The organism is Methylobacterium sp. BI1, assembly GCF_056680125.1.
The window spans coordinates 4,929,421-4,983,024 of record NZ_CM155267.1 but is presented as its reverse complement, the minus strand read 5'-3'; the positions used below and the strand labels follow the sequence as shown (position 1 = coordinate 4,983,024).

The window sequence follows — 53,604 nt, the reverse complement described above, 5'->3', positions numbered from 1 at the left end:
GCCTTGCGCTGCGCGTGACCCGGTTGCGCGAGATACAGCCGCTCCGCCGACCCCAGCAGCATATCGGCGTCACGAGCCGGCAGGGCCGCCAGGGTCCGGAGCGCGGGAAGAGCCGACCGGGACATATGCATGCGGATGGAACGCCCGGTCCGGACCTTTCCGACCGTCACGGCTGCGTGAGCGGCCCGACATGGTGAACGGAATCCCCGGCCCGTCGGCGTCCGCGGCGGCCGATGCGGACGCTGACTTAGGCTGGAGGCCGCTCTCGTTCAGGGATCGGTACGCGATCCTGTCTTGCAAGTACCGGAGCGAGGTCGGGTTCGCCGATGCTGAGAAACGACAGGGCATGTGCTGTTTCTCACCTGCAGACATCAAAATACAATTGAGGACAGTAAAAATTAAATTTGGACTCCAAGAACCTCCATTTTAGAGCCATGCGCTGAAAGCATGTCTTGCGCCAGCCAAGCCGTTCGACCCCTCCTCTGGAGCATGCGTTATAGTGGCTGGGATCCGCAGGAACCGCACTATGGTGCGTTGCAAAATCAGCAATCCGCAGCGCACAAAAATGTGGTTCTATCTCCTCAACGGCCGGCCCGTTGCCAGCCAAACCGGAGATTTCCCATGCGCGTCACCCGCCTGTTCGCCCTGACCGTTCTCGCCTCCGCCACCTTCGCCACCGGCGCGGCCATGGCGGGCGAGGCCCTCTACCTGACGCCCCCGCTGTTCCGCGAGCAGGCCCGCGAGACCCAGCAGGCGCGCAGCCTCGGCGACCTGACCACCACCCCGCAGCCCGTCGCTCCGGCGAAGTCCGGCACCGCTTCGCAGAGCGCGCAGGCCGGCAACGAAGTCGAGACCACCGGCTCCTTCTGAGGACGCGACCGACGCCCGGACCCTGCGGTCCGTGCGCTGACCTCGTCGAAACCGGGCCCATCAAGCGATCCCTCAGGGATCCGCCTCGGTGGGCCCGTTTCGTTGGGCTCTCGTGTCTCGTAGGGCTCCTGCGTCTCCTTGGGCCGCTGCGCCGGTCTCAGCCGACGAAGGTGTAGCCCATGAAGCGCTTGGCCTCGATCGGATCGTAGCCGAGGCGCTGGCTGAGCTTCTTGCGCAGCTTGCTGACGTGGCCCTCGATGACGCTCTCCTCGACGCCGTTGCTGTAGACGCCGTAGACGATGTTGTAGATCTGCGACTTGGTCATCCGCCGGCCCCGGTTGCGCACCAGGCATTCGAGGATGTGGCGCTCGCGCCGCGGCAGCGGCAGCACCTCGCCGTCCACCTCGGGGTCGCGGCCGTCGAAATGCACCTTCAGGCGCTCGGGCTCGGGCGCCGTCTCGCGGGCCGGGGCCGCCTGGGCGTTCACCCGCCGCCAGATCGCCTCGGAGCGGGCCAGGATCTCGCGGATATGGACGGGCTTGGGCAGCACGTCGTCGATGCCGGCCTCGAAGAGCTGCAGGGTCTGGTCGAGGGAGCGCACGTCGCTCAGGGCGATGATGGGCGCGCGCGACAGCTTGCGGATCAGCGTGGCGCACTTCGCGCGCCCCTCGAAATCGCCCAGGAGGAAGCCCTGGATCGCCTCGCGGTCGACCCGGGAGGAGGACTGGAACCAGTGGGTGAATTCCTGCGGGTCGAGGCCGAGGGAGGAGATGCCCTCGCGGTCGAAGCTCGCCTTGTAGCCGGAATTCACCGACGGCCGCTCGTCGACCAGGACGTACATCAGCAATCTCCGGATGATCTTGCGACGGTCGGGATGTGTATTGGGTATCGGTGGACGCGCGAAACAATCAGGAGTCGGCGTGGAGCCTGCACTTCACTCCACAAGTCCAACCTGACCGATTGAATCGCCTATCATTCAGCAATGTCGGGCATCGCCGGCGCCGTCAATGACGTTCGGAACACACGCGGATGTGATCGCGCCATCGGCGCGTCGGCAAACTGTCACAGAACGGGCAGGGGGCGGCGGCGAGGCGGCCGGGCCGGGGGGATGCGGGCGCGCGCCCAGCCTCCGCTCAGGCGGCGGCGCGGGTCAGGCGGGCCTCGGCGAGGGCCGTCTCGAAGCCGTCGAGGCAGAAATCCGGGCCCTGGTCGGCCAGGATCCGCTGGATCGCGACGCCCACGTAGACGCCGTCGAGGATGAGCTTGAAGAAGACCGTCACGGGTTCGGTGACGAACTCCATGTCCAGCACCACGGTGAGCGAGCGGCCCCAGTCGAACCGGACGTCGGCCCCGTCCGCGTAGGCGATGGTCGCCTCCTTGAAATAGGGCTCGGCGGAGGAGGCGACGAGGTCGGCGATGTTTCCGTGCCGGGCGGCCTGCACCCAGCCGATCAGGATGCCGCCGTCGAGGAGGCAGAGTTCGGCGATGAAATCCCGGATCGCGTTGGCGAAGACGCGCTCGGCATCGGCGAGCACGTCCGGTACGTCCACGGACAGGGCTCCGGGGGAAGACGCCTCGGTCATCAGCGAGCCTTCGAGAACAGGAAGAACAGGATCTGAGCCACTGCGCTGTAGAACTCCGCGGGAATCATCTGGTCCACCTCGACACTGTCGTACAGGGACCTTGCGAGAGGCTTGTCTTCCACGACCGCAATGCCGTTCGCCTCGGCAATTTCTCGGATGCGCAGCGCCACGAGGTCCTTCCCCTTGGCCAGGACGAGGGGCGCGGGCTGCTCGTCGCGCGCGTAGCGGAGCGCGATCGCGTAGTGAGTCGGGTTTGCGATGACCAAGGTGGCCTGCTTCACGTTCGCGAGCATGCGCTTGCGGGAGCGGTCCTGCGCCAGGGAGCGCAGGCGGCTCTTCACCAGGGGATCGCCTTCGGTCTGCTTGTGCTCGTCCTTGAGGTCCTGCTTCGACATCCGCAGGGAGCGCTGCCAGCGCAGGCGCGACCAGACCAGGTCGGCGGCCACGATGACGATGGTGGCGATGCAGACGACCGAGACGAGCCGGATCGCCACGGTGAGGATGAGGTCCGGGATCTGGCTCGGGTCGGCGAACATGGCACTCACGGCTTTGCTGCCCTCCGAGCGCAGGAGCAGCAGGCAGACGAGACTGATGCTTAAAAATTTAAGGACCGATTTCAGGAACTCGACCTGACCCGCTTTTCCGAAGATTCGTCCCCAGCCCGCCGCCGGCGAGATGCGCGACCATTGCGGGCGGATGCGTTCGCCCACGAGGCTCGGCACGTTCTGGATCAGGGCGGAGACGAGGCCGCAGAGGCCGAGGATCAGCACCACCGGGATCAGAAAGCGCCCGGCCGCCATCGCGGTTCCTTCGAGGATGCGCGCGACATCCTGGTTGTTCTCCAGGGCGAAGTCCCGGGGGTGGTCGAAGAAGGGCGCGAGTGACTGCAGCAGGGGCGTGACCGCGTCGCGCACGACGAAGCTCAAGGCGATGAGCAGGCCGAGGATCGAGGCGAAGATGGGCGCCTCCCGGGAGAACGGGACGTTGCCCTTCTCGACGGCCTCCCGGATCTTCCGCTCGGTGGCGGCTTCGGTCTTGCTCTCCTGATCCTCGTCGGACATCGCAACTCCGGGTCAGGCCATCCGTCCCTAGCGGACGAGGGCTTCGACCTCGCCCCCGGAATTGATCTCCAGCTCGCCGCGCCCGGCCATCTCGAGGGCGAGGTCGGTGATGCTGCGGCGGGCCTCGGTCACGTCCTTCTGCGCGGCCGGCTCGCCGCCGTTCAGCTCGTGCTCGACCATGCGGCGCACGCGGGCGGAGAGGGCGCCGAGGATGACGCCGCGGAACTCGGCGTCGGTGCCCTTGAGGGCCAGGATCAGCCGGTCGTTGGGCACGGCGTCGAACAGCGTGGTCCGGGCCCGGGGCTGGAGCTTGACGATGTCGTCGAAGGTGAAGAGCAGGCCCTTCAGGATCTCCACCGATTTCGGGCGCGACTCGGACAGGCTGGTGAGCACCTCGTCGATCTGGGTGCGCTCCATTTTATTGATGATGTCGGCCATCTTCGCGTGGGTGTCGGCCCCGCCGTTGCGGGCGCCGTTGGCGAGCAGGTCCTCGTGCAGGGCGCGCTCGACGGTGGCGATCACGTCGTCGCAGACCGGCTTGAAGCTCAGCATCCGCCGCATCACCGTGTTGCGGGTGGGCTGGGGCAGGTGCGCCATCACCTTGGCGGCCGCCGCCGGCTTCAGCCGCGACAGCACGAGGGCCGCGGTCTGGGGATGCTCCTTGATGAGGTAGCTCGCGATCACGCCCTCGGAGACGGTGGTCAGGCGCTCCCAGACCGAGCGCGTGGCATCGCCCCGGACGTCGGCCAGGATGTCGGCCACCTGGTCGGCGGGAAGCAGGCCGGTGAGGAGCTTCTCCACTTCCGACGCGGTGCCGACGAGGCGCCCGTCGGCGGCGAATTCGTGCGAGAACATCTCGACGATGTCGTCGAGCTGGTGGGCGCTGACGGTGCCGAGCTGGGTCGCCGAGCGCGTGATGCGCTTGATCTCCTCGGGATCGAAATACTTCAGCAGGCGTCCGGCCGCCGGCTTGCCCATGGCGAGCAGCAGGGCCGCGACCTCGTCCACGGGGTTGAGGTGCCGGTGGACGCCCTGCGTCCGGTGGGGGATCGGCACACTCGCCACGGGTTCGTCCTCAGCCGTTCGGGCCGGCATCGGCCGGGCCGACGATCTCGGTCAGGGAGACCCCGAAGCGCGAATTGTCCTCCTCGACCACGACGATCTCGCCCCGGGCCACGACGCGGCCGTTGACCGTGACGTCCACGGGCTCGCCGACCCGGTGGTCGAGGGGCACGATGGCGCCGCGCCCGAGCTTCATCAGGTTGGCCACCGGCATCGTGGCCGATCCGAGGACCACCTGGATCAGCACCGGGATGCGCAGGATCGAATCGAGGTTGCGGCCATCGCCGATCCGCGCGTCGCCGGCCTCGGACCCCGCGGGGGCGCCGGGCGAGACGGTCGGCGGGACGGTCGGAAAGACCGGGGCGGTGCCGGAGGTGGCGAGGTCCGCATCGTCGAAGGGGCTGTTGGTCATCGTCCGCTCGTCAGGGGCTGCAATCGAACGTCAGGGGAGGAGTCGTCTGGCAGCGGAAGGGAAAGGATCGGGGAAAGTCGGCCGGGGCGCAAGCCGATCGGCCGGCCTCAGCCGAGTTGGGTGGCGCGTGTGGCCGCGAGATCGCGTCGGCTGGCCTCCAGCTCGGCGAGGGTCTGGCGCGCCTCGCCGATGCGCTGGTCGAGGGCTTCCAGGATCTCGCGTCCCTCGGTGCTGAAGTTGCGGACCGCGTCGCCCGCCTGGGCGAGGGCCTGGCCCGACTGGGTCAGGATGCGGCCGTACTCCGCCTGCGTCCGGTCGAGGCGCTTCAGCTTGAGGTACATCGGCACCACGCAGGCACTCGTCGCCACCAGGGCCACGAGGAGAATGGTGTCAGCCCACGGTGTCATCGGGTGTGCCTTCCTTGTCCTGTGCGATGGCCTCGTCGACCCGCAGCACGTAGGAGCCCTGCGCCTGGCCCATGTGGCACCAGAACAGCGGGCGGTCGTTGCCTTCGAGCTTCACCCGCGTCGACGGCGTGGCGTCGAGCCCGATGATCTGGCCGACCTTGAGGTCGGCGATCTCGCCCAGCGTCAGCAGGCGCTCCTCGAGCACCGCCCGCAGGGTGACCTCCGCCTTCTGCACCTCGGCGGCGATCTGCTGCGTCCATTTCGGGTCGCGGGCGGCGGTGTCGCCGGTGAGCACCTTGGACAGGGCCGGCCGCATCGGGTTGATGACCGACTGGGGCAGGATGAGGAACATCTCGCCGCCGCGGTTGAGCGCCTGGATGGTGAACTTGGCCTCCACCGCCTTGTTGTTGCGCCCTCCGATCACGGCGAACTCCATCCGGGTCTCGGTGCGCTCCAGGCGGAACGGCGTCGCGGAGACCAGGGAGAACGAGGATTCGAGGGCGCGGCCGACCTGTTCGAGGATGGTCTGGGCGAGCCGGATCTCCAGGCTGGAGAAGGCGCGCTCGTCCTCCACCGGCGGCTCGGCCCCGTCGCTGCCGAACAGGGCCTCCACCATGGTGAAGAGGAAGTCCCGGTCGAGGCCGACGAGGATGTGGCTGTCCCATTCGGGGGCGTGGAAGATGCCCGCCACCGCGTTGTTCTCGTAGGCGTCGAGCATCTCGCCGAAGCGGCCGCTGCCGAAGCCGTTGAAGGCGAAGTAGACCGGCGAGGCGACCAGGGGCTTCAGGTTGTCCGAGCAGCCCGAGGTGAGCCGGTCGAACACCACGTTCAGCATCGGCATGCGGTCGAGGGACAGGCCCCCGGCCTCGATCAGGCGGGCGCGGATGTCGGCGGCGTTCCCGGCGGGGCCGTCCATGCTCAGGCGGCCTCCCGCTGCGCGCCGCCGGTGACGGTGGCGTTCTCGACCTCGTCGATGGTCGGACGGTCGCCGAGCGAGATGCCCTTGCGTCCGTGCTCCACGGCGATCTGCGGCACCGCTCCGCTCATGTGGGCGATCAGGCTCTGCTTCACGATGATGTAGACGTGGTTCTGCTTCTCGCGGATGGTCTTGATCTTGATCGCGAAGGGCGCCAGCACGCCGTAGGACATGAACACGCCGAAGAATGTCCCCACGAGTGCGGCGCCGATGAGGCCGCCGAGGATCTGCGGCGACTGGTCGAGGGCGCCCATCGCCTTCACGATGCCGAGCACCGCCGCCACGATGCCCAGGGCGGGCATCGCCTCGGCCACCGTGGTCACGGCGCCGTAGGGCTTGAGGCGGTCCTTGCGGTAGCCGCTGATCTCCTCGTCCATCAGCGCCTCGATCTCGTGGGCGCGGGCGTTGCCGATGAGGATCAGGCGGGCATAGTCGCAGATGAACAGCACGAGGTCGGCGTTCTTGGCCACGTCCGGATAGGCCTTGAAGATCTCGGAATTGGCCGGGTCGTCGAGATGCGGCTCGACCTCGTTGCGCGGCTTGGTCTTCAGCTCGCGGATCAGGGCGTGCATCAGGCCGAGCAGGGCGAGGTAGTCCTTGCGCTTGGGCACCTTGCCGGTGAGCGCGTCGAGGCTCGCCTTGCCCGTGTCGACCACCGTCTTCATCGGGTTGGCCATGACGAAGGTGCCGGCGCCCATGCCGCCGATGATGACGAACTCCCAGGGCTGCCAGAGCACGACGAGGTGGCCGCCCATGGCGACGAAGCCGCCGAGCATGCAGCCGATTGCGATGACGAGGCCGATCAGAACGCCCAAGGCTCAACGCCTCCGATGGGGATGTGGAATCCGATGCAGCGGACCTACGCAGGATGGCTTGCGCGGGGCTGGATGGGCGGGGCGTGATCGCGGGGAAGGGCGCGCGCGAAAACGCACCGGCGGCCGTCCCGCGCGTTAGGGAGGGAGCCGACCCCGCAGCGACACCCGCCACGAGACCCGCCATGAACAGCAGCGCCACCCCCGACAACGACCACGAGCCCGCCACCGTCAACGTCTCGGAGCCCTGGACCCTGGCCTACTGGGCCCGCCGCTTCGAGGTGCCGCGCGAGGAGGTCGAGGCCGCCGTCGCCGCGGTCGGCCACGAGCCCGCGCAGGTCGCCGCCCGCCTCGGCCGGCCCTGGCCCTTCGAGGGCAGCGGGATCGTCTGAGGCGCGCGCTTCAGCGTCGCCCGGTGGAGCCGAACCCGCCGGTGCCCCGCGCCCCGGCCGTCCCGGCCGGCTCTGCCGCGTCCGAGGCGGCGCGAATCGTCAGCGTCGGACGGGTCACGCGGGTGAAGACGAGCTGGGCGATGCGGTCGCCCGGCTCGATGCGCAGGCCGGCCCCGCCGGGATTGCGGTTCCAGGCCGAGATCATCAGCGGCCCCTCGTAATCGGCGTCGATCACGCCGGTGCCGTTGCCGAGGACGAGGCCCTCGCGATGGCCGAGCCCGGAGCGCGGGAAGACGAGGCCGCACCAGCCCGGGTCGCGGATGGCCAGGCTGAAGCCCGCCGGGATCAGGGCCGGTGGTCCCTGGGGCGGCAGATCCAGGCCCGCGTCGAGGCAGGCATGCAGGTCGAGGCCCGCGGCAGCGGCCGAGCCCCAGCGCGGGAAGCCCCAGCCGGAGAGGCGGGCGTCGAGGAGGCGGATCTCGACGGCGAGGTCGGGGCTCACGCCGTCCGGGCCGCGATGGCGTCGGCCAGGGCCACGGTCCGGGTCGCCTCGGCGGCGTGCAGGCGCTCCACCATCTTGCCGTCGAGGCCGATGACGCCGCGGTTGCGGTTCTCCGGCTCGGCGAAGGCGGCGAGGATGCGCCGGGCCCAGGCGATCTCGGCCGCGTCGGGCCCGAAGGCGGCGTTGGCCGGGACGATCTGGTCGGGGTGGATCAGCATCTTGCCGTCGAAGCCGCAGTCGCGGCCCTGGGCGCACTCGGCCGCGAAGCCCTCCGCATCGCGGAAATCGTTGTAGATGCCGTCGATCACGTCGATCTCGTAGGCGCGGGCGGCCGCGATCACGCCCATCAGCCAGGGCATCAGGGCGGGCCGGCCCGGCACGCCGAGTCGCAGCCGGCTGGCCTTGGCGAGATCGTTCGGCCCCACCATCAGGCAGGCGAGGCGGGTGTCGACGTCCCGGGCCGAGCTGGCGATCTCGGCGAGGTGCAGGATCGCCATCGGGCTCTCGATCATCGCCCAGGTCCGGGTCCGGTCCGGGGCGCCGAGGCGGCGCAGGCGCGAGCCCACCGCCACCAGGGCATCGGCCCCCGTCACCTTCGGCACCACGATCGCGTCCGGCCCGGCCGGCGCGATGGCGGCGAGGTCGTCCTCGCCGTAGGGCGTGTCGAGGGCGTTGATCCGCACCACCACCTCGCGCGGGCCGAAGCCGCCCTCGGACACGGCGCGGGCCACCGCCGCCCGCGTCTCGGCGCGGGTCTCGGGCGCCACGCCGTCCTCGAGGTCGATCATCACCACGTCGGTGGGGAGGGTGCGGGCCTTCACGAGGAGGCGGGGATTCGAGCCCGGCATGGCCAGGACGCTGCGGCGCGGGCGGATCTCGGTCATGGCGCATCCCTTGAGGCACGGTCGGGGATCGGGCGCCGCACATCCGCACCCGTCGGCGCGCCGTTCCGGTCGAGACCTCGACCGGCAGCGACTCGCCCTCGGACCCGGCGATAGCCCCCCGCGAATCCCGATTCAAGGCGGCGATGCGGGCCGATCGCCGGCCCGTCATCCCCGGAAAAACCGCGTCGGCCGATGCCGGTCCGCCCGCGCGACGGGCGTGTGTCATCGAACTGTCGCGCAATCGTCATACCGCCTTGGTCCAACCGACCGTATGGCGCGGTGCACAACGGCTCACGGGCACCGCACGTAGGCCGATGCGCGCTCCTCAAGGAGACCACAAATGAAATTTACGACCCTCGCCGCCCTCGCGGGCCTCGGCCTCGCCACCCTCGCCCCCACCCAGGCGGCCGAGATCACCGGTGCCGGTGCGACCTTCCCGTTCCCGGTCTACTCGAAGTGGGCCGAAGCCTATCGCAAGGAGAGCGGCCTCGGGCTGAACTACCAGTCCATCGGCTCGGGCGGCGGCATCAAGCAGATCCAGGCCAAGACCGTCGATTTCGGCGCCACCGACGCGCCGCTGAAGGGCCCCGCCCTGGAGAAGGACGGCCTCGTCCAGTTCCCGACCGTCATGGGCGGCGTGGTCACGGTGGTGAACATCCCCGGCATCGAGCCGGGCCAGCTGAAGCTCACCGGCGAGGTCATCGCCGAGATCTACGCCGGCAAGATCGCCAAGTGGTCGGACGCCAAGATCGCCAAGCTGAACGAGGGGCTGAAGCTCCCCGAGGCCAACATCACCCCGGTCTACCGTTCGGATGCCTCGGGCACGACCAACATCTTCACCACCTATCTCTCCCAGGTCTCCGAGCCCTGGAAGAAGGAGTACGGTGCGGCCACCACGATCAGCTGGCCGGTGGGCCAGGGCGGCAAGGGCAACGAGGGCGTCACCGCCACCGTCAAACAGGTCCCGAACGCCATCGGCTACGTCGAGTCGGCCTACGCCAAGCAGAACAAGCTGAGCTACGCCCTGATCCAGAACAAGGCCGGCAAGTTCCCGCAGCCCGACGACAAGGCCTTTCAGGCCGCGGCCGCCAGCGCCGACTGGAAAGCCGCCCCCGGCTTCGGCATCTCGCTGACCAACGAGGCCGGCGAGGGCGCCTGGCCGATCACCGCCGCCACCTTCATCCTGGTCCACAAGGACCCGGCCGACGCGGCCCGCACCGCCGAGGTGCTGAAGTTCTTCGACTGGGCCTACAAGAACGGCGACAAGCTCGCCACCGAGCTCGACTACGTGCCGCTGCCCGACACCGTCGTCAGCCAGATCCACGACGCGTGGAAGGAGATCAAGGGCAAGGACGGCAAGCCCGTCTTCGGCATGTGAGCGGCGGCCGCGCGGGCTCCGGCCCGCGTGCCCTGACCGTGACAGACGGGCCCGGCGTCGCGACGCCGGGCTCCCCCTTCGCCACGCCCTACCGCCACCCCCCTGTCAACGATCCGGTGATCCCCCCTCGCGCCGACGACCGGCGCAGGGTAGGACGCCGCCCGGTGAAGAGAAGACACTCGGATGGCCGCCTTGACTGATCAGATCGCCCTGACGCGGGACCGCGCCTCGGCCCGCAAGACGCCCGGCGGCCTCGGCGACAGCCTGTTCCGCGCGGCCTCCTACGGGGCGGCGTTCCTGGTGCTCCTGGTCCTCGCCGGCATCCTGGCCTCCATCGCGTACGGAGCCTGGCCGGCCTTCCAGGAATTCGGCTTCGGCTTCATCACCTCCAGCGTCTGGAATATCGGGCAGGAGCAGTATGGCGGCCTCGTGGCCATCGTGGGGACCCTGACCTCGGCGGTCCTGGCCCTGCTGATCGGCGTGCCGCTCTCGCTGGGCATCGCCGTCTACCTGACGCAGCTCTGCCCCGGCTGGGCCCGCAAGCCCGTCTCGATGACCATCGAGCTCCTCGCCTCGGTGCCGAGCATCATCTACGGCATGTGGGGCCTGTTCGTGTTCGCCCCGCTCTTCGCCCGCTTCGTGCAGGTGCCGGTGTCGAACCTGGTCGAGGGCATGCCGATCGTCGGCACCCTATTCTACGCCCGCGTCCCCTCGGGCGTCGGCATCCTCACCGCCGGCATCATCCTGGCCATCATGATCGTGCCCTTCGTGGCCTCGATCACCCGCGACATGCTCGATCAGATCCCGACCGTCCTGCGGGAGAGCGCCTACGGCATCGGCTGCACCACCTGGGAGGTGGTGCGCTACGTGCTGGTCCCCCAGGCCTCGGTCTCCATCATCGGCGCCATCATGCTGGGCCTCGGCCGGGCCCTGGGCGAGACCATGGCGGTGACCTTCGTCATCGGCAACGCCAACCGCCTCTCGGGCTCGGTCTTCGACCCGGGCTCCACCATCGCGTCCCGCATCGCCAACGAGTTCAACGAGGCCGACGGCCTGCAGCTGAACTCCCTGATGGCGCTCGGCTGCATCCTCTTCGTCATCACCTTCTTCGTCCTGATCATCGCGCGCATCCTCACCCGCCGCGCGAAGGTCGCCTGAGGCCAGCCTCACCGAGTCGTCAGGAGCCGCATCATGGACGCCGCGAACCCCCTCGCCACCACCGCCGCCCCGGCCCGGGTCAGCCGGGTCCGCCCCGGCCGCCGGATCGCCGACAAGACCCTGATCCTGGCCAGCACGATCGCCACGCTGGTGGGGATCGTCGTGCTCGGCTCGATCCTGTTCATGCTGGTGATCGAGGGCATCAAGGGCTTCTCGCCGACCCTGTTCACCGCCCCGACGCCGGGTCCCGGCTCCGAGGGCGGCGGCATCGCCAACGCGATCCTCGGCAGCCTGGTGATGACCCTCCTGGCCATCCTGGTGGCGACGCCCGTCGGCGTGATGGCGGGGACCTTCCTGGCCGAGTACGGCCGCAACTCGAAGATCGCCGACGTCATCCGCTTCCTCAACGACATCCTGCTCTCGGCGCCCTCGATCCTCATCGGCCTGTTCGTCTACACGCTGATGGTCCGGCCCATGGGCTCCTACTCGGGCTGGGCCGGCGCGGTGGCGCTTGCCATCATCGCGACGCCGGTGATCGTGCGCACCACCGAGGACATGCTGCGCCTCGTGCCCTCGACCCTGCGCGAGGCCGGCGCGGCGCTGGGCGCGCCGCCCTCCATCGTCATCAAGAGCATCACCTGGCGCGGCGCCAGCGCCGGCATCGTCACCGGCATCATCCTGGCGCTGGCCCGCATCGCCGGCGAGACGGCGCCGCTGCTCTTCACCGCGCTCAACAACAACAGCTGGTTCGCGCCCAACCTGATGGGGGGCGTGCCGAACCTGCCGGTGATGATCTACCAGTTCGCCCTCTCGCCCTATCCGAACTGGCAGCAGCTCGCCTGGGCCGGCGCCCTCCTCATCACCGTCACGATCCTCGCCCTCTCGATCGTGGCCCGCTTCGTCATCAAGACCGAGCGGTCGCGCTGACCACCGGCGCGCCGCCTGTCCCCGCTCTTTCGACCGATAGGATCTTGAACCGATGAACGCCGCCCCCGGGATCACGTCCGCGCAGCTCACCGGACGCCACAAGGCTGACGAGTCCTCACCGGTCCGCATCGCCGTCAAGGACCTGAACTTCTACTACGGCAGCTTCCACGGCCTGAAGTCGGTCAACCTCAACTTCCACGACCGCCAGGTCACGGCGCTGATCGGACCGTCGGGCTGCGGGAAGTCCACCCTGCTGCGCACCTTCAACCGGATCTACAGCCTGTATCCGGACCAGCGCGCGGAAGGGGAGATCCTCCTCGACGGCCAGAACGTGCTGGATTCCAAGGTCGACCTCAACGAGCTGCGCTCGCGCATCGGCATGGTGTTCCAGAAGCCGACCCCGTTCCCGATGTCGATCTACGACAACGTCGCCTTCGGCCTGCGCCTCTACGAGAAGCTGCCCAAGGCCGACCTCGACATGCGCGTCGAGGAATCCCTGCGCAAGGCCGCCCTCTGGGACGAGGTGAAGGACAAGCTCAAGCAGTCCGGCATGGGTCTCTCGGGCGGCCAGCAGCAGCGCCTCTGCATCGCCCGCACGGTGGCCCAGCGCCCCGAGGTGATCCTGTTCGACGAGCCGACCTCGGCCCTCGACCCGATCTCCACCGGCCGCATCGAGGAGCTGATCGAGCAGCTGCGTTCAGAATTCACCATCGTCATCGTCACGCACAACATGCAGCAGGCGGCCCGCATCTCGCAGTTCACCGCGTTCATGTATCTCGGCGAGCTGGTGGAATTCGGCCCCACGACGCGCATCTTCATGAATCCGGAGAAGCGCCAGACGCAGGACTACATCACTGGCCGCTTCGGCTGATCCTCCGTCGGCCGATCCCGGCCCGCGCCCCCCATCACCGCCAGGGCGGGCCCCGGACAGTCGGGCCCGATCGAGGAGCGAGACCCATGCCCGACCACATCGTCAAATCCTACGACACGGACCTCGAGGACCTGCGCCGCTCGATCTCCGAGATGGGCGGCATCGCCGAGAAGATGATGACCGAGGCCGGCGAGGCCCTGGTGCGCCGGGACTCGGCCCTGGCCCAGGCCGTGATCGCCGCCGACGCCCGCCTCGACACCCTCCAGCGCGAGATCGAGGAGCGGGCGATCCTGCTCATCGCCCGGCGCCAGCCCCTGGCGATCGACCTGCGCGAGACCGTGACGGCGATCCGCGTCTCGAACGATCTGGAGCGCATCGGCGACCTCGCCAAGAACGTCGCCAAGCGCGTCGTGGCGATCGCCGACCAGATCCAGCCGCAGAAGATCGTCATCGGCGTCCAGCACATGAGCGACCTGGTGCAGGAGCAGCTTAAGGACGTGCTCGACGCCTATGCCAGCCGCGACACCAAGGCGGCCCTCGACGTCTGGGAGCGCGACGACGCCATCGACGCCCTCTACAATTCCCTGTTCCGCGAGCTCCTGACCTACATGATGGAGGATCCGCGCAACATCTCGTTCTGCACGCACCTCCTGTTCGTGGCCAAGAACATCGAGCGCATCGGCGACCACACCACCAACATCGCCGAGACGATCCACTACCTCGTCACCGGCGAGAACCTCCTGGCCGAGCGCGAGCGCCCGAAGAACGACGCCTCCAACTACGCCACCGTGGACATGCCCGGCGCGGCCTGACCCCGTGCCGGACTGATCGAAAGCGCACGATGAGTACGCGTATCCTGATCGTCGAGGACGAGGAGGCCCTGACCCTCCTCCTCCGCTACAACCTCGAGGCCGAGGGGTTCGTCGTCGACTCGGCCGCCCGCGGCGACGAGGCGGACCTGCGCCTGCAGGAACAGGTGCCCGACCTCGTCCTGCTCGACTGGATGCTGCCGGCCCTGTCGGGGATCGAGCTCTGCCGCCGCATCCGCGCCCGGCGCGAGACCGAGCGGCTGCCGGTGATCATGCTCACGGCGCGGGGCGAGGAGGGCGACCGCATCCGCGGCCTCGGCACGGGGGCGGACGACTACATCGTCAAGCCGTTCTCGGTGCCCGAGCTCCTCGCCCGGGTCCGCGCCCTGCTGCGCCGGGCCAAGCCCGCCCACGTCGCCAACCTGCTGGTGGCCGGCGACATCGAGCTCGACCGGGTCAGCCACCGCATCCGCCGGGAGGGCCGCGAGATCCATCTCGGGCCGACCGAGTTCAAGCTCCTCGAGTTCCTGATGCAGAGCCCCGGCCGGGTGTTCTCCCGCGAGCAGCTCCTCGACGGCGTCTGGGGCCACGACGTCTACATCGACGAGCGCACCGTCGACGTCCATGTCGGGCGCCTGCGCAAGGCCCTGAACCGCCCGCGCCAGAGCGACCCGATCCGCACGGTGCGCGGCTCGGGCTACTCCTTCGACGAGATGTTCGAAGCAGAGGCCGAGTAGCCGACCCCGAGGTGGGCCGGCGCGGCGAACCGTCGAGCCCGCCGCCTTACGCGAAGATCATGGTGTCGGTGGGCACGTGGACGGTGAAGGCCTTGCCCTCGTCGACCCAGCCCGGACCGGCGGCGCCGTGGTTGATGCCGTTGGCCTCCTCGGCACTGCCGGCGAAGTGATGCTGGCCGGTCTGGGTGTTGTAGAAGCGCTCCAGGGTCAGGCCGCCGGGGGCGCCCGCATCCGCGTAGGCCTCGAAGGCCACGCCCTCGTACTTGTAGGTCGGCGCGGTCTTCAGGACCTGGTCCCGCTCGGCGACGCTCGTCGTGAAGAAGTGGGCGTTCGAGGCCGTGTCGAAGAACCGGAACACGTCCACGGTGTCGGCGCCCTTGGCCGGGGCCGCCCAGGGGGTGCCCTCGTAGGTGAACCACGGCAGCGTCTTCTCGATCTGCAGCTTCTCGGCCGTGTTCGTGGTGTAGAAGTGATCCCCCGTGTGGGTGTCGTAGAACCGGTAGACCGCCGTGGCGTCGGCCTGCACGACGGGCGCTGCCGGTACGGCCGCCGCGGCGACCACCGGCGCGGACGGGGCGGGGGGCGCGCCGTACAGGGCCTGGATCCCCGCGATGTCGCCGGCCGCGAGGGTCTTGATGCCGGTGTTGAGGATGGCGTTCATCACCTCGGGCTTGGTGTTGTAGTGATCGAGGCCGAGGGCGTGGCCGATCTCGTGCAGCGCCACCAGGGAGAGGTCGACGTTCTGGGTGCTGACCACGCGCCCGCCGGAGACGGCGTGCCAGCCCTCGCCGCTGTCGAAGGTCACCGCCACCGACTGCATGCGCTGGCCGCTATAGGAATAGTTGGCGTAGCCCAGGGTGTTGCCGAGCCCGTCGATCCCCCCGAGGGTGAAGTCGATCTGGGCGCTGGCCGTGGCGGCCACCTGCTGGAACGCGATGTTGGCGGCGGCCGCCCAGGTGGCGAAGGCCGCCTGGATGAGGCTGACGAAGCCCGTGGGAATCGTGCTGTCGACGGCCCAGGTGACGGTACCGCCGCCCGTGCCCGCCGCGCCCGTGCCCCAGCGCGGACCTTCCAGCGCATAATCCCCCATCGACCGCCCTCCCGTCCGTTCGGGCCAGGGTCGGCGGGGGAGGTTACGAAATCCTTACCGCGCCGGCCGTCGCCCGCCCGGACGGCGCGCCCTCAGACGATGCTGCGCACCACGCCGCCATCGACGCGCAGGGCCGCCCCGCTGGTGGCGCTGGCGGCCGGGCTGCAGATGTAGGCGACCATGCTGGCCACCTCCTCGACGGTGGCGAGGCGGCCGATCAGCGAGGTCGGGCGGTGCTCGGCCACGAAGGCCCGGCCGGCGGCGTCGAGGTCGACCGCGCCCCCGGCTCCGCCGTCCTGCCCCTGCGCCATGCTCTTCATGAAGTCGGCGACCCCCTCCGACAGGGTCGGCCCCGGCAGCACGCTGTTCACGGTGACGCCGCTGCCCGACACGGTCTCGGCGAGCCCCCGGGCGACGGCGAGCTGGGCGGTCTTCGTCATCCCGTAATGGACCATTTCCACCGGGATGTTCACGCCGGACTCGCTGGAGATGAAGACCACCCGGCCCCAGCCGCGCTCGACCATGCCGGGGGTGTAGGCCCGCGCCAGGCGCACGCCGCTCATCACGTTGGTGTCGAAGAACCGGTGCCAGTCCTCGTCGGGGATCTCGAAGAACGGCTTCGGCTCGAAGATGCCGGTGTTGTTCACCAGGATGTCGATGTCCGGCAGGCCGGAGACCACGCGGGCCGCCCCGTCCGGGCTGGCGACGTCGCCGGGCGCCCCGATGAAGCCGGCATGGCCGGTCTCGCGCTTCAGGCGCTCGACGGCGTCGCGGACGCGGTCCTGCGTCCGCCCGTTGATCGCCACGTTGGCCCCGAGCTCGCCCAGGGCCTTGGCGATGGCGTAGCCGATGCCGCTGGTGGAGCCGCTGACGAGGGCGCGCTTGCCGGTCAGGTCGAGGTTCATGGGATCGTCCTTCGGTGAGGCGGTGCCCGGGTCAACGCGCAGGTCGGCCGCTGGTGCGATCGCGGGGGATGCGTCAGGCGCGGGGCTGGCGCCGCAGGACGCTGGTCACCGCCCCGAGGCTCGCCAGCCCGACGGCGCACCACAGGGTCGCGGTCACCGGCCCGGACGGCGGGCCGCCCTGGTGCAGGCCGAAGATCACCGCCACCAGGGCCGCGCCGAAGGATTGCCCGGTGAGGCGGGCGGTGGATTGCATCCCGCTCGCCCCGCCGCTGCGGTCCCGCGGGGCGCTGGTGATGATGACCTTGTTGTTGGGCGACTGGAACAACCCGAAGCCGAGGCCGCACAGGGTCAGGCGCCAGGCGATGTCGGGATGCGACGCGCCCGCCGGGAGCAGCGCCGTCGCCGTCAGGCCGGTGGCCATCAGGGCGAGGCCGAGGCCGCCGAGAAGGCCCGGGGCGTAGCGGTCGGCGAGGCGCCCCGAGATCGGGGCCATCAGGGCGATGGCCAGGGGCCAGGGCGTCATCAGGAAGCCGGTCTGGGTCTCGGAGAGATGCAGCACGTCCTGGAAGTAGAAGGGCAGGGCGACGTAGGCCATCATCTGGGCCGCGAAGGAGGCGACGGAGCTCGCCATCGACAGGGCGAAGGCGGGGATCCGCAGGAGATCCACGGGCAGGAGCGGGCGCGCCAGCCGGGTCTGGGTCCAGACGAACACCGCGCCGATCGCCAGGGCCGCCCCGATCTCGGCCAGCGCCACGCCGCGGGTCGCCGGGTCGCCGAGGCCGTCGACCCCGATGATGAGCAGCCCGAAGGTCACGGCGTTGAGGAGGGCGCTGCGGATGTCGAAGCGCCCGCCGTTCCGCGGCGTCACCGGGAGGGTGCTGGCCCCCACCGTCAGGGCGATCAGCCCCACCGGCAGGTTGACGAGGAACAGCCAGGGCCAGGTCGCCACCGACAGGATGGCGGCCGCCACCGTCGGACCGGCGGCGGAGGCCATGGCCACCACCAGGGCGATGTTGCCGACCCCGCGGCCGATCATCCGCTGCGGGTAGATGAAGCGCACCAGGGCGGTGTTCACGCTCATGATGCCGGCGGCCCCGAGCCCCTGCGCGATCCGGGCGGCCACCAGGGCTTCGAAGCTGGGGGCGAAGGCGCAGGCGACGGAGGCGGCCGTGAACACGGCGAGGCCGGCGAGGTAGATCCGGCGATAGCCCAGGATGTCGCCCAGGGCGGCCAGGGGCAGCAGGGCGGCCGTCACGGCGATCTGGAAGCTGTTGGTCACGAAGATCGCCGCGGAGGGCGCGACCCCGAGATCCTTGGCCATCACCGGCAGGGCGACGTTGACGATGGCCCCGTCGAGCACCGCCATGGTCATGGCGAGGCCGATCGCGAGCAGCGCCAGCATGCGCTCGCGCACCGGAATGCCGTCCAGTCCGGGCTCGGGCGAGGTTGGGCGATCCCGGCTCTCGGCCGTATCCCGGCCCCGGGATACGGCCGCGCCCTGGCCAGCCTCGTCCTGTGCAAGCGTGTCCTGTGCAGGCGTGTCCTGTGCAGGCGTGTCCTGGGCAGGCGTGTCCTGGGCAGGCGTGTCCTGGGCAGGCGTGTCCTGGGCAGGCCTGTCCTGGGCAGCCTTGTCCTGGCCAGCCTTGTCCTGGGATGTCGTCCTGTCCTGGCAGGACGGTCGGCCGCGCGGATCCTGGCCGGGCACGTCGGTGGTCATGGCCGAGCCCTGGGACGCGGCGCCGGAAATCGCAAGGGCCGGGGAAACGCGGGGTGTTGTTTGTCACCGGGATCGCGCGACGCACGGTCGGAACCTGCGCTATGTCAGCCCCGTGCGTAAGACTGCGCGCCGTTGCCGGGAACCCACATGGACGCGCTCCTCAAACTCTCCGCCCTGGTGCTGGCCGCCCAGCTGGCCGTGGCGCCCGTCGCCGCCCAGCCGGCGGCCGACGACGCGGCGCCCCTCGGCATCGCCCTGGAGGGCTTCGCCTACCCCTATCCGGTCTTCTTCCTCGAGCGGATGCGCGACGGCGAGCGCCAGCGGCTGGCCTACATGGACGTGCCCGCGGCGGGGCAGGCCAACGGCCGGACGGTCCTGCTGCTGCACGGGCGCAATTTCCCGTCGAGCTACTGGCAGCCCGTGATCCAGGCGCTGACCCGCTCCGGCTACCGGGTTCTGGCTCCGGACCAGCTCGGCTTCGGCAAGTCGGCCAAGCCCGTGGGGCCCTACACCTTCGACGCCATGGCGGCCGACACCGTGGCGCTGCTCGACTCCCTCGGCCTGGCCCGGGTCGACGTGGTGGCCCATTCCATGGGCGGGATGCTGGCGGTGCGCCTGGCGCGCAACGCCCCGACCCGGGTCAACAGCCTCGTCCTCGAAGCGCCGATCGGCCTGGAGGATTACCGGTTCACGGTGCCGCCGGTCTCCGACGCCACCCTGCTGCGCCTGGAGGGGGATGCCACGGCGGAGTCCTACCGCCGCCAGCTGATGACGAACTACGCCCTGTCGCTCCCGGCCTCCGCCATCGAGCCCTTCGTCTCGCTGCGCGAGCGGGTGAAGGGCTCGGGCGAGTATCCCCGCTGGCTGCAGTCCTTCGTCAATTCCTACCAGGCGATCTGGGGACAGCCGGTGGTGCACGAGATCCCGCTGCTCCCGGTTCCAACCCTCTTCGTCATGGGCGAGAACGACCACAACGCCCCCGGCCGGTCCTTCGCGCCGGAAGCCCTCCGGGCCGGGATGGGGCGCAATGCCGAGCATGCGCGGACCCTGGCCGGCCAGATGCCGAGCGGCCGCGCCGTGGTGCTGCCGGGCATCGGCCACCTCGTCCACATGGAGGCCACCGACCAGTTCAACAGCCTGACGCTCGAATTCCTCGACGGTCACTGAGCGCCGGGCACCGCGACGGGAGACAGGACATGACGGTGAGCATGGATGTGGGCGTGATCGGCCTCGGCCGGATGGGCCGCGGCATGGCGGCGAGCCTGGTCCGGGCCGGGCACAGGGTCCGGGTCTGGAACCGCTCGCCGGGCGCGGCGGAGGGGCTGGCCGGGGTGACCCCGGTGGCGAGCGCCGCCGAGGCCTTCGCCGGCGATGCGGCGGTCACGATGCTGGCGGACGACGCGGCTCTGCGGGCGGTGATCGTCGAGGGCGGCCTCCTCGACGGCGCCGCGCGCCCCGGCCTGCACCTCTCGATGAGCACCATCTCGGTAGCCCTGGCGCAGGATCTCGCCGCCATCCACGCCCGCGCGGGCGTGCCCTACATCGGCGCCCCGGTCTTCGGACGCCCGGACGTCGCCGAGGCCGGCGCCCTGAACATCGTGGCGGCCGGCGACCCGGACGCGATCGCGCGGGCCCAGCCGCTCCTCGACGCCATGGGCGCCCGGACCTGGGGCTTCGGGCCCGAGCCGCACCGCGCCAACGCGGTGAAGCTCGCGGGCAACTTCATGCTGATCGCGGCGATCGAGGCGATGGGCGAGGCGGCGGCCCTGGCGGAGGGCCACGGCGTGACCGGGGCGGACCTCCTCGACCTCCTGACGAACACCCTGTTCGCCTCGCCGGTCTACAAGAACTACGGCGCGCTCATCGCGGCCCGGCGCTACGAGCCGCCGGGCTTCAACCTCAAGCTCGGCGCCAAGGATGTGGGCCTCGCCCTCTCCGCGGCCGGGGCGGCCGGGGTGCCGATGCCCTTCGCCAGCGTGCTGCGCGACAACCTCATCGAGGCGATGGGCCACGGCGACGCCGAGAAGGATCTCGCGGCCCTCGCCGAGGTGGCCCGCCGGCGGGGCCGGACGGCCTGAGGCGCGGCCTTCGCCTCAGCGGTTGAAGACGAACAGCGAGACGCCGACCACCACCGGCACCAGCGCCGCGAAGCCGATGAACAGCGGCATGATCCAGCCGCCGCCGCTCTCCGGCTTGGCGGCCGCCCGCGCCTTCGGCGGCGCGGCCTCGGTCTTCCGGGCGAGCGCCACGCGGGCATGCGAGGGGGCGTTGCCGGCGGCCTCGTCGTCGGTGCCGAGCTGCGACAGGCCGGGATCGTAATGGGCGACCTTGTCGCCGGTCCGGCCGCTGTCGATGTCCGCCTTCAGCATGGCGGTGGTGGGCCGCTCGGACTCGGGCGGCGTCGCGACGGCGAGGTTGCCCGGGGCCGGGGGTGTCTCGGATCGTAGGGTCATGGGGGCTCCGTGTCGGCGGCATACCTGTGGGGGAGCAACGCGCCATGCCGTCGCCCGTTCGCCGCCCGCTCTGACGCAGGACCGCTCCGACGCCCTCAGGCCGCGCCGCGGGCGAGGCGTTCGTCCGCCGCCGGGGTGACCTGGTTCCGGCCCCGGTGCTTGCTGCGGTAGAGGGCGGCATCGGCCCGGGTCACGAGGCTGTCGCTGGACTCGCCCGCCCGGAGGGCGGCGATCCCGAAGGAACAGGTCCGGGCGCCGACCACGGGCAGGGGCGTTGCCGCGACGCGCTGGCGCAGGGCCTCGGCGAGGGCGGCGGCGGCGTCCAGGCCGGTCTCCGGGCAGAGGATCATGAACTCCTCGCCACCCCAGCGGCCGAGGATGTCGGCGGGGCGCACGCCCTCGGCCAGGAGGGCCGCGAGGGCGACCAGCACCCGGTCGCCGACCTTGTGCCCGTGCCGGTCGTTGATCCCCTTGAAGTGGTCCACGTCCGCCACGATCACGCAGAACGGCGAGCCGTCCGCCGCGGCCCGGGCGGAGGCGGCCTCCAGCGCGCCGTCGAGGCGGCGTCGGTTGTCGAGGCCGGTGAGCAGATCGGTGTTGGCGAGGCGCTCCAGCTCCTGCGTGCGCTCGGTGACGCGCGCCTGCAGCGAGGCGTTCATGTCGCGCAGTTCCTGCATCAGCCGGGCATTGTCCTCGAAGGCGCGGCGCAGGCGGCGGACCATCGTGTTGAGGGCCTCCGCCAGGGCGTGCAGTTCGTGCCGTCCCCCGACCCGGAGCATCAGCGGTCGCGTATCGAGGGTGTCGGCGTCGAGCTGCGCCAGGAAGCGGCTCATCTGGGCCAGGGGACGCCCGACCATGTGGCGGATCACCACGAAGAAGATCAGCCCGAGGACGAGGGATTTCAGTGCCGAGTTGATCAGGATCACCACGAGGGTGTTCTTGACCTGATCGATGGCGAGGGCGTCGTTCGCGTGGAGCGTCCAGGAGCCGACGCGGTAGTGCTGGCCGTTGCGCTCGGTGTGGACCAGCTCGAAGGTGCGGCTGAACGGCCGCCCGTATCCGAGGGTGACCGGGTGCTCCTGGCCGTTCCGCGCCACCTGGACGCTGCGGCCGTCCGGCCCCGTGAGGGTGCCGAGGGCCTGCACGCGCTGACCGGCCTCGTCGCGCACCTCGACGCCGAGGACGACGGGGATCTCGGTCATGCCCGCGAGAATGCCGCTCAGCACCGCGGCGTTGAAGCGCCAGAGGGCATCCTCCAGCCCGGGGCTGAAGGTCCGCTGCATGGCGGCGACGTCCTCCCTCAGCCGGTCGCTGGCGCGCCGGTACTCGATCGCCATCTGGACACCCGTCAGGGCGATCGCCACCACGATGTAGCCGCCGAAGATCACCCGCATCAGCCGGGCCGCGAGGGCGCGACTGGGGATCGGGGCCTCGGCACCCGCGGGCGGACCGGCGGGTCCGGCCCTCCGTCGACGGAACGGCGCTCGGAGCATCGGCGACCCTACTCGCTCGAGAGGAAGGACGAGTCGTAGACCGCCCGGAGGGTGGCGCGGTCCTCCGGGGCGGACCACGCCTCGACGATCTGCCGGAACGCGTCCGTCGGGCGGACCTCCGTCAGGATCGCGTCGATCCGGTCGATGACCGCCCGCCCCCAGGGGGTGCGCGCGCACATCACCCGGCTGAAGACCGGCTCCGGATTCTCGGTCATGGGCAGCCCGATCCAGGGCCTGGGCTCGCCCAGCGCCCGGGCGTAGTAGGCCGCGATGTCGGCGTACTCGATCACGTAGTCGAGGCGACCGTTCTGGAACATCCGGAAGGCCTCGTCGAACTCGGAATGCAGCTGCGGCGCGCCGGCCCCCCGCAGGATCGGGTCGATGGCCGGCCCCATCGAGCGGTTGCGCAGGACGCTGGTGCGGAGCTCCGGATGCTCGGTGAGGAGGCTCCGCAGCGAGAGCGGCCCGAGGGCGTCGAAGCGGGCGCGCTCGCCCTCGCGGACCATGATGCGCAGGGGGTAGAACAGGCCGGTGGGTCGGGAGAAATACGCGAAGGCCTCGCGCTCCGGCGTCCGGACGCCGCCCACGAAGCACCACTCCGCACCCTGCTTCATGCCGCTGATCGCCCGGGGAAACGGCACGGTGATCGTCTGGTGCGCGTAGTCGTCGAGGCGCGCCATCAGGAGGTGCCGGACCCGGTCCGAGATCCCGGTGCCGGCCTCGGGGCCCTCGGTGATCATGTAGGGGGCGGCCGTATAGACGGTCCAGGTGATCTGCCGGGTCGCCGGCGTCGGCGCGTCCGCCTCGCCTGCGCCCGCCGCCGGGGCCAGGACGAGGGGGAGTGCGAGGGCGAAGATCAGGCCGAGCCATCCTGCCAGGGGCGTGAGGCGGACGCGACGCCGCGGGCGTCGAGGGGGGCGGGCCATGGCTACGGCGTGCCCGCCAGGGCGGGGCGGCTCGGCGCGCCGACGGGCGCAGGGCCCGGTCGCGAATTTCGGCGGTGGAAGCCTTGCGGCATGGTCGGCGATCCGGTTGTAAGTCTCACGACTTATGCCACCGGAAGGCTCAACGGCAGGTTAATCCAAGCGAAAGAGCGCGTCCTAGTCAATGGTCTAACAATAGACAATCGCAACGCGTCGCGGGCCGACAGGATGATCGGCGGTCATTTTTTCGGCTCGCCGCGTGAAATCTATCCGTTTGTCTCGACCCGCCCGAATTTTGCAATCTGAGGCACCGCCCCTGCGGTGTTCGCAAGTAACGCGACCTGTTGGGTCGGGCATTTCCGGCGACGAAGACCTGCCGGATGGCCGCGGCGACGGCCCCGCGGTCCGGAAGCCGGAGGCCCGTCAGCGCCGGAGATGGCCGAGGGGCAGGGCGGTCGTGTACTTCACCTGTCCCAGGGCGAAGCTGGAGCGGATGCTCGCGACGCCGGGAATCCGGGTGAGATAGTCGAGCACGAGCTTCTGGAACTGGCCCAGGTCCTCCACCACGACGCGCAGCATGTAGTCGGCCTCGCCGCTCATCAGGTAGCACTCCATCACCTCGGGACGGTGGCGCACCGCATCGTCGAAGGCCTGGAGCGCATTCTGGGTCTGCTTCTCCAGCGTGACGTGGACGAAGACGTTGACCGCCAGCCCGAGGGCGATCGGATCGGCCACCGCGACGGAGCGCTGAATGACGCCGCTGGCCTTCAGGTCGTTGATCCGGCGCCAGCACGGCGAGGTCGAGAGCCCGACCTCCTGGGCCAGGTCGGCGACGCTGATCTCGCTGTCCCGCTGCAGGCGTTCGAGGATGCGCAGGGAGGCGTCGTCCAGCGTGATCGATCTTGGCGGCATGATCTGTCTCCAGACCCGATGGATGCGGTATGTTTTGCCGCGTGTGTGGGTCTAACCGGAAAATCGGGACGAACATACCGGCGGGCCGGACATAAATATCCTGGGGTGCGGCCTCGTCCGCGATCTGTCCGCGGACGTCCCCAATGGTCGATTCCTGCTCGCCGCGTCTGGCCGCGTCAGCCTTGGCGCCCGCCCGTCCCCGCATCGCGGTGCCGACGGGGGTCTGGCTGGCCCTGATGGTCCTGCTCTGGGGCCTGAGCTGGCCGGCGATGAAGCTCTGCCTCGACGCCGCTCCGCCCCTCTGGCTCGGGGCCCTGCGTTTCGCCAGCGCCGGCGCGGTGCTGTTCGGGCTCCTCGCCCTCACCGGCCGCCTGCGCTGGCCGCCCCGGGCCGACTGGCCGGTGCTGGCCAGCGTCGGGCTCCTGCAGATGATGGCCTTCACGGCCCTCGGCCTGATCGCGATGCGCCACACCGATGCGGGCCGGGCGGCGCTGCTGGCCTACACGACGCCGGTCTGGGTCCTGCTCGGCGCCTGCCTGGTGCTGCGCGAGCGCCCGTCGCGCCGGCAGGGCCTCGCGATCCTGCTGGGTCTCGCGGGCGTCGCCGTGGTGTGCTCGCCGGTGGGCATGGATTGGACCGATCCCGACGTGCTCCTGGGCAACGGCCTGCTGCTCTTCTGCGCCCTCTGCTGGGCCGGCGTGATCCTGCATGTCCGGCACCACCGCTGGCGGGCGCATCCCCTCGACCTCGCGCCCTGGCAGATGCTGCTGGCGGCGGTCCCGCTCGCCGCCCTCGCCTACGCGGTGGAGGGGCCGCTCGCCGTCGCCTGGTCGCCGCGCCTCGTCGGGCTCCTGGTCTTCATCGGGCCCGTGGCGACGTCGCTCTGCTTCGTGATCTTCGCGACGATCGGCCGGCGCATCGACAGCTTCACCATGGCGAACGCCACCCTCGGGGTCCCGGCGGTGGGCCTCCTGTCCTCCGCCCTGCTGCTGGGCGAGCGCCTCGGGCCCGCCCTGCTGGTCGGCCTCGGCTGTCTCGCCGCCGCCCTGGTCACCGCGGCGCAAGACGCGCGCCGCGCCTGAAAGGACGCGCGCCGCGCCTGACAAGATGCGCGCCGCGCCTGACAGGACGCGCGCCGCGCCGGACCGGGATCGGTCGGGCGATACCCCGCGCGGACCCTCGGCGGGCGGCGCGGGACCGGATCTGGTCCCACTCCTGCTTCCACGGGGGACAGGGGCACGGGACGGATCGAAGCGACATGCAGGACGACGAGACGCGGGTGGAGAGTCGGGACCGGGTGGGCTCGATCTGCCGCTCCCTGCGCCGGGCCATCGTCGAGCGGGCGATCATGCCCGGCGACCGCCTGCCCGAGGACGCCCTCGGCGAGCGCTTCGGCGTCAGCCGCACCATCGCGCGCCAGGCCCTCGGGCAGCTCGCGGGGGAGGGGCTGGTGGAATTGCGGCGCAACCGCATCGCCGTGGTGGCGACCCCGAGCTGGGCCGAGGCGCGCGACACCTTCGACGTGCGCATCAGCCTGGAACGCCTCGTGGTGGCGCGCCTCGCCGGGCGGCTGACGCCGGACCAGCAGGCGGCGCTGCTCGCCCATATCGGCCTGGAGGCGGCGGCCCAGGGCGGGGCGGACGGCGCCTCCATCCGCCTCGCCACGGAGTTCCACCTGCTGCTCGCCCAGATGACCGGCAGCCCCGTGCTCGAGCGCTACGTGGCCGAGCTCGGCTACCGCTGCGCCCTGGTGCTCTCGCTCTACAGCCGGCCGCATTCCGCCGCGTGCGGGGTCGCTGAGCACCGCGCCCTGGTGGCCGCCCTCATCGCGGGCGACCCGGAGCGGGCCGTGGCGCTGATGGACCACCACCTCGACGCGGTGGCCGAGCGGGCGCGGATCGTCGCCGCCCCGCCGCGCGAGCGCGACCTCGGCCGCCTGCTCGCCCCCTATATCGAGCCCGTGGGTGGCTGAGCGCCCCTCGCGTCGGATCCGCCCGATCCCTTCGGGCTGGCGGATCCGGGCTTCGCGCGAACGCCGCCCCGGCTCGGCGATCCGGGCATCGCTTCGCGCGCGCAGCCCGGATCAGGTGTTCAGGCCGTGCTGGCTGAGGAGGCGCTCGGCGCTGTCGTTCCAGACCTCCATCGTGACGATGAGGCCGTCCCGCACGGTGAAGCGGTCGACGTAGCGGTTGCCCTCGAAGGGCGTCCCGTCCGGCCATGCGCCGTAGAGGGTGCCGAGGCTGTAGACCGTGGTGACGCCGTCGCCCGGCACCACGTCGAGGCGCTCCATCCGCTTCTTCACCCAGGCGTAGCGCCCGGCATTGAAGGCCGTGACCTCCCGGGGATGGCCGAAGGTGCGCCCGCCCGTGAACACGATGGTGATGCCCGGCGCCATGTAGGTCGCCGCCCGCTCGGGGTCGGGCACCATCGAGGCTTCGAGATAGGCGGTGACGTTGGCGGCGTCGCGGGCGGTGGTGTCGGTCATGATCGGCTCTCCGGGGACACGCTTCTCCCTGCCGCAAACGCCGCCAAAGTGCATGCAACAACTGTATGCACTTTGGCGAATGTGCAGGCACTCGGCGGCACTTCACGAAAATCCACTAGCAAAATCAAGGCCGAAGTGGCTGGCATGGGGGTTGCGGGGTCTGTGCGACGCAGCCGCCGGAGAGAGCCCATGCCCCGCCGATCCACGCCCCTGACCCGCCGCCTCGCCCTGGGCGCAAGCGTCGTCCTGAGTTCCTGCCTCGTCCTGAGTTCCTCCCTCGTCCTCGGCCTGTCCGCCGCCGGATCGGCCCGGGCCGCCGAGCCGATCCGGATCGGCCTCGTCACGGCGCTCAGCGGCCAGTCGGCCAAATCCGGCGAGGCGATCTCCCGCGGCATCGGGCTCGCCATCGACGAGATCAACGCCGGGGGCGGCGTACTCGGGCGGCCCCTGGAACTGGTGGCGCGGGACGACGAGGCCAACCCGTCGAAGGGCGTGCTCGCCGCCCGCGAGCTGATCCAGCGGGTCGGTGTGGTGGCCCTGGTGGGCGGCCTCGACACGCCGGTCTCGATGGCGCTGGTGCCCATCGCCAACCAGATGAAGGTGCCCTTCCTCGGCCCCTGGGCCGCCGGCACCGGCATCACCCGCAACGGGGCTTCCGACAACTACGCCTTCCGGGTCTCGGCCGTGGACGCCCTGGTGGACGAGGCCCTGGTGGCCTACGCGGTGAAGACCCACGGGGCGAAGAAGCCCGGGATGATCCTCGTCAACAATGCCTGGGGCGAGTCCAACCAGCAGGGCCTGACCGCGGCGCTGAAGGCCGCCGACCTGCCGGCCGCCGGCATCGAGAAGTACGAGGCCGCCGACCTCGACATGGTGCCCCAGCTCACCCGCCTGCGGGAGGCCGGCGCCGACACCCTGTTCCTCGTCGGCAATGTCGGGCCCTCGGCCCAGGTGGTGAAGTCCCTCGACCGGATGGGCTGGAGCGTACCGGTGGTCTCGCACTGGGGCCCGGCCGGCGGCCGCTTCGACGAGCTCGCCGGCCCGAGCGCGGCCAAGGTCCACTTCATCCAGACCTTCACCTTCGCGGGCAACACCAGCCCGAAGGCCCTCGCGGTCCTCGACGCTCTGAAGGCGAAGTACCCGGCGATCAAGTCGATGGCCGACGTCACCCCGGCGGTGGGCATCGCCAACGCCTACGACGCCACCCACCTGCTCGCCCTGGCGATCAAGGCCGCCGGCTCGACCAAGGGGCCGGAGGTGCGCGACGGCTTCTACAAGGTCGCGACCTATCCGGGCCTGATCAAGACCTACGACAAGCCCTTCGCGCCGGGCCGGCACGACGCCCTCGGGCCGCAGGACTACGTCTTCACCCGCTTCAAGGACGGCGAGATCGTCGCCGTCACGAACTGAGGGGGCGGGGCCGATGCTCACGGGAACGCTCATCACCGGCCTCGGCCTCGGCAGCATGTACGGGCTCGTGGCGCTCGGCTTCCACATCACCTACGTGGTCTCGGGCACGGTGAACTTCGCGCAGGGCAGCGCCGTCACCCTCGGGGCGGTGCTGGGCTACACCCTGGCGGTGACGCTGGGCTGGCCGATGCCGGCGGCGGTCCTCGGGGCGCTGCTCGGCTGCGCGGTCCTCGGGGTCGCGGTGGAGCGGCTGCTGGTGCGGCCCTTCGTCGAGAAGGGCTCGGAGGCCTGGCTGCTCGCCACCGTGGCGGGCGGCATCGTCCTCGACAACGCGATGCTGTTCACCTTCGGCAAGGAGCCGCGCAGCCTGCCCTCGTCCCTGGCGCTGACGCCGGTGGAGATCCTCGGTACCGGCATCTACCCGCTCCAGCTCCTGATTCCCGTGGTCGGGCTCTCGGTGGCGGTGGCGATCCGGACCCTGTTCCGCCGCACCGATCTCGGCCGGGTGCTGCTGGCGGTGGCGCAGAACGCCGACGCGGCGCGGCTGATGGGCATCGACGTCCGGCGCACGGTGGCCTGCGCCTTCGCGCTCTCGGCGCTGCTGGCCGGGGCCGCCGGCCTGCTCATCGCGCCGCTGTTCTCGGTCTCGGCCGAGATGGGGGCGCTGTTCGGGATCAAGGCCTTCGCGGTGGCGATCCTGGGCGGCATCGGCTCGGCCACCGGCGTGGTGCTGGCGGGCCTGCTCTACGGCCTGGTCGAGGCCGGGGTCACCGCGACCCTCGGCTCCACCTACACCCAGCTCGTGGTGTTCTCGGTGATCATCCTGGCCCTGGCCCTGCGCCCCGACGGGCTCCTCGGCCGCGCCGCCATCAACAAGGTCTGAGCCCGATGCTTGCCCTGCGCGCCCCGGCCGCGATGCCGCTCGCCATCCTGGCCCTGACCCTGGCGGGCCTCGCCCTGGTGGGGCTGACCGGCGGCTACAGCCACTTCGTCATCGCCCTGGTGGCCCTGACCACGGTGGCCGGGACGGGGCTCAACGTCCTCCTCGGCCTGACCGGCCTGATCTCCTTCGGGCATGCGGGCTTCTACGCCATCGGCGCCTATGCGAGCGCGATCCTCACCGGGGCCGGCCTGGACTTCTGGCTCGCCCTGCCGGCGGCCGGCCTGCTCTCGGGCCTGGTCGGGGCCGGCCTCGCGGTGCCGGCCATGCGGGTGAAGGGCCCCTATCTCGCGATGGTCACCATCGCGTTCGGCGTCATCGTCGAGCACGCCCTGATCGAGGGCGGCTCCCTCACCGGCGGCCAGAACGGCCTCGTGGTCACCGCCGGGCCGAGCCTGTTCGGATTTCCCTTCGCCGAGCGCGAGCTGGCCGTCCTCGCCGTCCTCGGCGCGGGCCTGAGCCTCTACGGCTTCCACCGCCTCGCCCGCAGCCGCCTCGGCCGGGCCATGCGGGCGGTGCGCGACGCCGACGTGGCGGCCGCCTCCCTGGGCTTCGACCCGGTGCGGGTGAAGACCCTCGCCTTCGCGCTCTCGGCGGCCCTGACGGGCCTCGCCGGGGCGGTCCTGCCGCCCCTGATGCTGTTCATCGCCCCGAGCTCGTTCCCGTTCTCGCAGTCGATCCTGTTCGTGCTCTCGGTGGTGGTCGGCGGCGCCGGCACCGTGCTGGGTCCGCTGCTCGGCGCCCTCGTCACCGTGCTCCTGCCCGAGACCCTGGCGGGGCTCGCCGAGTACCGCCTGCTGTTCTTCGGCCTCGCCACCCTGGTGGTGCTCTGGCTGGTGCCCGCGGGGATCGTCGGCAGCGCGGCCCGGCTGCTGCCGCGGCCGCGGAGCGGCGCCCGGCCGCCGGCCGTGGATTTCGCCCGGCTCATCGGCCAGCGCGGGGGGGAGGCCCTGGTGGTCGAGGACATCGGCATCCGCTTCGGCGGCATCCGCGCGGCCGAGGGCGTCTCGGTCCGGGCGGAGGCCGGGGCGGTGACGAGCCTGATCGGCCCCAACGGCGCCGGCAAGACCACCGTGCTCAACATGATCTCGGGCTTCTACCGGCCGCAGGCCGGGGCGATCCGCCTCGGAGACCGCGACCTCGCCGGGGCGCCGGCCCACGCCATCGCCCGGGCCGGCATCGCCCGCACCTACCAGACCACGCGCCTGTTCGGTTCGCTCGGCGTCCTCGACAACGTCGCCCTCGCCCGCGCGCCGGGCCGCCTCTGGCGCCGCTCCGGGGCCGAGGACCGCGCCGCCGCCGCGGCCCTGCTGGACTTCGTGGGCTACACGGGCGACGTCGACCGCCCGGCCGCCGAGTTGCCCCATGTCGACCGCCGCCTCGTGGAGATCGCCCGGGCGCTCGCCGGCCGGCCGCGCATCCTCCTCCTCGACGAGCCCGCCGCCGGCCTGACCCGGGCCGACACCGACGCCCTGGGCGGCCTCCTGCGCCGGATCGCCGGGCAGGGCATCGCGGTGGTGCTGGTGGAGCACGACATGCCCCTGGTGATGGGCGTCTCCGACGCGATCCTGGTCATGGATGCCGGGCGGCCGATCGCCCACGGGACCCCGGCCGCGATCCGGCACGACCCGGCGGTGATCCGCGCCTATCTGGGCGGGGCCGACACGCCGGCCCGGCCCCGCACCGCCGCCTGGACGCCCCCGGCCGACGCGGTGCTCACCACCCAGGCCCTCACCGCCGGCTACGGCGCCGCCCCGGTCCTCGACCGCGTCGCCATCGAGGTCCGCCCCGGCGAGACCGTGGCGCTGCTGGGCGCCAACGGCGCCGGCAAGTCGACGACGATGCGGGCGCTCGCCGGCCTGCTCCGCCCCGTGGACGGACGCATCGTCCTGGAGGACCGCAGCATCGCGCATCTCCCGGCGCACGCCATCGCCCGCCTCGGCCTCGCCCTGGTGCCGGAGGGCCGGCAGGTCTTTCCCGAGCTGACCGTGATCGAGAACATCCGCCTCGGCGCCCATGGCCGCGCGGCGCCCATCGACCCGGCCGAGATCGAGGCGCTGCTCACCCGCTTTCCGCGCCTGCGCGACCGGGCGACGAGCCGGGCGGGCCTGCTCTCGGGCGGCGAGCAGCAGATGCTGGCGATCGCCCGCGGGATGATGGCGCAGCCGCGCATCCTCCTCCTCGACGAGCCTTCCCTCGGCCTGGCGCCCGCGATGATCAACGCCCTCTACGCCGTGGTGGCGGACCTGCGCGACCAGGGCGTCACCATCCTGATCGTCGACCAGATGGCGGCCCTGGCCCTGACGGTGGCCGATCGCGGCTACGTGCTGGAACAGGGCCGCGTCGTCACTGCCGGCACCGCCGCCGAACTCAGCGCCGATGCCGGCCTGGAGGCCGCCTATCTGGGGGCTGCCTGACGGGGCGGCCGAGTCCGACCGGTCGCCCCGGCCGGCCCGGGGCGGTGTGAACGAGGCTCGCGGCCAGGCCCGTGTCCCGTCAGACCTGTCAGATCGACCGGATGTCATCCCTGACAGAAGGCGAGGACACGTCCGGGCGGCTTTCGCTGTCGGCCATCTGCGGACGTTTGAGACGTGTGCCGCCCCTGAGCTGGTCGCGTGTAACCACCGACCCGTTCGGCGCGAAAGTCCCGATGCATCACCCTGCAGCGCTTATCCGCGCGGCGGCTCTGACGCTACGTAAGTCGGTCGGTCGTTGGAGCATAGCATGTATGATCCTCGCGTTCCGTTGAATCGGCGTATACTATTGAGTGCAGGCGGAGCCGCACTGACGTCGACTGTTTTCGCAGTTCCGGTTCAAGCCTCACCTCTCGCTCCTGAATTCGTCGGCATCGAGGGCTGGCTCAACAGCCCCGCATTGACCATGCGAGGGTTGCGCGGACAGGTCGTGCTGATCAATTTCTTCGCACGAGCGTGTTCCAACTGCATCGCGGCGGTTCCCTACATCCGAGAATGGCATACCCGCTACCGGGACAAAGGATTTACCGTCGTCGGTGTTCATACCCCGGAATTGGCGGCCGAAAAGTCGCGACCGGCGTTGGAAGCTGCGGTTCAGCGATTCGGTTTGACCTATCCGATCGCCATCGATAACGCGTCGGAGACTTGGAACGCATGGGGTAATCGGTATTGGCCAGCCGAATACCTTGTCGATCAGCAGGGCAAAGTCATTTATTCGCATTTCGGCGAAGGTGCCTACGCCCAGACGGAAGCGCTGATCCGACGTTTGATCGCGGTTTGATATCCGAGAAGACGGCTCGGCGCCCACGACCACGAGGCCTGGAATGGGAACTGTACGAGCCTCGTTCGTGCACGGAGGCGCGCCCTGTATGGCACCGTGCCCTCGCCATGCGCATAGCTAAACGTTGTCGGGTATCACGTGCTTCCGCCGTCCCACATCGTCGTGGTGGCGAAAGCCGTGAAGGACGAAAATCGAATCTCTGCTTGCGGACGGAAGGCCAGGGTTCGCTCCCGACCTCCGGTGGACGTTCCAAGGGGTAATCGGCTGAGCGCTTGACCCTCGGGATCAAGGTCTCGGTGCCGACCGGTCTCGATCAGGAAACGCCGTCACGAGGTGGCCGTCCCGCCCTCGGTCGGAGCAGGGCGCGCGCCACCACCGAAGGCTCGGCCCGCCTCCGCCCGAGACCGCTCACCCCACCGTGCCGGCGCCCGCCTCATGGAGCAGGGCCTCGGCGCGGGTCCGGGCGCGGGCCCAGCGTCGGCACTCGCGACGGGCGTCCGAGAGGGCGCGGTGCTCCGCCGCCGGGTCGTCGCGCGCCTCCAGCCGCAGGGTCGCCAGGAGCTTGCCCGCCAGGGCGTCGCGGGCGGTCGGCGCCACGCCGCCGGCCGCGAGCACGTCGAGGATCACGCGGCGCTGCGCCTCCGCGGTGGCCTTCAGCCGGAGGGCGTGACGCGGCAGGCCGGCGGCGCGCAGGAGGCGGCTCAGCCACTGCCCGTCCCAGGAGGGCGCCGAGGCGTAGAGCGCCACGTCGCGCAGGGCCGTGAGCATGTGCAGCGCCACCCAGTCATGGGCCGCGCCCTCGCGCACCAGGCGCGCCCGGGCGAGCCCGTGCACCGCCTCGGCCTCGGGCGCCCAGTCGGTCCAGCCCGGGGCCGGGCGGATGAGGAAGCTCTCCGACGCGCCGTCGGGAAACACCCAGGCGACCTCGATCGGGTAGCTGGTCTGGGCGAGGGAGGACGCCTCGAAATCCAGGAAGGCGATGCGGCTCAAGGCAGGACCATCGGCAGGACCATCGGGGGAACCATCGGGGCTCGGAACCGGAACGGGGTGGGGAAAAAGGAACGCCTCCGGGCAACAAACCGGCGCACAGCCGAGTTCCGGCTTCGACCAACCACGAAGGATGCCGGGTGAGCGACGCAACTCCGATCTCGATGCCCGCGCGCGGGACGCGCCGCGGGCTCGCCGAGGCCGCCTCCCTCGTACGATCTTCACTTTCCCGATCAACCTTCGACAAACCCGTCGCCCGCTTCGGCCGGCTCTCGGCCGCCCTGGCCGCGCCGCATCCGGCGCTCTGGGGCCTCGCCCTGGCGGTCGCCCTCCTCGACGCGGTCTGGCTGCGCCGGGCCGGGATCGCCCTGGCGCCGTTCGGCTTCGGCGTGGCGGCGGGCCTCGTGGCGGCGCTCCTCGCCCTCGCGGTCCTGTTCGGCCCGATCCTCTCCGAGCCGAAGCTGCGGGCCATGGCGCTGGCGAGCGCCAGCCTGATCGCCGTCACCGTGCCGATCGCGGTGCTGCACTACCTCACCGCCACCTGGGCCCTGCCGCTGGCCGATGCGCGGCTGGCGCGGGCGGAGGCCGCGCTCGGCTTCGACTGGCCCGCCTACCTCGCCGCCCTGCAGGCGCATCCGCGCCTCGCCTGGTGGCTGGCGCTCGCCTACCACACCAGCGGCCCGCAGGTCGGGCTCACGGTGATCGCGCTCAGCGCCACCCTCCGGGTCGGGCGGCTCTGGGCTTATGTGCGCCTGTTCGCGGTGCTGCTCCTGACGGTCGTGCTCATCGCCGCCCTGGTGCCGGCGGCCGGACCCTTCGTGCAGTACGGACTCGCCACCGTGCCGGACGGCTCCATCGAGACCCTGGGCGCCCTCTGGCACCTCGACGCCCTGGAGCACCTGCGGGCCGGGACCCTGCGCACCCTGGCCCTGGAGGACATCCGCGGCCTCGTGACCTTCCCCTCCTTCCACGTCTGCCTCGCGGTGCTGACCGCCTGGGCGCTGGCGCCCATCCGGGTCCTCGGCCCCCTGGCCATCGCCCTCAACGCGGTGATCGTCGTGGCGACCCTGGGGGCCGGCGGTCACTACCTGCCCGACCTCCTCGCCGGCTTCGTGCTCTCGGTCACGGTCATCGGCGGCGCCGGCCTCCTGCGCGGCCGCCGCACCCGCGCGCCGGGCCTGCGCTCCGAACCCGCCCCGCACGGGGTGCGTTGTCCCGGGTGAACGCGCGCCGCGAAGAACCCGCCCCGCGCCCGACCCCACTCCCTCTCGAGAGGATCGACATGCGTCCGTCCCGCCTCGCCCTCGCGCTCACCGTGGCCTGCGCCGCGGCCACCGCCCTGCCGCCGCCGGCCGCGGCCCAGAGCACCGGCTACGTCACCGGCTTTCCGGGCAAGGACCCGGCCGGCGACGACCCGATCGGCTGGGGGCCGGCCTATCGCCCGGAGACCAGCTTCTCGCAGCCGGGCACGCCGCCGACCCCGGGCGACTTCGCCGGCGCCGCCTACCGGGCGCGCACGGGGCGCGGCCCCTACGACGCCGTGCAGGGGATCGCGCCGGGACAGCGATACGGCCTGCGCGGTGCCCGCTTCGCGCCCGACGACGCGGTCGAGGCTCCGCCCCGTCGGCGCCACCGCGCCGTCCGCCAGGCCCCGGCCCGGGGCCGGCCCGCAGACCGCTGAGGCTCCCCGCCGGAGGGCCGGACACCGGGACCGGCCGGATTTGCCTTGTGGGGCGCGGCGCCCCACCTCGTGTCCAGAGCGTGGGGCGCGGCGCCCCACCTCGTGGCGAGAGCCGCCCGCCGCGCCGCACACGGGACCCAAGCCCTCGATGACAGCCGCCATTCCCTTCGCCAACACCTATGCCCGCTTGCCGGAGCACTTCTTCGCATCGGTGACCCCCACGCCCGTGGCGGCGCCCCGCCTGATCCGGGTCAACCGGGCGCTCGCCGCGGAGCTCGGGATCGACGTCGCCTGGCTCGAGAGCCCGGAGGGCGTCGCGGTCCTGGCCGGCAACCGGGTCCCGGAGGGCGCCGAGCCCCTGGCCATGGCCTATGCCGGCCACCAGTTCGGCAACCGCGTCCCGCAGCTCGGGGATGGCCGGGCGATCCTGCTCGGCGAGGTCGTCGGGCGCGACGGCCTGCGCCGCGACATCCAGCTGAAAGGCTCGGGCCCGACCCCGTTCTCCCGGCGGGGCGACGGCCGCGCCGCCCTCGGGCCGGTGCTGCGGGAATACGTGGTCAGCGAGGCCATGACGGCCCTGGGTATCCCCAGCACCCGCGCCCTGGCGGCGGTGCTGACCGGGGATTCGGTGATGCGCGAGACGATGCTGCCCGGCGGCGTCCTGACCCGGGTCGCCACCAGCCACATCCGCGTCGGCACCTTCCAGTACTTCGCCATGCGGGGCGACGTCGACGGCGTGCGGGCGCTGGCCGACCACGTCATCGGCCGGCACGACCCCGAGCTGGCGGACGAGCCCAACCCCTACGCCGCCCTGCTGACCCGGGTGGTGGAGCGCCAGGCCGACCTCGTCGCGCGCTGGCTCCTCGTCGGCTTCATCCACGGGGTGATGAACACCGACAACTGCGCCGTCTCCGGCGAGACCATCGACTACGGGCCCTGCGCCTTCCTCGACGCCTACGATCCCTCCGCGGTCTTCAGCGCCATCGACGAGTACGGCCGCTACGCCTACGGCAACCAGCCGGGCATCCTGCACTGGAACCTGACCCGGTTCGCCGAGGCGCTGCTGCCCCTGCTGGCGCCCGAGGCCGAGGACGGCATCGCCGTGGCGCAGGACCGCCTCGCCGCCTTCGGTCCCCGATTCGAGGCGGCCTACTACGGCGGCCTGCGGGCCAAGCTCGGCCTCGGCACGGAGCAGGATTCGGACCGCGAACTCGGCCGCGCCCTGCTGGAGGCGATGCAGGCGGGGCGCGCCGACTTCACCCTGACCTTCCGGCGCCTCGGCGCGGCGGCCCTCCGCCCCGAGGGCGACGGCCCCGTGCGCGACCTCTTCGACGACTCCACTGGATACGACGCCTGGGCGAGCCGCTGGCGCGCCCGCCTCGCCACCGAGCCGATGGACCCGGCGACGCGCCGGGCGGCGATGGACCGGGTCAACCCGGCCTTCATCCCACGCAACCATCGCGTCGAGGCGGTGATCGAGGCGGCGATCGCCCGCGACGACTTCGCGCCGTTCCATGACCTCGTGGCAGTGCTGGCCCGCCCCTATGACGACCAGCCCGAATCCGCGGCCTATGCTGAGCCGCCCCAGCCGCACGAGCGCGTGCTGCAGACCTTCTGCGGCACCTGAACCGAACCGGCACCCCTTGGACAACGTGCAGACCGGACAGTCGGACGCGGCAGAGGGCCGAGCGGGTCCGGCTTGAGGACACGGGTTCCCCCTGTGCAGAGGGAACGCCGCTAGGCTTGCGGCATTTCTGGTATATTGTATTTCATAGCTGCTCGTCAGCGCATGCCAGGGGTGTCCCGATGACCAAGACACTGAAGCCGGACCGTCCGATCTGGTCCTCCGTCCCGGACGATCGTCCTCCGCCCCGGGCCACCCGACCGGAGACCCCGGCCCCCACGATCGATCCCGCGATCCTCGAGCGGCCCAAGGCCGACGAGGCGGCGCGCCAGCGCGTCGGGTTCGAGGGTTTCGGCTCGTTCTCGAGCTGACCGTCTGCCCTCACGCCATGTAGGCCATCGGGTGGTCCGGCAATGCCGATTCCGCCGCGGTGTCCGCGGCCCAGTCCACCGCGAACAGCACCATGTCGCGGGTGTCCCGGCACTCCGACGGGGGCATGTTCGCGAGCTGGAGCGATGCCCGTGTGGCCGGCCCGATGAGGCGGATCACCGCGTCCGAGGCTGCCAGGGTCAGGTCGGCGGCCTTGGCCCGGGCCTCGATCCGCGCGAGCCGGTTCATCGCCGTGCCCAGCACCGTGAACTCCGCCCGATGCCCATCGTCGAAGACCCCGACCAGAACCTCGCCGGCATGCAGCGCCATGGTGATGCGCAATTCCGGCCGATCCTCCCGGCGGCGTTCCGCGTTCAGCGCCGCCAGGCGGGCGACGATGGTTCGGGCGCAGGCCATCACCGCCTCGGCCTGGGTCTGCGGACGCCCGACGATGAACTGCGCCAGGATGCCATCGCCGACATACTTGTCGACGATGCCGCCATGCTCGCTCACCGCCACGTGGGTCAGGGCCCGGACGTCGAGCAGCGCCCGCACGACCTCCTCCTGGTCGTGATCCCGCGAGAAGGCCGAGAAGCCGCGCAGGTCGAGGCCGAACAGGCAGGCGTGGCGGGACTGCACCGCGCCGACGCCGCCGCCGCTCTGGGCAAGTTCCCCCGCCACGCGGCGCGGCACGAAGCGCGCGAGATTCGTCCGCTCCCGCTCCATCCGCAAAGCGGTGGCCACCGCCATCTGCAGCCGGCGCACGCCATCGATCACCACGAGGCTCGCCGCGAGGAAGGTGAGGAGGCCCGGAATCTCCTCCTCCAGGGTCACGTGCGGGCCGAGGAGGGCACTCTCGGGAGCCAGGTAGGCGAGCAGGATGGTGCCGCCCCAGGCCAGGCTGACCAGCCCCGAGAACGCGACGGTGTGCCAGACCCGCATGCTGAGTCCGGTCTGGAGCAGGAGCAGGAAGGCCGGCAGGCGGCTCACCGCGGTGGCGGTCTCCTCGGTCTCCACCGCACCGAGCAGGATGTGCTCGACGATGAGGAACAGGGCCACGCCGGCATTCAGCAGGGTCGCGGTCCAGGCCAGCCACTCCGTCCCGCGCTCCGTGCCGCCGTCCCGCTGCGAGGCGCGCCAGTCGGCGATCCCGAGGCCGAGGGAGAAGACCGCGTAGACCCCGAGGCCGATCCAGTGATGCGTGGAATGGGCCGAGCCGTCATAGCCCTGGGCGGTGGCGACCAGCACCAGGACGATGACGAGGTAGAGCAGCAGGGAGCGGCGGCCCGAGGCGGCCTGGAGCCGTCGCAGGATGGCGGGATCACCGTCGTTGGGACGGCGACGGGAGGGCAGGCGCATGCAATTGGCAATCGATGAGGGACGCGGGGTTCCTTACCACGTCGGGCCGCCCACGCAGCGGCGGCGATTCGCCGTGCCTCAGAGCGCACCTTCGCGGATGGCGCCGGGATCGGCCAGGGCGTGCAGCAGGCGCGCGGCGCTGTGGGCGAAGCGCAGGGTGACGGCCTTGCGCCGAGGGCCGCTCAGGGGATGATCGGGCGGGTCGCGCAGGATCGCGGCGCCGAAGGCGTCGGCGACGATGAGGCCGGCATCCTCCGGGGTCAGGGTGGTGGAAAGCGTCTCGGGGATCGCGAAGTAGAAACGGTCGCAGTAGTCCCGATAGTCCGGCCATTTCCGGTCGGCCCGGAAGTCCGCGACGCTGGACTTGATCTCCACGATCGTCAGGCGCCCGGCCGGACACAGGGCGATGACGTCGGCGCGGCGGCCGTTCGCCAGGGAGAATTCCGGGATGGTGACGTGGCCGAGTTCGGCGAACAGGCGCCGGACGCCGCGCTGGACCTGAAGCGCGGTGGCCGACTGGCGCCGGTCGGGCGGAAGGATCACGGACGCGAGGGCTGCTGACATACGGCTCTGATGCATCGGAACGATGTCCCGAATCGGGACCGTCCCCAGGAAACCAGCCGCGGCGCGGCTTGTCACCTGCGACCCCTTTGCCCCGGCCGGGGTGGAGCGTCGGCGCGCTTCGTGGCACCCATCGCGATGGAGCGGAGGCGCAGGGAGGTAAGTCTGCCGCAGAACGGAAGCGCAGCCCGGACGGCAGATGTCGCGCGCGTCGCGCGTGAACTCGCGCGGTTGGAGGCGCTCGCGGTCCGGCGTCGCCTGCGGGTGCGTTTGCTGCGGGCCGCCCGCGGCTTCCTCGGCGCCGCCGCGACCCTGGCAACGCTGATCAAGCTCAAGCTTGCGGGTTCCCTGGTGCTGAAACTCGGCATCGCCCTGCTGGTGGGTCTCGGCCTGGCCTGGCCCTTCGCAGCCCTGGCGGTGGTGGTGCTTTTCGGCTTCATCCTGGCGCTGGCCAGCCTGTTCGAGGGCGGCTCCCTCGACTGTCCCGATGCCGCTTCCTGCGACGGCTGCGAGCACCGGGAGAAGCGGGCGGCCCGCCTTCGCCACCTCATCGCCCGGCGCCGGACCTGGCTCGCGGCCCCGTCGGGACCGCCCCCCAGCGCGGGTCGGCGCGAGGCCGACCCGCCACGGGCCTCGTGAATCCGTTCAGCCCACGTCCCGCAGGGCGGCCCGGATCGCGTCGAACCCGTCCGTTAAAGCCGCAGGGCCGGGCTGCAGGATCAGCGGCGACTTGATCTCGTGGATGCGCCCGGCGGCCACCGCCGGGATCACGTCCCATCCCGGACGGGTGCGGATGTGCTCGCGGTTCACGCGCTTGCCGCACCAGGAGGCGAGGATCACGTCGGGCCGCGCCGCGATCACGGCTTCCGGGCTCACGATCCGGTCCCGCGCCGCTGCCTGGCGACTTTGTTCAGGGAAAACGTCGTCGCCGCCGGCCGCCGTGATGAGGTCAGAGACCCAGCCGATGCCCGAGATCATCGGCGAGTCCCATTCTTCGAAATAGACGCGCGGCCGCGGCCGTCCGGCGCTCTCCGCAGCCGCCTGCGCGATCCGGTCGGCCAGCCGCGTCGTCAGGGCGTCGGCCTCGGCCGGGACGCCGGTGAGGGCACCCACCGTCCGGATCATCGCCAGGCAGCCGGGCAGGTCGCGTTGATTGAAGAGGTGTACGGCGACGCCGGCTCGGGCGAGGTCTGCCACGATCTCGGCCTGCAGGTCGGAGAAGGCGAGGACGAGGTCGGGGGCGAGGGACAGGATCTTGGGCAGGTCGGCGCTGGTGAAGGCCGAGACTCGCGGCTTCTCCCGCCGGACCCGGGCCGGGCGCACCGCGTAGCCCGAGACGCCGACGATGCGGTCCTCCTGGCCGAGGAGGTAGAGCGTCTCGACGGTCTCCTCCGTCAGGCAGACGATGCGCTCGGGCGGAAACCGGCGCACGGCGCCTCAGCCCTTCAGGTAGCCGAGGAGCCCCGCCCCCGGCGCCAGCATGAGGAAAGCCCAGGCCAAGGCCGAGGTCACGTTGGCGATCTGGAACGGCAGGCGCTTCACCCCGAACACACCCGCGACCAGCGGTACCACGGCCCGGGCCGGCCCGATGAAGCGCCCGATCAGGATGCCGCCGGCCCCCCACTTCCGGCAGAATTCCTCGGCCCGTGCGACGATGGCGGGATAGCGCCGCATCGGCCACATCTGCTTGGCGCCGTCCTTGTAGTAGTGCCCGAACTCATAGGAGACCCAATCGCCCAGCGCCGCCCCGAGGGCGCCCGCCAGCATCACCGGCCAGAACGGGATGCCGATCGACCCCATCAGCGCCCCGATGCCGAGGAGCAGGAAGGTGGCGGGCACTAGCAGCGACAGGAAGGCCAGGGACTCGCAGAACGCGAGCACGCCGACGATGAGCGGCGTCCAGCCCTGGTTCGCCTCGACAAAGGCGAGGGTGCTGGTGCGGATCGATTCGAAGTCCATGGGTCTCGCTTGAGGTTCGGCACCTCGCTGTGACCGAGGGCGCGCATCGGGGCAAGCGCGCAGAGCGCCCGTGGGGGTGCGTCTGAATGGAAAACCGGGTTAAGGGCTGGCGCCCCCGCTCCTCCGCCGTGCGACCTCGGGAGATTCCGGCATGAACATCCTCTCGATCCAATCCCACGTCGCCTTCGGCCACGTGGGCAACGCTTCGGCTGTGTTTCCGATGCAGCGCCTCGGCGTCGAAGTCTGGCCGATCCACACGGTGCAGTTCTCCAACCACACCGGCTACGGTGCCTGGCGCGGGCGGGTCTTCGACGGCCCGGCGATCGAGGACCTCGTTGCGGGTATCGCCGAGCGCGGTGTGCTCGGCACCTGCGACGGCGTGCTCTCGGGTTACATGGGCTCGGCCGACATCGGTACTGCCATCGTGCGGGCGGTCGCGTCGGTGCGAGCGCTGAACCCGCTGGCCCTCTACGCCTGTGACCCCGTGATGGGTGACACCGACCGGGGCATCTACGTGCGCCCCGGCATCCCCGAATTCATGCGCGAACAGGCGGTGCCGGCGGCCGACATCGTGACCCCGAACCAATTCGAGCTGAACCATCTCTCGGGGCTGCCCACGGACACGCTCGCGGAGGCCAAGCGCGCGCTGGCCTCCGTCCAGGCACTGGGGCCCCGCGTCGTCCTCGTCACCTCGCTGATCACCGACGACACGCCGGGGGATGCGATCGACCTCCTGGCGGGGGAGGGGGGGCATTTCTGGCGCCTGCGCACCCCGCGCCTCCATCTCGACGTGAACGGCGCTGGCGACGCCATCGCGGCCCTGTTCCTGGTGCACTACGCCCGGACGCGCTCGGCCGCCCTGGCCCTCGGCATGGCCGGGGCCTCCGTCTACGGCCTCCTGCGCCGCACCGCAGAGGCCGGCTCGCGCGAGATCCTCACGGTGGCGGCGCAGGACGAGTTCGTCACGCCGAGCGAGACGTTCCCGGTCGACACCGTCTAAGGTTGATTCTTCGAGAGCCTGGAGACCCCGCCATGCCACGCCGCTTCGTGACCCTCGACGTGTTCACCGACACGGCGCTGACCGGCAATCCCCTCGCCGTCGTGCTCGATGCCGAGGACCTTGATACCGCCGCGATGCAGGCCCTGGCCGCAGAGTTCAACCTGTCCGAGACCGTGTTCGTCCTCCCGCCCGAGACGCCCCGGCACCGCGCCCGGATGCGCATCTTCACCCCCGCATCCGAGTTGCCCTTCGCCGGACATCCCACCCTCGGCACCGCCATCCTCCTCGCCCTGCGCGACCAGCGGGCGGGACTCACCGCCGCGATGGCCTTCGGGCTCGAGGCCACGCTGGGGACCCTGGCCTGCGTGGTCGAGCCTGGGGATGGACGCGGCACCGGGCGCTTCAAGATGCCGGTGCTGCCGGAATATCTGGGAGAGGGGCCCGAGGCGGATGCCGTCGCCGCTGCTCTGGGCTTGGAGCCGGGCGAGATTGGATTCGCCCGCCACGTCCCAAGCCGGCATCGGGCCGGGCCGGCCTTCCTGTTCGTGCCCCTCGCCAGCCGGGCGGCCCTCGACCGGGCCCGGGTGGTATCCTCTGCGCTCGACGCGCTCGGCACCCCGGCTGCCCTCTACTGCTACACCCTCGATCCCGAGGAGGTCGGCCACCGCTATCAGGCCCGGATGTTCGCGCCCCATCTCGGTGTCCCCGAAGACCCCGCCACCGGCTCGGCGGCAGCGGCCTTCGCCGGCGTGATGATGCAGTTCGAGCCCTTGGGGGACGGCGAGCACGACATCGTTCTGCGTCAGGGCGTCGCGATGGGCCGGCCGAGCACGATCGGGGTCCAACTCGTCATCGAGACCGGCGCCCTGCGTTCGGTGGAGATCAGCGGGGCGGCGGTCTTGGTGAGCGAGGGCACACTGCTTGTCTGACGGCTTCACGCTGACGCCGGTCCGGCGGATCGAAGCCCGGCTGGTGCCCTCCGACTGGGCCTGGGCCCGCGACGAGGCCGCGTCGATCGCCGAGACCTGGGCGCGGCGGCGCGCCGAACGGCCGGACCTGTTCGACGGACGGGTGCTCCTCGCCCGCGACTGCCGCGTCGACGGATCGACCTGCAGGATCGATCTGTTCGAGGTGGCGTATTCCGAGTTCCTCGCCTTCCGCCTGGCGGGCTCCCCCGATCCGGCGGTCAAGAACGCTTTCGCGGCGGTGGTGCCCTGGAGCGCCGACGGCGCGGCCCTCCTCGGCATCATGGGCGAACACACCGCCAATGCCGGGCAGATCTACTTCGCCTGCGGAACACCGGACCGGGCCGACATCCGCGACGGGGACCGGGTCGACCTCGCCGGCAGTGCCGAACGGGAGTTCCGGGAGGAGACGGGCCTCGTGCTGCCGGCCGATGCGCCGGAGGCGTGGGTCCTGGTCGCCGGCCAGAGTCAGCGCGCCTTCCTGCGCCCGGTGCGCTTCACCGAGACGGCCAACGCGTTGCATGGCCGCATGGAAGCCCATCGCCGAAGCGAGGCTGCGCCGGAGCTCACCGGCTTCACCCTCGCGCGTGGGCCGGACGACCTCGATGCCACCCGGATGCCCGGTTTCGTACGGGCCTATCTCACCCGCGCGTTCGCAGCCAACTACCGGTAGCCGTAGCGCGCCTTGGCGGCGCCCAGCAGCCCGAGGGCTTCGCGCTCGCGTCCGCCCGCGCAGGCATCGGCGGCGTGGCGCAGGTCGGCGCTAAAGCGCTCGCCCACGGGCGGGTTGAGGTTGCCGGTGGCGACGTCGCTGTCGACCACCGCCTGGGTGCGGGCGATGGACGGACCGCAGCCGGTGCCTTGCGGCAGGGGAGTCGCGACCACGGGGGCTGCGGCGACGGCGACCGCGGGCGGTGCCGAGGCGGTCGGCTTGCAGGCGCCGAGCAGGGCGGCGGAGAGAAGGACGGCGACGGCGAGGCTGACCCGGGACACGGCGGCTCCTGACTGTACCCGTGCCGGGAAACGGCACAGCTTGATCCGGGGCGGTTTTGCGCCGAGTGCTCCGGCCGGTCAATCGGGTGCCGGATCGGACGAATCTGCAGGGGGAGGGCGGCTCGGAGGGAGCCGCCCATGGTCTTGGTCCGCTGACGCGGATGCGCTCGAAGAGATCCGCTTACTTGGATTTGTCCGCGATGGCCTTGAGGCCTGAATCGTAGATGCCCGAGATCGCGTCGATGGCCACGGCGTCAGGGGCACCCTTGGCCTTGAAGCTGCCGGTCCAATTCACCGTCGAGCCCGTGCCCTTCGGCATCACCGAGATCGTCGAGGAATAGTCGCTTACCGGAAGAGGGCCGGAGACGATGGCGTAGGTGTAGGACATCGCCTTGTCGTCGCGCTTCGTCTGCGACTCGACGATGGTGCCGCCGCCCTTGAGGCTCAGGGTCCGCAGGGTCTTGCCGCCATCCTGCGACAGCACGCATTTCTCGATGGCCGGATGCCACTGACCGATGCCGCAGAAATCGCCGATCGTCGCCCAGACCTTGGCCGGAGGGGCGGCGACATCGATGGTCTTGGCAGCATCGAGCGCCAACACGGGCGCCGTTCCGGCGAGCAGGGCGAGGACGGGCAGGGCCAGGGTGCGCGACAGCATCCGCGACATGATGAGGTTTCCTTCCAGATTTTTCTTGCGTGGACGGACTGATTTCGCCGCCGAATCGTATTCGATCCGTCAGCGAAGCTAGGCGGAGCGAACCCAACGGCAATGCATCCGGCCGAAACGATTGCGAATTCCGGCAAGACCTTGTGGGGAACCAGGCTCCGAGGCCGAATTCCGCCCCGTCAGGCGGTCGGGCGCATCGCTGGGCGCGCCGCGTCGAAACTTGTCAAGTGAGCCCTCAGCGGCTAGGTAAACCGCCTTCGCAAGCGTTCGTGCGCCGCCGCGGCGCGCCCTTGCCTCTCGGGAGAGACGAGCCTTGGCCAGCGCCGGCTCCACGCGCAGCACGACCGACGCCGCCTTCGCGGCCGCTCGGTCACGCGCGTCTCTCGCCGTCCTGCTCCTCCTTACCCGCCCCTGAGGGCCGTCCGGGCGCATGCGCCTGGGCTCTCAGGGGAGCGCAGTTCGCGATGGTGGGTGCCCGCAGTGCGGCGCTTGCCCGGACCTCTACGATTTCCCGACGCCGCGTCCCCCGATTCCGGACTCGCGTCCCGACAGGATAGCCAGCATGACGACCTCCCCAACTCCGGCGCCCGAAGCTCGTGCGAAGGACCGCGTTCTGATTTTCGACACCACCCTGCGCGACGGCGAGCAGTGCCCCGGCGCCACCATGACCCTCGACGAGAAGCTCGCGGTCGCCGAACTCCTCGACACCATGGGCGTGGACATCATCGAGGCGGGCTTCCCCATCGCGTCGAACGGTGATTTCGAGGCGGTCTCCGAGATCGCCCGGCGGGTCAAGCGTGCCACCGTCGCGGGTCTCGCCCGCGCGATTCCCGCCGACATTGCCCGGGCCGGCGAGGCCGTGCGCCAGGCCAGGCGTGGCCGGATCCACACCTTCGTGTCGACCTCGCCGATCCATCTCGCGCACCAGATGCGCAAGTCCGAAGATGACGTGGTGGAGATCATCCTGAAGACGGTGTCTCAGGCGCGCGACCTCGTCGAGGACGTGGAGTGGTCCGCCATGGACGCCACCCGCACGCCTATCGACTATCTCTGCCGCTGCGTCGAGGCGGCGATCCGTTCGGGTGCCACCACCATCAATCTGCCCGACACCGTGGGCTACGCCACCCCGGACGAGTACCGCCGGATGTTCCAGGATGTCCGGAACCGGGTGCCGAACGCCGACAAGGCGATCTTCTCAGTGCATTGCCACGACGATCTCGGCCTCGCCATCGCCAATTCGCTGGCCGGCCTCGAGGGCGGCGCGCGCCAGGTCGAATGCACCATCAACGGCATCGGCGAGCGCGCCGGAAACGCCGCTCTGGAGGAGATCGTCATGGCGATCCGTACCCGCGGGGACGTCATGCCCTACGAAACCGGGATCGAGTCCACGATGCTCACCCGCGCGTCGAAGCTCGTCAGCCACGCGACCAACTTCCCCGTGCAATACAACAAGGCGATCGTCGGCCGGAACGCCTTCGCGCACGAGAGCGGCATCCATCAGGACGGTATGCTCAAGCACACGGAGACCTACGAGATCATGACTCCGGCCTCGGTCGGTGTCGCCAAGACGTCGCTCGTCATGGGCAAGCATTCGGGCCGGGCCGCCTTCCGCTCGAAGCTGGACGAGCTCGGTCTCGTGCTGAGCGACAACCAGATGCAGGACGTGTTCGAGCGCTTCAAGGCGTTGGCCGATCGCAAGAAGCACGTGTACGACGAGGATATCGAGGCATTGGTCGACGAGAACCTCGCCACCGCCCATGACCGGATCCGCCTCGTCTCCCTGTCGGTGATCGCCGGCACCCGCGGTCCACAGCGGGCGACCCTGAAGCTCGACATTGCGGGTCGGATCGTCACCGAGGAGGCCGATGGCAACGGCCCGGTCGACGCGGTGTTCAACGCGATCCAGGCCCTGGTGCCGCACGAGGCCGATCTCGAACTCTATCAGGTACACGCGGTCACCGAGGGCACGGATGCCCAGGCCGAGGTCTCGGTACGCCTGAAGAGCGGCGAGCGCAGTGTGACTGCCCGCGGTGCGGACCCGGACACCCTGGTCGCTTCGGCCCGTGCCTATCTCTCGGCCCTCAACAAGCTCGAAGCCTGGGCGGAGCGCCTTCACGCCCAGAGCCCGGCCGCGGTTTAGCCGAGAAAATAACGCCCCTGGGGTGGACACCCCCCGGGGCGTTTGCTATCAGCCCCCTCGTCGCGGCGGACTTGGTGGGCCGCAGCGATCGCCGCAAGGCGTTGGGTGCATAGCTCAGTTGGTAGAGCAGCTGACTCTTAATCAGCGGGTCCAAGGTTCGAACCCTTGTGCACCCACCAATTCCCTTTCTGACTTAGCCGATTGTCTTAACGCCGTATCGGTACGGCGTATTGGGCTGAAATGTCTCGCCCTCGCTTGCACGATCAGGTCGGCAGATTGGGTGTGACAAGGTCAGCCATTACGGATCTTGCACGCCTATTTGCCTGGGCTCCGCCGAAACGAGCCGGTGACGGCCGGTTCGGCCAGGGCGACTGAGAAGGGGTTCAGGCCTTGCCGGTCGACGATGGCGGCTGAGTACAGGGATCCCACTGCCAGTAGCCCCACTGCGACGATGGTTTTCACCGTGATCCAGAGCCGCCACAAGGACACGTGCATGGTTCGATCCCAAATCTGTCGACCCAGTTTGCTCCCTTAAGGTTACGGCCGGCTTAAGAACTGGCGGAGGCCGAGCATTCCAGATTGCAGTGCGAGCGTTGCGCAATGTTCGACATTCGCAGCCGTGGAGGTCTGCCCGCCAGGGCGCCGCCTAAGCTGTCTGTGATCAGCGACAGATAGCAGGGCTCAATGCCGCCGAGCACCTTGGGAGAAGCGTTTTCTAGGCCGAGGCCTCCCTCTTAGCTAAGAGTCCGTCCGATAAGTCATGAGGCGCGTCCCAGCCGTCGAACGAGGATCATGACGGCAGCGGCGTAGAGGAAGGCTTGGGCCGAGGCGAGGGTCGCCTCCGGGTCTTTCCAAAGGCGTCGGTTGCGGCTGATCCAGCCGAAGAAGCGTTCGACCACCCATCTGCGGGGGTGCACGGCAAAGCCGACTTGATCCTTGGGTTTGCGCACGATGTCGACGGCGATGATCGTTGCAGTCGCGGGCCTATCGCCCGCATAGCCTGCATCGGCGAAGGCCTTGGCGATGAACGGGAAGGTCCGCCGCGACAGGCGCAGCACCGGTCCGGCCCCATCGCGATCCTGCACGTCGGCGGGCTGTGGGTCGAGCACGAGAGCGCGCCCGTCCGTATCGACCAGGGCCTGACGCTTGCGGCCTTTGATCTTCTTTCCGGCGTCGTAGCCCCGCGGGCCACCGCTCTCGGTGGTCTTCACGCTCTGGCTATCGAGCACCGCGGCGGTAGGTGAGGCATGCCGACCAGCCCGCTCGCGGTCCACCATGACAAGGTGATGGTTGATCCGGCCGAACAGGCCGTCGTCGCGCCAGCGCGCGAAGTAGCCGAACGTCGTGCTGCGTGGAGGCAGGTCCTTCGGAATCAGCCGCCAGGCGATACCGCCTCGCAGCACGTAGAAGATGGCGTTCAGGACCTCCCGCGTCGTCCAGACTGGTGGGCGGCCACATGGCGCCGGCTCCGGCATCAGAGGTGCGATCACCGCCCACTCGGCATCTGTCAGGTCGGTTTCATAGCGCAGGCCCGCACGGCTATGCTGCCGCCGGGTGGTCGGGGTCCACATGGCAGATCCAGGTCAGGTTTCAGCACCCTCTTGGAACCACTGCCATCCCGGCCACTCAACCCTGCCTCAGACCCTTATCGGACGGGCTCTAAGAGCCGATAATCCGCTGATGCCCTGGGAACCCGGGGCCGCGCACGATGCGAACAGAATCGGCACCGCCGATCCGCGGGGCCCGGTACGGCCTTCCCCTGACTCGGCGCATGGACCGCGTACCAGCGACACCCCATCCAGGTACGACGCCATCTTTCCGGACGAGTTTTCCAAGTTTTGGGCAAGTCCGTCGAAGGCCTCCCTCTGCAGGCACCATCTAGCAAGAGGATGGCGTGAGGCGCCGTATGCATCTGGTTCGCTATGCTCTTTCGCGATCCGGGCTTGCGCTTTCGCTTGCGCCCCGACAGCTTTCGGTTTCATCGGATCGGGATTGGGCCGCATGCTCTCAGAGCGTCAGAACGCCATCATGGACCTTGCGCGTAACGAGGGACGGGTGCTTGTCGAAGCCCTGTCCGTCCGCTTCGCGGTCAGCGCGCAAACCATCCGCAAGGACCTGAACGACCTGTGCGATGCGCGGCTGCTGTCGCGCGTGCATGGCGGCGCGGTCCTCGGATCAGGCGCGGAAAATCTCGATTACGAGGCCCGTAACGTGATCGCCGCACAGGAGAAGGCTGCGATTGCGCGCGCGACGGCCGACCTCATCCCGGACCGCTCGTCCCTTTTCATCAACATCGGCACCACGACAGAAGCGGTCGCCCGGGCGCTCCTGGGCCATTCCGGCCTGATGGTGATCACCAACAACCTCAACGTCGCCCACGCCCTGCGTGCCAGCGCCGACATCGAGTGCATCGTGGCCGGGGGCCTGATCCGCCGCTCCGACGGAGGGATCGTCGGTGAGGCGGCCGTGGACTTCATCCGTCAGTTCAAGGTGGACTTCGCCGTCATCGGCGCGTCGGCGATCGACGAGGACGGTTCGCTTCTCGACTTCGATTACCGCGAGGTACGGGTGGCCCAGGCGATCATCGCCAATGCCCGGCACGTCGTCCTGGTTTCAGATTCCACGAAGTTCGAGCGCACGGCACCGGTGCGTCTGGCCCAACTCAGCCAGATCGGGACCTTCGTCACCGATCATTGTCCGAGCGAGACGGTACGCGACCTCTGCAAGGCATCCGGAGTCCGGCTCGTGGAAACTGGCCGCTAAGCGTCGGCGCTTGTGATTGACTTTCGATTTGTTTCGTATTTATTCGTCTCACTTTCGTAATCGCATCCGATAGCGGCGATACGAAAGAGGGGAGGACCATGCGCACGTTCGATGTTGCCGTCATCGGCGGGGGAATCAATGGTTGTGGCATCGCCCGAGATGCCGCCGGCCGAGGCTACTCGGTGTTCCTCGCGGAACAGAACGACCTGGGCAGCGGCACTTCGGCCTGGTCGACGAAGCTGATTCACGGCGGCCTGCGCTACCTCGAGCACTATGAGTTCCGCCTCGTTCGTGAGGCCTTGGCCGAGCGCGAGGTCCTGTGGGGCATCGCGCCCCATATCGTTCGCCCCCTCCGCTTCGTCCTGCCCCTGCATGCAGGTCTGCGGCCGGCCTGGCTGCTGCGCCTCGGCCTCTTCCTGTACGATCATCTCGGTGGTCGTAAGCGCTTGCCGGCCACCCGTCGGGTCGACCTCACGGGTCCGATCGGCGCTCCGCTCAAAGCCGAGTTCCGCCGCGGTTTCGAATATTCGGACGCGCGCGTGGACGACACCCGCTTGGTCGTCCTGAATGCGCGGGATGCCCGTCTCAAGGGTGCCGAGATCGCGGTTCGCACGCGCGTGGTGTCCGCCCGCCGGGTGGGCGATCTGTGGCACATCGTGCAGCGTGACGGCGCCTCAGGACGTGAGGAGACCGTGGCCGCGCGCTTCCTCGTCAATGCGGCCGGTCCCTGGGTCGACCGGGTGATCCAGGGTCCCCTGGGGCAGAGCGAGGCGCGGCACGTCCGTCTCGTGCAGGGCTCGCACATCGTGGTGCGCAAGCTCTACGACCACGACCGCGCCTTCATCTTCCAGAATGCGGACGGGCGGATCATCTTCGCCATTCCGTACGCGAACGACACCACCCTGGTGGGAACTACAGACCGGGATTTCGCCGGCAATCCGGCGGATGCGGTTATCAGCGAGGAAGAGACCGAGTACCTCCTTCGGGCCGCGAGCGAGTACTTCGCGGAGCCGCTGCGCCGTGACGACATCGTCTGGACGTTCTCTGGCGTGCGCCCACTCTTCGACGACAAGGCGTCGAAGGCGCAGGAGGCGACGCGCGACTACGTCCTGCAGACAGAGGGCACGGCCGGCCAAGCTCCCGTGCTGAACATCTTCGGCGGGAAGATCACGACCTATCGCAAGCTGGCCGAGGACGCCCTGGTGGAGATCGGCCGCCATCTCGGCGCACGTGGCGGACACTGGACGGGGACAGCGCCCCTTCCGGGTGGCGACTTCCCGGTGGATGCGGTTGATGGTGTCGAGGACCGACTCGCCCACGCGGCACCCGGTCTGGCACCGGGCACCGTCCGTCGCATGGTGGCGGCCTATGGGACAGACGCTCTGCGGATCGCCGAGCGGTTGGGCGACGACCTCGGTCACGGCCTGCACGAGGGCGAGTTGCGCTGGCTGATGACGCACGAATGGGCTCGCACCGCCGAGGACGTGCTCTGGCGCCGTTCCAAGCTCGGGCTCGCCTTTTCGGCGGACGACACCGCAGCCCTTGCGGCTCGGATGTCGACCTCTCAGGCGCAGACCGGGGAGCCCGCCGCCGTAGCCGCGGCCGGCTGAGCTGGAGCGACCGCACCGCACGACGCGCATTCTCAAGGACGACCAACAAGGGCAGCCCGGTCCCGGCCGGAGATATGCCACGACTCAGGAGGAACAGATGCTTCGACCGAACGAGACTGATCGATCCCCCGGCAGGGCGGGTGCGACAGGCGCCTGATTCCAAGACCCCATCGACCTGCGCCGCCGCAGCCTCGTCGTCCAGTCCGAAGCACGAAAGTTCGCCATGATCGGTTTCCTGGCCCCTGCCTCCCACCGACCCCTCCTGCCCGCGGACCGCGTCGACCCGACGTATCGCCGTCTGCGCTGGCAGATCTTCGCCGGAATCTTCATCGGCTATGCGGGCTACTACCTGCTGCGCAAGAACTTTTCCCTGGCCATGCCGTACCTCGTCGAGCAGGGCTACAGCCGCGGCGAACTCGGGACCGCCCTCTCCGCTGTCGCCATCGCGTACGGCCTGTCCAAGTTCCTCATGGGTCTGGTCTCGGATCGTTCGAATTCCCGCTACTTCCTGCCGATCGGCCTGGTGCTGTCGGCACTGGTGATGCTCCTCTTCGGCTTCGCGCCCTGGGCGACCTCGAGCGTCAGCACGATGTTCATCCTGCTGTTCCTGAACGGTTGGTTCCAGGGCATGGGCTGGCCGCCGAGCGGTCGGACCATGGTTCACTGGTGGTCCCAGAAGGAGCGCGGCGGCGTCGTATCGGTCTGGAACGTGGCTCACAACGTCGGCGGTGGCCTGATCGGACCGCTGTTCCTGATCGGGCTGGCCTGGACCAATGACTGGCACTCAGCCTTCTATGTTCCGGCGGCCGTGGCACTCGGGGTGGCGGTCTTCGCGTTCCTGAACATGCGTGACACGCCGCAATCCTGCGGCCTGCCCTCCGTGGAGACCTGGAAGCAGGATTTCCCCGAAGGTTACGACGCCAACCATGAGCGCGAGTTTTCTACGCGGGAGATCTTCGTTGAGCATGTGCTCAAGAACCGCCTGCTCTGGTACATCGCGCTGGCCAACGTCTTCGTCTACTTGTTACGCTACGGCGTCCTGGATTGGGCGCCCACATACCTCAAGGAAGCCAAGCACTTCTCCGTCGACAAGACCTCCTGGGCTTACTTCCTGTACGAATGGGCCGGTATCCCCGGCACGCTCCTGTGTGGCTGGCTTTCCGACAAGCTGTTTCGTGGCAATCGTGGCGCGACGGGCGTCGTCTTCATGGCCGGGGTCATGGTTGCGACACTCGTCTATTGGCTCAATCCGGAAGGAAATCCGGGCGTCGACCTCGGAGCGCTGATCTGCATCGGCTTCCTGATCTACGGGCCCGTCATGCTGATCGGCCTGCAGGCCCTGGAACTGGTGCCCAAGAAGGCAGCTGGAACGGCCGCCGGCTTCACAGGCCTGTTCGGATACCTCGGCGGCTCGGTGGCAGCGAGTGCTCTGGTCGGCTACACGACGGACCACTACGGCTGGAACGGCTGCTTCATCCTCCTGCTGGCGTCCTGCGTCCTGGCGATCGTGTTCCTCGGCCTGACCCTTAGCCATCACACGGTGGTCGCAGAGCCGCGCTCCTGACGGGGGGGCGTTCAGCAGGTGGATCCGGGGCGGGAGTACGTCGAAATGCCGAGGAACGGTCGCTGGCGGAGTGGACGCACTCCGTTCGCGGTGAACGCCGGCGCTAGCCCTTGATTCGCAAGGCAGTCCTTCCGTCGATGCCGAGTGGCTGCGGGAGAAGTGACGCCCGCAGGCGAAGCTGGTCGCCGGAGAAGTCCGGCCGGTGCCGAATCATCTGTCCAGAACTTTAGATCCGCATCCAGCAAAGACGGTTTGCGCTTGTCCGCCTCCGCGTGAGTGCTCGAAAACACATGGAAGATCTATGGAGCGGGCGATCGGGATCGAACCGACGACATCCAGCTTGGGAAGCTGCTCACGGAAAACTTACCAATGCTTGGGTTATTCAGCATAAAGCTTTCAGAAGGCTCCAAAAACAGGCTATCTCCCGTATTCATTCGAGTCTCGTGAAGTCAATACGTTTCACGGTTTGAGTGTACGTTTTGTGCACGGAGGCGGCCTACGAAAAAGTCGAAGTCGTGTGCAGAGGACGGACATCATCGACTCCTTCGTCGTCGATGTGAATCGTCAGGCCGAGGCAGGCCAATTCGAAGGCTGCATCAAGGAATGGTGGGACGCCGACTTCATCCGCTTGGTTCTGCGTGGTCGAGGCAGGGCGGTCGCCGTCTACTATCGTCGCCGGGATGTGACAGTCAGGCTGGGGTATGCCGATGTCATCGACGTGAAGGAGGCGCGATTTAGAGGGGCCCTCGTTCACGAGGTACTCGAACAAGGCGGTTCCGTTCGCGAAGCGAAGGAGGCCATTCGCGTCGTCGAGTGGCCTGCCCCCATTTGGTGGCCCAGGTTCGAAGTCAGTGCATCGTCGGTCTGGACTTGACCCCGTTTGTGGTCCACGGCTTATGCAAGTTCTCGGGCTATGGCAGCTTGGTTGGCGAAGGCTC

General features: G+C 70.1%; 58 protein-coding genes and 1 tRNA gene (2 of these 59 cut by a window edge). 31 read left to right on the top strand and 28 right to left on the bottom strand.

The genetic code is table 11. The features are described 5' to 3' along the window. Positions 1 to 62: the 5' portion of a hypothetical protein gene (locus AC1MGR_RS23645; RefSeq protein WP_181259612.1), read on the bottom strand. 88 nt of this gene lie to the left of the window's left edge; the window shows 62 of its 150 coding nt (coding positions 1-62); its start codon is at positions 60 to 62; its stop codon lies off the left edge, out of view. Positions 63 to 621: 559 nt separating this feature from the next. Here AC1MGR_RS23645 and AC1MGR_RS23640 point away from each other — a divergent pair. After that, positions 622 to 870: a hypothetical protein gene (locus AC1MGR_RS23640; protein WP_480233158.1), complete on the top strand. Its 249-nt coding sequence runs from the start codon at positions 622 to 624 to the stop codon at positions 868 to 870. A gap of 157 nt (positions 871 to 1,027) precedes the next feature. On the opposite strand, the gene AC1MGR_RS23635 is transcribed toward AC1MGR_RS23640, so the two are convergent. From AC1MGR_RS23635 to motA, 8 genes are all read right to left on the bottom strand, one after another. Then, positions 1,028 to 1,711, bottom strand: coding sequence for a response regulator transcription factor (locus AC1MGR_RS23635; RefSeq protein WP_108035307.1), 684 nt, complete (start codon positions 1,709 to 1,711; stop codon positions 1,028 to 1,030). A 292-nt stretch (positions 1,712 to 2,003) separates the two neighbouring features. Beyond that, on the bottom strand, positions 2,004 to 2,453 hold the full coding sequence (locus AC1MGR_RS23630; protein ID WP_108035306.1) for a hypothetical protein: 450 nt from the start codon (positions 2,451 to 2,453) through the stop codon (positions 2,004 to 2,006). Continuing rightward, positions 2,453 to 3,514, bottom strand: coding sequence for a flagellar biosynthesis protein FlhB (gene flhB, locus AC1MGR_RS23625; RefSeq protein ID WP_108035305.1), 1,062 nt, complete (start codon positions 3,512 to 3,514; stop codon positions 2,453 to 2,455). The genes AC1MGR_RS23630 and flhB overlap by 1 nt, the downstream gene beginning before the upstream one ends. A 27-nt stretch (positions 3,515 to 3,541) precedes the next feature. Next, a complete protein-coding gene (locus AC1MGR_RS23620) occupies positions 3,542 to 4,579 on the bottom strand; it encodes a flagellar motor switch protein FliG (protein WP_480233157.1) in 1,038 nt (345 codons plus the stop codon). A 10-nt stretch (positions 4,580 to 4,589) separates the two neighbouring features. Further along, positions 4,590 to 4,988, bottom strand: coding sequence for a flagellar motor switch protein FliN (gene fliN / locus AC1MGR_RS23615; RefSeq protein WP_480233156.1), 399 nt, complete (start codon positions 4,986 to 4,988; stop codon positions 4,590 to 4,592). Between the two features lie 107 nt (positions 4,989 to 5,095). Beyond that, complete coding sequence (locus tag AC1MGR_RS23610; protein WP_480233155.1) at positions 5,096 to 5,395, bottom strand: hypothetical protein; 300 nt, start codon at positions 5,393 to 5,395, stop codon at positions 5,096 to 5,098. Beyond that, positions 5,379 to 6,311 carry a FliM/FliN family flagellar motor switch protein gene (locus AC1MGR_RS23605; RefSeq protein ID WP_108035302.1) on the bottom strand — a complete coding sequence of 311 codons (933 nt, stop codon included), beginning with the start codon at positions 6,309 to 6,311 and terminating at the stop codon, positions 5,379 to 5,381. Before AC1MGR_RS23605 ends, AC1MGR_RS23610 begins: the two co-directional genes overlap by 17 nt. Before the next feature lie 2 nt (positions 6,312 to 6,313). Further along, positions 6,314 to 7,186, bottom strand: coding sequence for a flagellar motor stator protein MotA (gene motA / locus AC1MGR_RS23600; protein ID WP_056213286.1), 873 nt, complete (start codon positions 7,184 to 7,186; stop codon positions 6,314 to 6,316). Between the two features lie 182 nt (positions 7,187 to 7,368). Between motA and AC1MGR_RS23595 the strand changes: the two genes are divergently transcribed. Next, complete coding sequence (locus AC1MGR_RS23595) at positions 7,369 to 7,575, top strand: DUF3606 domain-containing protein (RefSeq protein ID WP_480233154.1); 207 nt, start codon at positions 7,369 to 7,371, stop codon at positions 7,573 to 7,575. Between the two features lie 10 nt (positions 7,576 to 7,585). On the opposite strand, the gene dut is transcribed toward AC1MGR_RS23595, so the two are convergent. After that, positions 7,586 to 8,077, bottom strand: coding sequence for a dUTP diphosphatase (gene dut, locus AC1MGR_RS23590; RefSeq protein WP_480233153.1), 492 nt, complete (start codon positions 8,075 to 8,077; stop codon positions 7,586 to 7,588). Continuing rightward, the gene (locus tag AC1MGR_RS23585) at positions 8,074 to 8,961 is read right to left on the bottom strand and encodes an HpcH/HpaI aldolase/citrate lyase family protein (protein ID WP_480233152.1); all 888 of its coding nucleotides are present in this window, start codon (positions 8,959 to 8,961) and stop codon (positions 8,074 to 8,076) included. Before AC1MGR_RS23585 ends, dut begins: the two co-directional genes overlap by 4 nt. Before the next feature lie 340 nt (positions 8,962 to 9,301). Here AC1MGR_RS23585 and pstS point away from each other — a divergent pair, with 340 nt between their 5' ends. The 6 genes from pstS to phoB all read left to right on the top strand — a co-directional run bounded on the left by pstS (position 9,302) and on the right by phoB (position 14,841). Continuing rightward, positions 9,302 to 10,339, top strand: coding sequence for a phosphate ABC transporter substrate-binding protein PstS (gene pstS, locus AC1MGR_RS23580; RefSeq protein WP_480233151.1), 1,038 nt, complete (start codon positions 9,302 to 9,304; stop codon positions 10,337 to 10,339). 183 nt (positions 10,340 to 10,522) lie between these two features. After that, positions 10,523 to 11,497 (top strand): phosphate ABC transporter permease subunit PstC, encoded by a 975-nt coding sequence (gene pstC, locus AC1MGR_RS23575; protein WP_108035299.1) that lies wholly within the window; start codon positions 10,523 to 10,525, stop codon positions 11,495 to 11,497. A 33-nt stretch (positions 11,498 to 11,530) separates the two neighbouring features. Then, positions 11,531 to 12,424, top strand: coding sequence for a phosphate ABC transporter permease PstA (gene pstA, locus AC1MGR_RS23570; protein WP_480233150.1), 894 nt, complete (start codon positions 11,531 to 11,533; stop codon positions 12,422 to 12,424). A gap of 52 nt (positions 12,425 to 12,476) precedes the next feature. Continuing rightward, on the top strand, positions 12,477 to 13,295 hold the full coding sequence (gene pstB / locus AC1MGR_RS23565) for a phosphate ABC transporter ATP-binding protein PstB (protein WP_108035297.1): 819 nt from the start codon (positions 12,477 to 12,479) through the stop codon (positions 13,293 to 13,295). Positions 13,296 to 13,381: 86 nt separating this feature from the next. Next, positions 13,382 to 14,107, top strand: a complete 726-nt coding sequence (gene phoU / locus AC1MGR_RS23560) for a phosphate signaling complex protein PhoU (RefSeq protein WP_108035296.1) — start codon at positions 13,382 to 13,384, stop codon at positions 14,105 to 14,107. 29 nt (positions 14,108 to 14,136) lie between these two features. After that, a complete protein-coding gene (gene phoB, locus AC1MGR_RS23555; RefSeq protein ID WP_108035295.1) occupies positions 14,137 to 14,841 on the top strand; it encodes a phosphate regulon transcriptional regulator PhoB in 705 nt (234 codons plus the stop codon). Between the two features lie 46 nt (positions 14,842 to 14,887). Here the strand turns inward: phoB and AC1MGR_RS23550 are convergent, their stop codons facing one another. The 3 genes from AC1MGR_RS23550 to AC1MGR_RS23540 form a co-directional block, all read right to left on the bottom strand. Further along, a complete protein-coding gene (locus AC1MGR_RS23550) occupies positions 14,888 to 15,931 on the bottom strand; it encodes a matrixin family metalloprotease (protein WP_480233149.1) in 1,044 nt (347 codons plus the stop codon). Positions 15,932 to 16,023: 92 nt separating this feature from the next. Next, the gene (locus tag AC1MGR_RS23545; protein ID WP_108035293.1) at positions 16,024 to 16,836 is read right to left on the bottom strand and encodes an SDR family oxidoreductase; all 813 of its coding nucleotides are present in this window, start codon (positions 16,834 to 16,836) and stop codon (positions 16,024 to 16,026) included. A 73-nt stretch (positions 16,837 to 16,909) separates the two neighbouring features. After that, positions 16,910 to 18,238, bottom strand: coding sequence for an MFS transporter (locus AC1MGR_RS23540; RefSeq protein WP_480234882.1), 1,329 nt, complete (start codon positions 18,236 to 18,238; stop codon positions 16,910 to 16,912). A gap of 462 nt (positions 18,239 to 18,700) precedes the next feature. Between AC1MGR_RS23540 and AC1MGR_RS23535 the strand changes: the two genes are divergently transcribed. Both AC1MGR_RS23535 and AC1MGR_RS23530 read left to right on the top strand, forming a co-directional pair. Next, positions 18,701 to 19,720, top strand: a complete 1,020-nt coding sequence (locus tag AC1MGR_RS23535) for an alpha/beta fold hydrolase (RefSeq protein ID WP_480233148.1) — start codon at positions 18,701 to 18,703, stop codon at positions 19,718 to 19,720. 41 nt (positions 19,721 to 19,761) lie between these two features. Next, complete coding sequence (locus tag AC1MGR_RS23530; protein ID WP_480234881.1) at positions 19,762 to 20,631, top strand: NAD(P)-dependent oxidoreductase; 870 nt, start codon at positions 19,762 to 19,764, stop codon at positions 20,629 to 20,631. A gap of 15 nt (positions 20,632 to 20,646) precedes the next feature. Here AC1MGR_RS23530 and AC1MGR_RS23525 read toward each other — a convergent pair whose 3' ends face one another. From AC1MGR_RS23525 to AC1MGR_RS23515, 3 genes are all read right to left on the bottom strand, one after another. Continuing rightward, positions 20,647 to 21,006 (bottom strand): hypothetical protein, encoded by a 360-nt coding sequence (locus AC1MGR_RS23525; RefSeq protein WP_108035291.1) that lies wholly within the window; start codon positions 21,004 to 21,006, stop codon positions 20,647 to 20,649. A 95-nt stretch (positions 21,007 to 21,101) separates the two neighbouring features. After that, on the bottom strand, positions 21,102 to 22,400 hold the full coding sequence (locus tag AC1MGR_RS23520; RefSeq protein WP_480233147.1) for a diguanylate cyclase: 1,299 nt from the start codon (positions 22,398 to 22,400) through the stop codon (positions 21,102 to 21,104). A 107-nt stretch (positions 22,401 to 22,507) separates the two neighbouring features. Beyond that, positions 22,508 to 23,425, bottom strand: a complete 918-nt coding sequence (locus AC1MGR_RS23515) for a TIGR02285 family protein (RefSeq protein ID WP_480233146.1) — start codon at positions 23,423 to 23,425, stop codon at positions 22,508 to 22,510. A 90-nt stretch (positions 23,426 to 23,515) separates the two neighbouring features. On the opposite strand from AC1MGR_RS23515, the gene AC1MGR_RS23510 reads away from it, so the two are divergent. Continuing rightward, complete coding sequence (locus tag AC1MGR_RS23510; RefSeq protein WP_480233145.1) at positions 23,516 to 23,728, top strand: hypothetical protein; 213 nt, start codon at positions 23,516 to 23,518, stop codon at positions 23,726 to 23,728. Between the two features lie 117 nt (positions 23,729 to 23,845). Here AC1MGR_RS23510 and AC1MGR_RS23505 read toward each other — a convergent pair whose 3' ends face one another. After that, positions 23,846 to 24,334 (bottom strand): Lrp/AsnC family transcriptional regulator, encoded by a 489-nt coding sequence (locus AC1MGR_RS23505; RefSeq protein ID WP_480233144.1) that lies wholly within the window; start codon positions 24,332 to 24,334, stop codon positions 23,846 to 23,848. A gap of 143 nt (positions 24,335 to 24,477) precedes the next feature. Here AC1MGR_RS23505 and AC1MGR_RS23500 point away from each other — a divergent pair, with 143 nt between their 5' ends. Then, on the top strand, positions 24,478 to 25,416 hold the full coding sequence (locus AC1MGR_RS23500) for a DMT family transporter (RefSeq protein ID WP_480233143.1): 939 nt from the start codon (positions 24,478 to 24,480) through the stop codon (positions 25,414 to 25,416). Between the two features lie 176 nt (positions 25,417 to 25,592). Further along, positions 25,593 to 26,306 (top strand): GntR family transcriptional regulator, encoded by a 714-nt coding sequence (locus AC1MGR_RS23495; RefSeq protein WP_108035286.1) that lies wholly within the window; start codon positions 25,593 to 25,595, stop codon positions 26,304 to 26,306. Positions 26,307 to 26,417: 111 nt separating this feature from the next. On the opposite strand, the gene AC1MGR_RS23490 is transcribed toward AC1MGR_RS23495, so the two are convergent. After that, positions 26,418 to 26,819 (bottom strand): nuclear transport factor 2 family protein, encoded by a 402-nt coding sequence (locus AC1MGR_RS23490; RefSeq protein ID WP_480233142.1) that lies wholly within the window; start codon positions 26,817 to 26,819, stop codon positions 26,418 to 26,420. A 189-nt stretch (positions 26,820 to 27,008) separates the two neighbouring features. Here AC1MGR_RS23490 and AC1MGR_RS23485 point away from each other — a divergent pair, with 189 nt between their 5' ends. The 4 genes from AC1MGR_RS23485 (at position 27,009) to AC1MGR_RS23470 (ending at position 32,424) form a co-directional block, all read left to right on the top strand. After that, positions 27,009 to 28,229: an ABC transporter substrate-binding protein gene (locus AC1MGR_RS23485; protein ID WP_480233141.1), complete on the top strand. Its 1,221-nt coding sequence runs from the start codon at positions 27,009 to 27,011 to the stop codon at positions 28,227 to 28,229. Positions 28,230 to 28,242: 13 nt separating this feature from the next. Then, positions 28,243 to 29,112 carry a branched-chain amino acid ABC transporter permease gene (locus tag AC1MGR_RS23480; protein ID WP_480233140.1) on the top strand — a complete coding sequence of 290 codons (870 nt, stop codon included), beginning with the start codon at positions 28,243 to 28,245 and terminating at the stop codon, positions 29,110 to 29,112. Positions 29,113 to 29,117: 5 nt separating this feature from the next. Then, positions 29,118 to 31,586 (top strand): branched-chain amino acid ABC transporter ATP-binding protein/permease, encoded by a 2,469-nt coding sequence (locus tag AC1MGR_RS23475; RefSeq protein WP_480233139.1) that lies wholly within the window; start codon positions 29,118 to 29,120, stop codon positions 31,584 to 31,586. A 307-nt stretch (positions 31,587 to 31,893) separates the two neighbouring features. Further along, the gene (locus AC1MGR_RS23470; protein WP_480233138.1) at positions 31,894 to 32,424 is read left to right on the top strand and encodes a redoxin family protein; all 531 of its coding nucleotides are present in this window, start codon (positions 31,894 to 31,896) and stop codon (positions 32,422 to 32,424) included. 408 nt (positions 32,425 to 32,832) lie between these two features. Here AC1MGR_RS23470 and AC1MGR_RS23465 read toward each other — a convergent pair whose 3' ends face one another. Continuing rightward, complete coding sequence (locus tag AC1MGR_RS23465) at positions 32,833 to 33,414, bottom strand: transcriptional regulator (protein ID WP_480233137.1); 582 nt, start codon at positions 33,412 to 33,414, stop codon at positions 32,833 to 32,835. Positions 33,415 to 33,551: 137 nt separating this feature from the next. Here AC1MGR_RS23465 and AC1MGR_RS23460 point away from each other — a divergent pair, with 137 nt between their 5' ends. The 4 genes from AC1MGR_RS23460 (at position 33,552) to AC1MGR_RS23445 (ending at position 37,087) form a co-directional block, all read left to right on the top strand. Continuing rightward, the gene (locus tag AC1MGR_RS23460) at positions 33,552 to 34,634 is read left to right on the top strand and encodes a phosphatase PAP2 family protein (protein WP_480233136.1); all 1,083 of its coding nucleotides are present in this window, start codon (positions 33,552 to 33,554) and stop codon (positions 34,632 to 34,634) included. A 59-nt stretch (positions 34,635 to 34,693) separates the two neighbouring features. After that, positions 34,694 to 35,092, top strand: coding sequence for a hypothetical protein (locus AC1MGR_RS23455; RefSeq protein ID WP_480233135.1), 399 nt, complete (start codon positions 34,694 to 34,696; stop codon positions 35,090 to 35,092). Between the two features lie 148 nt (positions 35,093 to 35,240). Further along, positions 35,241 to 36,719: a protein adenylyltransferase SelO gene (locus tag AC1MGR_RS23450; RefSeq protein ID WP_480233134.1), complete on the top strand. Its 1,479-nt coding sequence runs from the start codon at positions 35,241 to 35,243 to the stop codon at positions 36,717 to 36,719. Between the two features lie 179 nt (positions 36,720 to 36,898). Beyond that, positions 36,899 to 37,087: a hypothetical protein gene (locus AC1MGR_RS23445; protein ID WP_480233133.1), complete on the top strand. Its 189-nt coding sequence runs from the start codon at positions 36,899 to 36,901 to the stop codon at positions 37,085 to 37,087. Positions 37,088 to 37,097: 10 nt separating this feature from the next. On the opposite strand, the gene AC1MGR_RS23440 is transcribed toward AC1MGR_RS23445, so the two are convergent. Both AC1MGR_RS23440 and AC1MGR_RS23435 read right to left on the bottom strand, forming a co-directional pair. Then, positions 37,098 to 38,444 (bottom strand): adenylate/guanylate cyclase domain-containing protein, encoded by a 1,347-nt coding sequence (locus tag AC1MGR_RS23440; protein WP_480233132.1) that lies wholly within the window; start codon positions 38,442 to 38,444, stop codon positions 37,098 to 37,100. Positions 38,445 to 38,522: 78 nt separating this feature from the next. Beyond that, entirely contained in the window at positions 38,523 to 39,008 is a 486-nt protein-coding gene (locus tag AC1MGR_RS23435; protein WP_480234880.1) for an MmcB family DNA repair protein, read from the bottom strand. A gap of 228 nt (positions 39,009 to 39,236) precedes the next feature. On the opposite strand from AC1MGR_RS23435, the gene AC1MGR_RS23430 reads away from it, so the two are divergent. Continuing rightward, a complete protein-coding gene (locus AC1MGR_RS23430; protein WP_480233131.1) occupies positions 39,237 to 39,644 on the top strand; it encodes a hypothetical protein in 408 nt (135 codons plus the stop codon). A 6-nt stretch (positions 39,645 to 39,650) separates the two neighbouring features. Here the strand turns inward: AC1MGR_RS23430 and AC1MGR_RS23425 are convergent, their stop codons facing one another. Both AC1MGR_RS23425 and AC1MGR_RS23420 read right to left on the bottom strand, forming a co-directional pair. Beyond that, positions 39,651 to 40,436 (bottom strand): cobalamin-binding protein, encoded by a 786-nt coding sequence (locus AC1MGR_RS23425; protein WP_480233130.1) that lies wholly within the window; start codon positions 40,434 to 40,436, stop codon positions 39,651 to 39,653. Between the two features lie 6 nt (positions 40,437 to 40,442). Then, positions 40,443 to 40,964, bottom strand: a complete 522-nt coding sequence (locus AC1MGR_RS23420) for a DedA family protein (RefSeq protein WP_480233129.1) — start codon at positions 40,962 to 40,964, stop codon at positions 40,443 to 40,445. 151 nt (positions 40,965 to 41,115) lie between these two features. On the opposite strand from AC1MGR_RS23420, the gene pdxY reads away from it, so the two are divergent. The 3 genes from pdxY to AC1MGR_RS23405 are packed head-to-tail and all read left to right on the top strand — an operon-like array spanning position 41,116 to position 43,602. Then, complete coding sequence (gene pdxY, locus AC1MGR_RS23415; RefSeq protein ID WP_480233128.1) at positions 41,116 to 41,964, top strand: pyridoxal kinase PdxY; 849 nt, start codon at positions 41,116 to 41,118, stop codon at positions 41,962 to 41,964. A gap of 32 nt (positions 41,965 to 41,996) precedes the next feature. Then, the gene (locus AC1MGR_RS23410) at positions 41,997 to 42,893 is read left to right on the top strand and encodes a PhzF family phenazine biosynthesis protein (protein ID WP_480233127.1); all 897 of its coding nucleotides are present in this window, start codon (positions 41,997 to 41,999) and stop codon (positions 42,891 to 42,893) included. Continuing rightward, positions 42,886 to 43,602: an NUDIX hydrolase gene (locus AC1MGR_RS23405; protein ID WP_480233126.1), complete on the top strand. Its 717-nt coding sequence runs from the start codon at positions 42,886 to 42,888 to the stop codon at positions 43,600 to 43,602. Before AC1MGR_RS23410 ends, AC1MGR_RS23405 begins: the two co-directional genes overlap by 8 nt. Here AC1MGR_RS23405 and AC1MGR_RS23400 read toward each other — a convergent pair. Next, positions 43,593 to 43,922 (bottom strand): hypothetical protein, encoded by a 330-nt coding sequence (locus AC1MGR_RS23400; RefSeq protein WP_108035272.1) that lies wholly within the window; start codon positions 43,920 to 43,922, stop codon positions 43,593 to 43,595. The genes AC1MGR_RS23405 and AC1MGR_RS23400 overlap by 10 nt on opposite strands. A 181-nt stretch (positions 43,923 to 44,103) precedes the next feature. Beyond that, positions 44,104 to 44,589 carry an SRPBCC family protein gene (locus tag AC1MGR_RS23395; RefSeq protein ID WP_480233125.1) on the bottom strand — a complete coding sequence of 162 codons (486 nt, stop codon included), beginning with the start codon at positions 44,587 to 44,589 and terminating at the stop codon, positions 44,104 to 44,106. Positions 44,590 to 45,151: 562 nt separating this feature from the next. On the opposite strand from AC1MGR_RS23395, the gene AC1MGR_RS23390 reads away from it, so the two are divergent. Together AC1MGR_RS23390 and AC1MGR_RS23385 are read left to right on the top strand one after the other, a co-directional pair. Further along, the gene (locus AC1MGR_RS23390; RefSeq protein ID WP_108035270.1) at positions 45,152 to 46,729 is read left to right on the top strand and encodes a 2-isopropylmalate synthase; all 1,578 of its coding nucleotides are present in this window, start codon (positions 45,152 to 45,154) and stop codon (positions 46,727 to 46,729) included. Between the two features lie 103 nt (positions 46,730 to 46,832). Then, a tRNA-Lys gene (locus tag AC1MGR_RS23385) sits at positions 46,833 to 46,908 on the top strand. A gap of 579 nt (positions 46,909 to 47,487) precedes the next feature. Here AC1MGR_RS23385 and AC1MGR_RS23380 read toward each other — a convergent pair. Further along, positions 47,488 to 48,300 carry an IS5 family transposase gene (locus AC1MGR_RS23380; RefSeq protein WP_480233124.1) on the bottom strand — a complete coding sequence of 271 codons (813 nt, stop codon included), beginning with the start codon at positions 48,298 to 48,300 and terminating at the stop codon, positions 47,488 to 47,490. Between the two features lie 430 nt (positions 48,301 to 48,730). On the opposite strand from AC1MGR_RS23380, the gene AC1MGR_RS23375 reads away from it, so the two are divergent. From AC1MGR_RS23375 to AC1MGR_RS23360, 4 genes are all read left to right on the top strand, one after another. After that, positions 48,731 to 49,492, top strand: coding sequence for a DeoR/GlpR family DNA-binding transcription regulator (locus tag AC1MGR_RS23375; RefSeq protein WP_480233123.1), 762 nt, complete (start codon positions 48,731 to 48,733; stop codon positions 49,490 to 49,492). Between the two features lie 98 nt (positions 49,493 to 49,590). Further along, positions 49,591 to 51,102 (top strand): glycerol-3-phosphate dehydrogenase, encoded by a 1,512-nt coding sequence (glpD, locus tag AC1MGR_RS23370; protein ID WP_480233122.1) that lies wholly within the window; start codon positions 49,591 to 49,593, stop codon positions 51,100 to 51,102. Between the two features lie 223 nt (positions 51,103 to 51,325). Then, positions 51,326 to 52,666, top strand: a complete 1,341-nt coding sequence (gene glpT / locus AC1MGR_RS23365; protein WP_480233121.1) for a glycerol-3-phosphate transporter — start codon at positions 51,326 to 51,328, stop codon at positions 52,664 to 52,666. 517 nt (positions 52,667 to 53,183) lie between these two features. Then, a complete protein-coding gene (locus tag AC1MGR_RS23360) occupies positions 53,184 to 53,540 on the top strand; it encodes a hypothetical protein (protein WP_480233120.1) in 357 nt (118 codons plus the stop codon). 20 nt (positions 53,541 to 53,560) lie between these two features. On the opposite strand, the gene AC1MGR_RS23355 is transcribed toward AC1MGR_RS23360, so the two are convergent. Then, the gene (locus tag AC1MGR_RS23355; RefSeq protein WP_463775996.1) for an IS3 family transposase occupies positions 53,561 to 53,604 on the bottom strand (it continues 1,059 nt past the right edge of the window). Within the gene, positions 53,561 to 53,604 belong to an annotated coding region that runs on past the window's edge; the region does not span the whole gene.

What these genes read in the sequence shown, in the direction of transcription:
- AC1MGR_RS23500 (WP_480233143.1), top strand. Translation starts at nt 24,478, where the DNA reads ATGGTCGATTCCTGCTCGCCGCGTCTGGCCGCGTCAGCCTTGGCGCCC.
- AC1MGR_RS23490 (WP_480233142.1), bottom strand. Translation starts at nt 26,819, where the DNA reads ATGACCGACACCACCGCCCGCGACGCCGCCAACGTCACCGCCTATCTC.
- AC1MGR_RS23540 (WP_480234882.1), bottom strand. Translation starts at nt 18,238, where the DNA reads ATGCTGGCGCTGCTCGCGATCGGCCTCGCCATGACCATGGCGGTGCTC.
- AC1MGR_RS23485 (WP_480233141.1), top strand. Translation starts at nt 27,009, where the DNA reads ATGCCCCGCCGATCCACGCCCCTGACCCGCCGCCTCGCCCTGGGCGCA.
- pstS (WP_480233151.1), top strand. Translation starts at nt 9,302, where the DNA reads ATGAAATTTACGACCCTCGCCGCCCTCGCGGGCCTCGGCCTCGCCACC.
- AC1MGR_RS23585 (WP_480233152.1), bottom strand. Translation starts at nt 8,961, where the DNA reads ATGACCGAGATCCGCCCGCGCCGCAGCGTCCTGGCCATGCCGGGCTCG.
- AC1MGR_RS23395 (WP_480233125.1), bottom strand. Translation starts at nt 44,589, where the DNA reads ATGTCGCGGATGCTGTCGCGCACCCTGGCCCTGCCCGTCCTCGCCCTG.
- AC1MGR_RS23535 (WP_480233148.1), top strand. Translation starts at nt 18,701, where the DNA reads ATGGACGCGCTCCTCAAACTCTCCGCCCTGGTGCTGGCCGCCCAGCTG.
- AC1MGR_RS23440 (WP_480233132.1), bottom strand. Translation starts at nt 38,444, where the DNA reads ATGCGCCTGCCCTCCCGTCGCCGTCCCAACGACGGTGATCCCGCCATC.
- AC1MGR_RS23435 (WP_480234880.1), bottom strand. Translation starts at nt 39,008, where the DNA reads ATGTCAGCAGCCCTCGCGTCCGTGATCCTTCCGCCCGACCGGCGCCAG.
- AC1MGR_RS23455 (WP_480233135.1), top strand. Translation starts at nt 34,694, where the DNA reads ATGCGTCCGTCCCGCCTCGCCCTCGCGCTCACCGTGGCCTGCGCCGCG.
- pstB (WP_108035297.1), top strand. Translation starts at nt 12,477, where the DNA reads ATGAACGCCGCCCCCGGGATCACGTCCGCGCAGCTCACCGGACGCCAC.
- AC1MGR_RS23630 (WP_108035306.1), bottom strand. Translation starts at nt 2,453, where the DNA reads ATGACCGAGGCGTCTTCCCCCGGAGCCCTGTCCGTGGACGTACCGGAC.
- AC1MGR_RS23375 (WP_480233123.1), top strand. Translation starts at nt 48,731, where the DNA reads ATGCTCTCAGAGCGTCAGAACGCCATCATGGACCTTGCGCGTAACGAG.
- AC1MGR_RS23420 (WP_480233129.1), bottom strand. Translation starts at nt 40,964, where the DNA reads ATGGACTTCGAATCGATCCGCACCAGCACCCTCGCCTTTGTCGAGGCG.
- AC1MGR_RS23510 (WP_480233145.1), top strand. Translation starts at nt 23,516, where the DNA reads ATGGTCGGCGATCCGGTTGTAAGTCTCACGACTTATGCCACCGGAAGG.
- AC1MGR_RS23450 (WP_480233134.1), top strand. Translation starts at nt 35,241, where the DNA reads ATGACAGCCGCCATTCCCTTCGCCAACACCTATGCCCGCTTGCCGGAG.
- flhB (WP_108035305.1), bottom strand. Translation starts at nt 3,514, where the DNA reads ATGTCCGACGAGGATCAGGAGAGCAAGACCGAAGCCGCCACCGAGCGG.
- AC1MGR_RS23595 (WP_480233154.1), top strand. Translation starts at nt 7,369, where the DNA reads ATGAACAGCAGCGCCACCCCCGACAACGACCACGAGCCCGCCACCGTC.
- AC1MGR_RS23480 (WP_480233140.1), top strand. Translation starts at nt 28,243, where the DNA reads ATGCTCACGGGAACGCTCATCACCGGCCTCGGCCTCGGCAGCATGTAC.
- AC1MGR_RS23390 (WP_108035270.1), top strand. Translation starts at nt 45,152, where the DNA reads ATGACGACCTCCCCAACTCCGGCGCCCGAAGCTCGTGCGAAGGACCGC.
- AC1MGR_RS23445 (WP_480233133.1), top strand. Translation starts at nt 36,899, where the DNA reads ATGACCAAGACACTGAAGCCGGACCGTCCGATCTGGTCCTCCGTCCCG.
- AC1MGR_RS23545 (WP_108035293.1), bottom strand. Translation starts at nt 16,836, where the DNA reads ATGAACCTCGACCTGACCGGCAAGCGCGCCCTCGTCAGCGGCTCCACC.
- AC1MGR_RS23505 (WP_480233144.1), bottom strand. Translation starts at nt 24,334, where the DNA reads ATGCCGCCAAGATCGATCACGCTGGACGACGCCTCCCTGCGCATCCTC.
- glpT (WP_480233121.1), top strand. Translation starts at nt 51,326, where the DNA reads ATGATCGGTTTCCTGGCCCCTGCCTCCCACCGACCCCTCCTGCCCGCG.
- AC1MGR_RS23610 (WP_480233155.1), bottom strand. Translation starts at nt 5,395, where the DNA reads ATGACACCGTGGGCTGACACCATTCTCCTCGTGGCCCTGGTGGCGACG.
- AC1MGR_RS23640 (WP_480233158.1), top strand. Translation starts at nt 622, where the DNA reads ATGCGCGTCACCCGCCTGTTCGCCCTGACCGTTCTCGCCTCCGCCACC.
- AC1MGR_RS23550 (WP_480233149.1), bottom strand. Translation starts at nt 15,931, where the DNA reads ATGGGGGATTATGCGCTGGAAGGTCCGCGCTGGGGCACGGGCGCGGCG.
- AC1MGR_RS23470 (WP_480233138.1), top strand. Translation starts at nt 31,894, where the DNA reads ATGTATGATCCTCGCGTTCCGTTGAATCGGCGTATACTATTGAGTGCA.
- AC1MGR_RS23525 (WP_108035291.1), bottom strand. Translation starts at nt 21,006, where the DNA reads ATGACCCTACGATCCGAGACACCCCCGGCCCCGGGCAACCTCGCCGTC.
- glpD (WP_480233122.1), top strand. Translation starts at nt 49,591, where the DNA reads ATGCGCACGTTCGATGTTGCCGTCATCGGCGGGGGAATCAATGGTTGT.
- AC1MGR_RS23520 (WP_480233147.1), bottom strand. Translation starts at nt 22,400, where the DNA reads ATGCGGGTGATCTTCGGCGGCTACATCGTGGTGGCGATCGCCCTGACG.
- pstC (WP_108035299.1), top strand. Translation starts at nt 10,523, where the DNA reads ATGGCCGCCTTGACTGATCAGATCGCCCTGACGCGGGACCGCGCCTCG.
- phoB (WP_108035295.1), top strand. Translation starts at nt 14,137, where the DNA reads ATGAGTACGCGTATCCTGATCGTCGAGGACGAGGAGGCCCTGACCCTC.
- phoU (WP_108035296.1), top strand. Translation starts at nt 13,382, where the DNA reads ATGCCCGACCACATCGTCAAATCCTACGACACGGACCTCGAGGACCTG.
- pdxY (WP_480233128.1), top strand. Translation starts at nt 41,116, where the DNA reads ATGAACATCCTCTCGATCCAATCCCACGTCGCCTTCGGCCACGTGGGC.
- AC1MGR_RS23380 (WP_480233124.1), bottom strand. Translation starts at nt 48,300, where the DNA reads ATGTGGACCCCGACCACCCGGCGGCAGCATAGCCGTGCGGGCCTGCGC.
- fliN (WP_480233156.1), bottom strand. Translation starts at nt 4,988, where the DNA reads ATGACCAACAGCCCCTTCGACGATGCGGACCTCGCCACCTCCGGCACC.
- AC1MGR_RS23515 (WP_480233146.1), bottom strand. Translation starts at nt 23,425, where the DNA reads ATGGCCCGCCCCCCTCGACGCCCGCGGCGTCGCGTCCGCCTCACGCCC.
- pstA (WP_480233150.1), top strand. Translation starts at nt 11,531, where the DNA reads ATGGACGCCGCGAACCCCCTCGCCACCACCGCCGCCCCGGCCCGGGTC.
- AC1MGR_RS23495 (WP_108035286.1), top strand. Translation starts at nt 25,593, where the DNA reads ATGCAGGACGACGAGACGCGGGTGGAGAGTCGGGACCGGGTGGGCTCG.
- AC1MGR_RS23475 (WP_480233139.1), top strand. Translation starts at nt 29,118, where the DNA reads ATGCTTGCCCTGCGCGCCCCGGCCGCGATGCCGCTCGCCATCCTGGCC.
- AC1MGR_RS23605 (WP_108035302.1), bottom strand. Translation starts at nt 6,311, where the DNA reads ATGGACGGCCCCGCCGGGAACGCCGCCGACATCCGCGCCCGCCTGATC.
- AC1MGR_RS23635 (WP_108035307.1), bottom strand. Translation starts at nt 1,711, where the DNA reads ATGTACGTCCTGGTCGACGAGCGGCCGTCGGTGAATTCCGGCTACAAG.
- AC1MGR_RS23410 (WP_480233127.1), top strand. Translation starts at nt 41,997, where the DNA reads ATGCCACGCCGCTTCGTGACCCTCGACGTGTTCACCGACACGGCGCTG.
- AC1MGR_RS23530 (WP_480234881.1), top strand. Translation starts at nt 19,762, where the DNA reads ATGGATGTGGGCGTGATCGGCCTCGGCCGGATGGGCCGCGGCATGGCG.